Annotated in this window: 33 protein-coding genes and 2 pseudogenes (1 of these 35 running past the window's edge); 22 read left to right on the top strand and 13 right to left on the bottom strand. The window is 71.0% G+C overall.

Going from position 1 to position 57,671, the window contains the following annotated elements:
- The 5 genes from OOK07_RS42435 to OOK07_RS42415 all read right to left on the bottom strand — a co-directional run.
- A protein-coding gene (locus OOK07_RS42435; protein ID WP_266802542.1) for a non-ribosomal peptide synthase/polyketide synthase crosses the window boundary here: on the bottom strand, positions 1-20,140 show its 5' portion. The gene continues 1,961 nt to the left of window position 1, outside the view; the window shows 20,140 of its 22,101 coding nt (coding positions 1-20,140); it begins with the start codon at positions 20,138-20,140; the stop codon falls past the left edge of the window.
- A 2-nt stretch (positions 20,141-20,142) separates the two neighbouring features.
- Positions 20,143-20,427, bottom strand: coding sequence for an acyl carrier protein (locus tag OOK07_RS42430; protein ID WP_266802540.1), 285 nt, complete (start codon positions 20,425-20,427; stop codon positions 20,143-20,145).
- Between the two features lie 119 nt (positions 20,428-20,546).
- Positions 20,547-22,256 (bottom strand): acyl-CoA dehydrogenase family protein, encoded by a 1,710-nt coding sequence (locus OOK07_RS42425; protein ID WP_266802538.1) that lies wholly within the window; start codon positions 22,254-22,256, stop codon positions 20,547-20,549.
- The gene (locus OOK07_RS42420; protein WP_266802536.1) at positions 22,253-23,941 is read right to left on the bottom strand and encodes an acyl-CoA dehydrogenase family protein; all 1,689 of its coding nucleotides are present in this window, start codon (positions 23,939-23,941) and stop codon (positions 22,253-22,255) included. The genes OOK07_RS42425 and OOK07_RS42420 overlap by 4 nt, the downstream gene beginning before the upstream one ends.
- On the bottom strand, positions 23,938-25,692 hold the full coding sequence (locus tag OOK07_RS42415) for a fatty acyl-AMP ligase (RefSeq protein WP_266802534.1): 1,755 nt from the start codon (positions 25,690-25,692) through the stop codon (positions 23,938-23,940). Before OOK07_RS42415 ends, OOK07_RS42420 begins: the two co-directional genes overlap by 4 nt.
- A 74-nt stretch (positions 25,693-25,766) precedes the next feature.
- On the opposite strand from OOK07_RS42415, the gene OOK07_RS42410 reads away from it, so the two are divergent.
- The 6 genes from OOK07_RS42410 to OOK07_RS42385 all read left to right on the top strand — a co-directional run bounded on the left by OOK07_RS42410 (position 25,767) and on the right by OOK07_RS42385 (position 33,190).
- Positions 25,767-26,792, top strand: coding sequence for an ABC transporter ATP-binding protein (locus OOK07_RS42410; RefSeq protein ID WP_266802532.1), 1,026 nt, complete (start codon positions 25,767-25,769; stop codon positions 26,790-26,792).
- Positions 26,792-27,676: an ABC transporter permease gene (locus OOK07_RS42405; protein WP_266802530.1), complete on the top strand. Its 885-nt coding sequence runs from the start codon at positions 26,792-26,794 to the stop codon at positions 27,674-27,676. The genes OOK07_RS42410 and OOK07_RS42405 overlap by 1 nt, the downstream gene beginning before the upstream one ends.
- A gap of 66 nt (positions 27,677-27,742) precedes the next feature.
- Positions 27,743-28,903, top strand: coding sequence for an LLM class F420-dependent oxidoreductase (locus OOK07_RS42400; RefSeq protein ID WP_266802528.1), 1,161 nt, complete (start codon positions 27,743-27,745; stop codon positions 28,901-28,903).
- Positions 28,890-29,600 (top strand): thioesterase II family protein, encoded by a 711-nt coding sequence (locus OOK07_RS42395; protein WP_266802526.1) that lies wholly within the window; start codon positions 28,890-28,892, stop codon positions 29,598-29,600. The genes OOK07_RS42400 and OOK07_RS42395 overlap by 14 nt, the downstream gene beginning before the upstream one ends.
- Before the next feature lie 52 nt (positions 29,601-29,652).
- Positions 29,653-30,477 carry an SDR family oxidoreductase gene (locus OOK07_RS42390; RefSeq protein ID WP_266802524.1) on the top strand — a complete coding sequence of 275 codons (825 nt, stop codon included), beginning with the start codon at positions 29,653-29,655 and terminating at the stop codon, positions 30,475-30,477.
- A 70-nt stretch (positions 30,478-30,547) separates the two neighbouring features.
- On the top strand, positions 30,548-33,190 hold the full coding sequence (locus OOK07_RS42385; protein WP_266802522.1) for a non-ribosomal peptide synthetase: 2,643 nt from the start codon (positions 30,548-30,550) through the stop codon (positions 33,188-33,190).
- A gap of 567 nt (positions 33,191-33,757) precedes the next feature.
- Here OOK07_RS42385 and OOK07_RS42380 read toward each other — a convergent pair.
- Positions 33,758-35,104: an NsdA family TPR-like regulatory protein gene (locus tag OOK07_RS42380; protein ID WP_266802520.1), complete on the bottom strand. Its 1,347-nt coding sequence runs from the start codon at positions 35,102-35,104 to the stop codon at positions 33,758-33,760.
- Between the two features lie 318 nt (positions 35,105-35,422).
- Here OOK07_RS42380 and OOK07_RS42375 point away from each other — a divergent pair.
- From OOK07_RS42375 to OOK07_RS43940, 9 genes and pseudogenes are all read left to right on the top strand, one after another.
- Positions 35,423-35,884, top strand: a pseudogene (locus OOK07_RS42375) (1-deoxy-D-xylulose-5-phosphate synthase N-terminal domain-containing protein); the annotation flags it as partial.
- A gap of 3 nt (positions 35,885-35,887) precedes the next feature.
- On the top strand, positions 35,888-36,115 hold the full coding sequence (locus OOK07_RS43945) for a hypothetical protein (protein ID WP_524540344.1): 228 nt from the start codon (positions 35,888-35,890) through the stop codon (positions 36,113-36,115).
- The gene (locus tag OOK07_RS42370; RefSeq protein WP_266802518.1) at positions 36,112-37,257 is read left to right on the top strand and encodes a hypothetical protein; all 1,146 of its coding nucleotides are present in this window, start codon (positions 36,112-36,114) and stop codon (positions 37,255-37,257) included. The genes OOK07_RS43945 and OOK07_RS42370 overlap by 4 nt, the downstream gene beginning before the upstream one ends.
- A complete protein-coding gene (locus OOK07_RS42365; protein WP_266802516.1) occupies positions 37,254-38,150 on the top strand; it encodes a terpene synthase family protein in 897 nt (298 codons plus the stop codon). Before OOK07_RS42370 ends, OOK07_RS42365 begins: the two co-directional genes overlap by 4 nt.
- 177 nt (positions 38,151-38,327) lie before the next feature.
- The gene (locus OOK07_RS42360) at positions 38,328-38,687 is read left to right on the top strand and encodes a DUF8825 domain-containing protein (RefSeq protein WP_266802514.1); all 360 of its coding nucleotides are present in this window, start codon (positions 38,328-38,330) and stop codon (positions 38,685-38,687) included.
- Positions 38,688-38,778: 91 nt separating this feature from the next.
- Positions 38,779-38,922 carry a hypothetical protein gene (locus OOK07_RS42355; protein ID WP_266802512.1) on the top strand — a complete coding sequence of 48 codons (144 nt, stop codon included), beginning with the start codon at positions 38,779-38,781 and terminating at the stop codon, positions 38,920-38,922.
- A gap of 498 nt (positions 38,923-39,420) precedes the next feature.
- Complete coding sequence (locus tag OOK07_RS42350; RefSeq protein WP_266802510.1) at positions 39,421-39,792, top strand: 2-oxo acid dehydrogenase subunit E2; 372 nt, start codon at positions 39,421-39,423, stop codon at positions 39,790-39,792.
- A gap of 268 nt (positions 39,793-40,060) precedes the next feature.
- Positions 40,061-42,280 carry a family 65 glycosyl hydrolase gene (locus OOK07_RS42345; RefSeq protein ID WP_524540342.1) on the top strand — a complete coding sequence of 740 codons (2,220 nt, stop codon included), beginning with the start codon at positions 40,061-40,063 and terminating at the stop codon, positions 42,278-42,280.
- Positions 42,165-42,425 (top strand): glycosyl hydrolase family 65 domain-containing protein, encoded by a 261-nt coding sequence (locus OOK07_RS43940; RefSeq protein ID WP_524540343.1) that lies wholly within the window; start codon positions 42,165-42,167, stop codon positions 42,423-42,425. Before OOK07_RS42345 ends, OOK07_RS43940 begins: the two co-directional genes overlap by 116 nt.
- An 81-nt stretch (positions 42,426-42,506) precedes the next feature.
- On the opposite strand, the gene OOK07_RS42340 is transcribed toward OOK07_RS43940, so the two are convergent.
- The 6 genes from OOK07_RS42340 to OOK07_RS42315 all read right to left on the bottom strand — a co-directional run bounded on the left by OOK07_RS42340 (position 42,507) and on the right by OOK07_RS42315 (position 50,257).
- Positions 42,507-43,001, bottom strand: coding sequence for a universal stress protein (locus OOK07_RS42340; RefSeq protein WP_266802508.1), 495 nt, complete (start codon positions 42,999-43,001; stop codon positions 42,507-42,509).
- 128 nt (positions 43,002-43,129) lie between these two features.
- Entirely contained in the window at positions 43,130-44,371 is a 1,242-nt protein-coding gene (locus OOK07_RS42335) for an NAD(P)/FAD-dependent oxidoreductase (protein WP_266802506.1), read from the bottom strand.
- Between the two features lie 2 nt (positions 44,372-44,373).
- Entirely contained in the window at positions 44,374-45,495 is a 1,122-nt protein-coding gene (gene tal, locus OOK07_RS42330) for a transaldolase (protein WP_266802504.1), read from the bottom strand.
- A gap of 302 nt (positions 45,496-45,797) precedes the next feature.
- Complete coding sequence (locus tag OOK07_RS42325) at positions 45,798-46,199, bottom strand: Crp/Fnr family transcriptional regulator (protein WP_266802607.1); 402 nt, start codon at positions 46,197-46,199, stop codon at positions 45,798-45,800.
- 1,947 nt (positions 46,200-48,146) lie between these two features.
- Positions 48,147-48,377: a hypothetical protein gene (locus tag OOK07_RS42320; RefSeq protein WP_266802502.1), complete on the bottom strand. Its 231-nt coding sequence runs from the start codon at positions 48,375-48,377 to the stop codon at positions 48,147-48,149.
- 113 nt (positions 48,378-48,490) lie between these two features.
- Complete coding sequence (locus OOK07_RS42315) at positions 48,491-50,257, bottom strand: hypothetical protein (protein ID WP_266802500.1); 1,767 nt, start codon at positions 50,255-50,257, stop codon at positions 48,491-48,493.
- Between the two features lie 213 nt (positions 50,258-50,470).
- Here OOK07_RS42315 and OOK07_RS43935 point away from each other — a divergent pair, with 213 nt between their 5' ends.
- Entirely contained in the window at positions 50,471-50,620 is a 150-nt protein-coding gene (locus OOK07_RS43935; RefSeq protein ID WP_406313236.1) for a hypothetical protein, read from the top strand.
- A gap of 56 nt (positions 50,621-50,676) precedes the next feature.
- Here the strand turns inward: OOK07_RS43935 and OOK07_RS42305 are convergent.
- Positions 50,677-50,856: pseudogene (locus tag OOK07_RS42305) on the bottom strand (IS6 family transposase); the annotation flags it as partial.
- Positions 50,857-51,260: 404 nt separating this feature from the next.
- Here OOK07_RS42305 and OOK07_RS42300 point away from each other — a divergent pair.
- The 6 genes from OOK07_RS42300 (at position 51,261) to OOK07_RS42275 (ending at position 57,499) form a co-directional block, all read left to right on the top strand.
- The gene (locus OOK07_RS42300) at positions 51,261-52,094 is read left to right on the top strand and encodes a 2-keto-4-pentenoate hydratase (RefSeq protein WP_266802498.1); all 834 of its coding nucleotides are present in this window, start codon (positions 51,261-51,263) and stop codon (positions 52,092-52,094) included.
- Positions 52,091-53,086: an acetaldehyde dehydrogenase (acetylating) gene (locus OOK07_RS42295; RefSeq protein WP_266802496.1), complete on the top strand. Its 996-nt coding sequence runs from the start codon at positions 52,091-52,093 to the stop codon at positions 53,084-53,086. Before OOK07_RS42300 ends, OOK07_RS42295 begins: the two co-directional genes overlap by 4 nt.
- Positions 53,083-54,099: a 4-hydroxy-2-oxovalerate aldolase gene (dmpG, locus tag OOK07_RS42290; RefSeq protein WP_266802494.1), complete on the top strand. Its 1,017-nt coding sequence runs from the start codon at positions 53,083-53,085 to the stop codon at positions 54,097-54,099. The genes OOK07_RS42295 and dmpG overlap by 4 nt, the downstream gene beginning before the upstream one ends.
- Positions 54,100-54,765: 666 nt before the next feature.
- Entirely contained in the window at positions 54,766-55,617 is an 852-nt protein-coding gene (locus OOK07_RS42285; RefSeq protein ID WP_266802492.1) for an alpha/beta fold hydrolase, read from the top strand.
- Between the two features lie 2 nt (positions 55,618-55,619).
- Positions 55,620-56,147, top strand: a complete 528-nt coding sequence (locus OOK07_RS42280) for a gamma carbonic anhydrase family protein (protein ID WP_266802490.1) — start codon at positions 55,620-55,622, stop codon at positions 56,145-56,147.
- 143 nt (positions 56,148-56,290) lie between these two features.
- Positions 56,291-57,499, top strand: coding sequence for an NAD(P)/FAD-dependent oxidoreductase (locus OOK07_RS42275; protein ID WP_266802488.1), 1,209 nt, complete (start codon positions 56,291-56,293; stop codon positions 57,497-57,499).
- Positions 57,500-57,671: the final 172 nt, after the last annotated feature.

Below are 57,671 nucleotides of genomic sequence, written 5' to 3'. Positions count from 1 at the left end.
CCTTGGGCCGCCCGGTCGAGCCGGAGGTGAACATGACGTAGGCGGCGTTGTCCTGCCGCAGCGGGGCGACCCGGTCGGTGTCGGTCGGGTCGGTGTCCCGGGCAGCCGCGATCCTGGCGGTCGTCGCCGGGTCGTCCAGCACCATCAGGGGGGCTGAGGGTGGGAGGGCGGTGGCGTGGCGGGTCGTGGTGAGCACCGCCGCCGCGCCCACGTCCTGGAGCATTCCGGCGGTCCGCTGTGGCGGGTTGTCCGGGTCGACGGGCGTGTAGGCGGCTCCCGCCTTGGTCACCGCGTGCGCGGCGACCAGCAGGTCGAGCGAGCGTGGCAGGGCCAGGGCCACGACGGACTCCGGGCCGATCCCCTCGCCGATGAGCAGGTGTGCCAACTGATTGGCGCGGCGGTTGAGTTCGTTGTAGGTGACCGGGGTGTCGTCCGCGATGACCGCGACCGCTTCCGGGCGGGTGACGACCGTGTGCTCGAAGAGCGAGGCGAGCGTGGCCGGTGGTCCCTCGACCGCGGTGGCGTTCCAGTCGACGAGCAGCGCACGGCGCTCGTCGGGCAGCAGTACCTCCAGCTCTCCGATGGGCGTCTCGGGCCGGCGGACCGCACCGTCCAGCAGGAGCAGCAGCCGCTCGCCGAGGCGGGCGACGGTCTCCTCGTCGAACAACGCGGTGGCGTACTGGATCTCGCCGCGCACTCCGGCCGGGGCGCCCTGCGCGTCCGCCTGCTCGGTGAGGCTGAACGACAGGTCGAACTTGGCGGAGGGCAGACCTGCCGGGAGGGGCTCCACGGTCAGACCCGGGAGTTCGAGCCTGACCTCGGCGTTGTTGCGGAACGACAGCATCACCTGGAACAGCGGGTGCCGGGCCGGGGACCTGGTGGGGTTCAAGGCCTCCACGAGCCGCTCGAACGGCAGCTCCTGGTGGTCGTAGGCGCCCAGGTCGGTACGGCGTATTCGGCCGAGGAGTTCGGTGAAGCTCGGGTCGCCGGAGGTGTCGGTCCGCAGGACCAGGGTGTTGAGGAAGAACCCGACCAGTCCGTCCAGTGCCTCGTCGCCGCGGCCGGCGACGGGGATACCGATGGGCAGATCCGTACCCGCGCCGAGCCGGGTGAGCAGTGTGGCGAGACCCGCCTGCAGCGTCATGAACACGGTGGCGCCATGGGTCTTGGCGACCTCGGTGAGCCGCTGGTGCAGCTCCGGGCCGAGTTCCAGGGGCACCGCAGCCCCGCTGCTGTCGGCGGACGCCGTGCGAGGCCGGTCAGTGGGCAGATTCAGCTCCTCGGGGACGCCCTCAAGCGTCCTCCGCCAGTAGTCCAGCTGCCTGCCGCTGTGACTTTCGAGGTCGTCGGCGTCTCCGAGTACCCCGTTCTGCCACAGTGCGTAGTCGGCGTACTGGATCTCCAGGGGCTCCCACCGGGGCGGTTCACCCGCGAGGCGGGCGCGGTAGGCGCCGGCCAGGTCGGCGGTGAACGGGTGCATGGATTCGGCGTCGCCGGCGATGTGGTGGACGAGCAGCAGCAGTACGGCTTCGTCCGCCGCCTGCCGGAAGACCCAGGCCCGCACGGGAATCTCGGTGGCGAGATCAAACGCGTACGCGGCCGCGGCCGCGAGCCGGGTGTCGAGTTCGTCAGGGGCGGTGCTCTGCACCGTCAGTGCCACCGTGACGCTGTCGGACGGGAGGACGACCTGGTACGCGCCGTCCTCGTCCTCGGCGAACACCGTGCGCAGGATCTCGTGCCGGGTGACGACATCGGTCAGCGCTGCCGAGAGCGCAGCGGTGTCCAGCGGGCCGCCCAGCCGCAGGACGTGCGGGATGTTGTAAGCAGCCGACGGCCCTTCGAAGCGGTGCAGGAACCACAGGCGTTGCTGCGCGTACGACAGCGGGACGCGCTCGCCGCGCGGCAGGGCCACGATCTCGGCGCGCCGTGCGGGCGCCGATCCCAGCCAGGTCGAGAGCCTCGCCACGGTGGAGGCCTCGAACAGCACCGACAGTTCGATCTCGACCCCGAGCACGGTCCGGATCCGGTTGGCCAGCCGGGCCACCAGCAGGGAGTGCCCGCCCCGGTCGAAGAAGTCGTCGTCGATCGAGACGGCGGACAGGCCCAGTACCTCGGCGAACAGGGAGCACAGGATCTCCTCCCGCGCCGTCCTTGGCCCTCTGCCCGAGGAAGGAGCGGTGCCGGGCGCCGGCAGGGCCTTGCGGTCCAGCTTGCCACTGGGCGTCAGCGGCAGCGCCGCCAGCCGGACCAGCTGCGCCGGAACCAGGTAGTCGGGCAGCCGCCCGGCGAGCCGGGCCCGCAGCTCCTCGTCGTCGAGGTCCCCGGTGGCGACGACATAGCCCACCAGCCGCTGCCCGTGCAGGGCCGCGGCGGCCTCGGTGACCGCCGGATGGTCAGCCAGGGCCCCCTCGACCTCTCCCAGCTCGATCCGGAAGCCACGCATCTTCACCTGGTCGTCGGCGCGGCCGAGGAACTCCAGCTCCCCGTCCGGCGCCCGGCGCACGATGTCCCCGGTCCGGTACATCCGGGATCCGGGCGGTCCGTAGGGGTCGGCGACGAAACGCTCGGCGGTCAGCCCGGGCCGGGAGGCATAGCCACGCGCTGTCTGGACGCCCGCGAGGTACAACTCGCCCGCCACTCCCGGCGCCACCGGAGACAGCCACGCGTCCAGCACGAAGGCGCGGGTGCTGGCGCCGGGCCTGCCGATCCGCACGGGTTCGCCGGCAACGCAGGCCCAGGAGGTCGCGGTCACCGAGAACTCGGTCGGGCCGTAGGAGTTGACGAGCCGGGCGCCGCACTCGCGGTGGAAGCGGGCGGCCAGGGCGGCGGGCAGTGCCTCGCCGCCGCACAGCACCAGACGCAGCGACTCGGTGGGCCGGTACCCGTCCAGGAACGGGCCGAGCAGGGCCGGCACGAAGCAGATGACGGTGACGCGTTCTTCGTGGACCAGCCGGGCGACGTAGGCCGGGTCGCGGTGGCCGTCCGGGCGGGCCACGACGAGGGTCGCGCCGCGGGTGAGGGGCCAGAAGATCTCCCGCACCGACACGTCGAACCCGATCGGCGCCTTGTGCACCACCCGGTCGTCAGGGGTGAGGTGGTGGTCGGTCTGCATCCAGGCGAGGGTGTTGCCGATTCCGGCCCGGGTGACGACGGTGCCCTTGGGCCGGCCGGTGGAGCCCGACGTGTACATGAGGTAGGCCGCGTTGTCACCGTGGACGGCGACCGCGGGGTTGTCCGGCACTTCGTCGGTCCCGGCGCCGGGACCGATCCGCTCGAATCCCTCGACATCCCGGTCGGAGATCAGCAGCCCCGCGCCGGAGTCGGTGAGGGTGTAGGCGATCCGCTCGGCCGGGTGGCCGGGGTCGACGGGGACGTAGGCGGCGCCTGCCTTGACCACCGCCCACAGCGCCACGATGAGGTCCGTCGAGCGCGGCAGCAGCACCGCCACCCGCGTTTCGGGGCCCGCGCCCCGGCGGCGCAGTGCCCGCGCCAGCCGGTTCACCCGCGCGTTCAGCTCCCCGTAGGTGAGGCGCTCGCGTTCGAAGACGACGGCCTCGGCGTCCGGGGTCCGGGCTGCTTGCGCCTCGAACAGTTCCACCAGCGACGGCCCCGCGTCCGGCGCGGCGGTGTCGTTCCATTCCTCCAGGACCAGAGCGCGTTCGCCGGGCAGCAGCACGTCGAACGCGCCGACCGGAGTGTCCGGCTCGGCGACAGCCTGTTCCAGGACCCGCACGAACCGCTCGGCCAGGTGCGCGACGGTCGTCGCGTCGAACAGCGCAGTCGCGTACTGGATCTCGCCCGCCATGCCGCCGAACGCACCGTCCGTCCCGACCCGCTCCGTCAGGTTGAACGACAGGTCGAACTTGGCCGAAGCGAACGCGACCTCGGCCGCCTCCACGCCCAGCCCCGGCAGGGCCGGCGTGGCCCCGGCCTGGTTGTGGAATGACAGCATCACCTGGAACAGCGGATGCCGTGCCGGCGACCGGGACGGGTTCAGCGCCTCCACCAGCCGCTCGAACGGCAGGTCCTGGTGCGCGTACGCCTCCACGTCCGTGCGCCGGACCCGCTCCAGCAGTTCGGTGAAACGCGGGTCGCCCGAGGTGTCCACCCGCAGGACCAGGGTGTTGACGAAGAACCCGACCAGGTCTTCCAGTGCCTCGTCGGTGCGGCCGGCGACCGGCGTGCCGATCGGCAGGTCGGTGCCCGCTCCGAGCCTGGTGAGCAGCACTCCGAGTCCGGCCTGCACGACCATGAAGACCGTGGTACCACACCGCCGGGCCACCTCGGCCAGCCGCCGGTGCAGCTCGGGTGAGATCTCCAGCCCGACCGCCGAACCTCCCTGTGCCGGGGAGAGCGGACGGGGCCGGTCGAAGAGCAGCTCCAGCTCCTCCGGGGCCCCGGCCAGCGTCTCCTTCCAGAACGCCAGCTGCCGGCCGGCCGGCGTGTCGTCCGCCTGCGCGTCGCCCAGCGTCCGCCGCTGCCACAGCACGTAGTCGGCGTACTGCACGGGCAGTGGCGCCCAGCCGGGCCGCCGGCCGGCGAGCCGCGCCGCATAGGCCTCGGACAGATCACGTGCCAGCGGCGCCATCGACACCGCGTCGGTGGCGATGTGGTGCATCAGCAGCAGGAACACCGATTCCTCGGCCGACAGCCGGAACACCGAGGCTCGGAAGGGGGGCGTGGTGGAGAGGTCGAACGTGTGGTGCGCGGCCTCGGCCACCGCGGCGGTCAGGGTGTCGCGCGTCGTCCGCACGACGGTCAGCTCCGGCCGGGCCTGCTCGAGCGGCAGGACGACCTGACGCGGACCCTCCGCGTCATCGGCGAACACCGTCCTCAGGACCTCGTGCCGCGCGATCACATCACCGAGCGCGGCACGCAGCGCGGCCACGTCCAGGTCGCCGGTCAGGCGGACCGCCACGGGAACGTTGTAGGTGGCGGACGGCCCGTTGAGGGCGTGCAGGAACCACAGCCGTTCCTGGGCGAAGGACAGCGGCAGCCGGTCCGGTCGCGGCTGGGCGACGAGCGGCTCGTACGGGCTGTCCGGCGGCAGCGCCTCGGCGAGCGCGGCGACGGTCGGGGCGTCGAAGATCTGCCGCAACTCGACGCCGGCCCCCAGTGCCGTGCGGACGCGGTTCACCAGCACCGTGGCCAGCAGGGAGTGGCCGCCGAGCGCGAAGAAGTCGTCGTCGACCGACACCTCGGGCACGCCGAGCACCTCGGCGAACAGCCCGCACAGAACCTCCTCGCGCGGGGTGCGCGGTCCGCGTCCCCCCTCGTGCCCGGACTCCGGTGCGGGCAGGGCCCCGCGGTCCAGCTTTCCGTTGGCGGTCAGCGGGATCCCATCGAGCTCGACGAAAGCCGACGGGACGAGATACGCGGGCAGCGAGTCCGCCAGCGCCGTGCGGACCACCTCGACGCGCAGCGGCCGCGCGGCGGGGACGAGGTACGCGACGAGCCGCAGGTCGCCCGGCCGGTCCTCGCGGGCGATCACCGCCGCGGCGGTGACCTCGTCGAGGGCGGTCAACGCGGCCTCGATCTCGCCGGGTTCGACGCGGTAGCCGCGGATCTTGACCTGGTCGTCGACCCGTCCGGCGAACTCCAGCACGCCGGCGTGGCCCCAGCGGGCCCGGTCACCCACCCGGTACATCCGGCTGCCCGCCGGACCGAACGGGTCGGCCACGAACCGCTCGGCGCCCTGCCCCGCCCGGCCCGCGTAGCCCCGGGCCAGCTGGGGTCCCGCGAGGTACAGCTCGCCCCACACCCCGTCGGGGACGGGCCGCAGGTACCCGTCCAGCACATACACCCGGGCACCCGCGACGGGTCGTCCGATGGGCACGGGGCCGGAGGCGAGGTGGTCGCCCGGGGTGATTACGTGGACGACGCAGCCCACGGTCGCCTCGGTCGGCCCGTACTCGTTGACGACCACGGCGTCCGGGTGCCGGTCACGCCAGCGCTGCAGCAGCTCACCGTCGAGTGCCTCGCCGCCGATGACCAGGTTGCGGGCGTCGGAGGTCCGGTCCGGCAGGGTCTCCAGCAGCTTCAGATGACTGGGGGTGACCTTGAGCAGGTCCGGCCGGTCGGTGTGCTCGTCGAGGTCGCCGAACCGGACCCGGCCGCCGCTGATCAGCGGCGCGAACAGCGTGGTGACCGGCATGTCGAAGGCGAGCGAGGAGTGCACCAGAGCCTCGCCGGAGGCCGCCGGGTACAGCTCGGCGGCCCGGCTCAGATAGGCGGCCAGAGCAGCGTGTTCGACGACGACGCCCTTGGGGCGGCCCGTCGAGCCGGAGGTGTAGATCAGGTACGCGGCCTGCCGGGGGTGCACCGGCACACCCGGGTCCCCGTCGGCGTACGCGGCCAGAGCGGGCGCCCAGCCGGCGAGCAGGCTCTCGGTGACGACCAGGTGGGCGCCCGCGTCGGAGGCCAGGCTGTCGACGCGGGCGGCCGGGTTGGCCGGGTCGATCGGCAGATAGGCAGCCCCTGCCTTCAGGACGGCGAGCAGCACGACGAGGGTGTCGACGCGCCGCGGCAGGACGACGGCGACGGCCTTTTCCGGGCCGGCGCCGAGCGCCTCCAGGTGCCGGGCGAGCCGGTTGGCCCTGCGGTTCAGTTCGTCGTACGTCAGGGTCGTGCCGTCGGAGACGGCCGCGACGGCGTCGGGGGTCCGGGCGACCTGCGCCTCGAACAGGTCCGGCAGCGTACGGTCCGTGCCGCCCGCGGTGTCGCCCTGCCGCCGGACGAGCAGGTTGTCTCGTTCGGCGCCGGTCAGCAGGTCGAGGGCGTGGATCGGGCGTTGGGGGTCGGCGACGGCGGCGTCCAGCAGACGCGTGTACCACGCGGCCACGTGCTCGGCGGTCGCCCGGTCGAACAGGTCGGCGGCGTATTCGACGGTGCCGTCCCAGCCGCCCGCCGGGCTCGGTGCCAGCGTGAACGACAGGTCGAACTTGGCCCGGTCGCCGGGCGCGTCGGCCAGGGTGACCGCGAGGCCGGGCAGGGTGGGGGGCGTGCTCTCCTGATTGAACGTCAGCATGACCTGGAACACCGGGTGCCTGGAGCGGGACCGCTGCGGGTTCAGCTCCTCCACCAGCTGCTCGAACGGCACTTCGGCGTGCGCGTACGCCGCCACGTCGGCCGACCGCACCCGGTCGAGCAGTTCGGCGAAGGCCGGGTTGCCGGAGGCGTCGGCGCGCAGCACCAGCGTGTTGGCGAAGAGCCCGACGAGGTCGTTGAGGGCGCTGTCCGGGCGGCCCTCGACGGGGCTGCCGACGACGATGTCGTCTCCTGCGCCGAGACGGGCCAGAAGGGTGACGAGGGTGGTGTGCGCCACCATGAAGGCGCTGGCGTCCCGCTCCCGCCCCAGGCGCTCGGCCTTCTCCCGCAGGGCGGCGGGGACGGTGAAGGAGACGGTGCCGCCTCGGTACGACATCGCCGCGGGCCGGGGCCGGTCGGTGGGCAGCTCGGTCTGCTCGGGGAGCCCGGCCAGCTCGGCCGTCCAGAAATCGAGCTGGCCGCCCGGGAGTTCTTGCTGCCACAGCGCGTAGTCGGCGTACTGGACGGGCAGCGGCGACCAGTCGGGCGCCTGCCCGTCGAGGCGGGCCGAGTAGGCCGTGGACAGGCCGTCGGCGAGGAGGCGCATGGAGGCGCCGTCGCCCGCGATGTGGTGGATGAGCAGCAGCAGGGCGTGCTTCCGCTCGCCGTCGCTGAACAACACGGCGCGCACCGGGAGGTCGCGGTCCAGGGCGAAGGGGACCCGGGCGGCGCTCGCGACCGCGTCGGCGAAGCCGGACGGCTCGCAGGGCACGACCGCGAAGGGTGGTTCGCCGTCGGTGACGACCTGGTGCGGTCCCTCGGCATCCTCCGCGATCACGGTCCGCAGCACCTCGTGGCGCCGGGCCAGGTCCCCGAAGGCGGCGCGCAGGGCGTCGGTGTCGAGGGGGCCGGTCAGGTGGAGCACGACCGGGATGGTGTACGTCTGCGACGGGCCCTCAAGCCGGTCGAGGAACCACATACGGCGCTGTGCCGCCGACAGCGGCAGCCGCGCCGGCCGTTCGCGCCGGACCAGTGCGGGCCGTTCGCTCTGCGCGGTGCGTGTGGCCAGCAGGCCGGCGATCCCGGAGACGGTTGGCCGGTCGAAGACGTCCCGGATGGACAGCTCGGCGCCGAGGTCGGTCCGGACCCGGTTGACCAGCTGGGCAACGAGCAGGGAGTGCCCGCCGAGCCGGAAGAAGTTTTCCTCGGTGCCGACCTCGCTCACGCCGAGGACGGCGGCGAAGAGGTCCGCCACCTGCCGCTCGATGCCGTCGGCCGGGGCCCTGCCGGGCTGCCCTTCGGTGTGGTCCGGCGCGGGCAGGGCCCTGCGGTCGATCTTGCCGTTCGGCGTGAACGGCAGGCTCTCCAGCGACACGAAGGCGGCCGGGACCATGTAGTCGAGCAAGGCTCCCGCGGCAGCGGCCCGCAAAGCCGCGGGTTCGGCCCGAACACCGGGCTCCGGCACCACGTAGGCGACGAGCCGCTTGTCGCCGGGCTGGTCCTCGCGCACCACCACGGCCGCGCCGGTGATGCCCGGCTGGGCGGTCAGCACCGCCTCCACCTCGCCGAGTTCGATGCGGAAGCCACGTATCTTCACCTGGTCGTCGACGCGGCTGACGAACTCCAGCCGCCCGGCCGCCGTCCAGCGCGCCACGTCACCCGTGCGGTACATCCGCGACCCGGGCGGGCCGTAGGGGTCGGCGACGAAGCGTCCGGCGGTCAGGCCGGGGCGGCCGTGGTAACCGCGGGTGACCAGGTCTCCGGCGACGTACAGCTCGCCCGCGGTGCCGACCGGGGCCGGGCGGAGCAGGGCGTCGAGTACGTACATCCGGGTGTTCCAGGCCGGGGTGCCGATGGTGATCACCCCCGGCGGCACGGCGTCGCCGGGCCCGATGCGGAACAGGCTGCAGCCGACGGTCGTCTCGGTCGGGCCGTACTCGTTCAGCACGGTCACCCCGGGGTGCCGGGCGCGCCAGGTGTCCAGGACGTCGCCGAGCAGCGACTCGCCGCCCAGGACGAGCTCGCCGGTCGGCGAGTACTCCTCGGGCACCGCGCCGAGCAGGTGCAGATGGCTGGGGGTGGCCTTGACGAAGTCGGGCCGGGTGACGTGGGCGTCCGGGTCGGGGCCGCTCGAAGTCCAGCGGACCAGTTCCACGGTGCCGCCGGAGATCAGCGGGCCGAACATGCCGGTGGCGGTGAGGTCGAAGGAGACCGGCGAGTGCACCAGGACGCGCCGGCGCAGGCTCTCGTACTCGGCCGTCGCCCACGCCAGGTAGGCGACGAGCGAGCGGTGCTCGACGACGACGGCCTTGGGGCGCCCGGTCGAGCCCGAGGTGAAGATGACGAACGCGGCGTGCCCGGGCCGCCGGACCACTCCGGTGACCGGGCCGGCCGGCTGCGCCGTGATCGCCGGATCCCCGTGCACCACGACCGGAGCATCCGTCAGCGCCCCTACTGTGCCGGCGAGTTCCGGTGTGGTGACCACCGCGGCCGGAGCGATGTCGCCCAGCATGAAGGCGAGCCGGTCGGCGGGGTGCGCCGGGTCGAGCGGCAGATAGCCGGCGCCGGTCTTCAGGGCGCCCAGCAGGGTCACCGGGATGTCCTGCGACACCGGCAGCAGCACGGCGACGTAGCGCTCGGGACCGGCGCCGAGGCCGATGAGGTGCCGGGCCAGCCGGTTCGCGCGGGCGTCGAGTTCGGCGTACGACAGCGAGGTGTCGCCGAACACGACCGCGGGTCCCCGCGGCGTACGCGCGACCTGGGCCTCGACCAGGTCGGTGAGGGTCCCCGGAGGAACCTCGTGGCCGGTCGCGTTCCACTCGGTGAGAAGCAGCCGCCGCTCGTCGGCGTCCACGACGTCGAACTCCCCGATCCGGCGCTCCGGTTCCGCGGTGACGGCGGCGAGGAGACGGGTGAAGCGCCGCGCGATCCGTTCGGCCGAGTCCCGGTCGAACAGGTCGGTGGCGAACTCCAGGAGCCCGTTCACTCCCCCCTCGGGCCGCTCGGTGAGGAAGAACGACAGGTCGAACTTGGCGGCGGGCGAGGCGACCGGCCGCACCCGCGCGGTCAGGCCGGGGAGGTCGACGGCGAGGTCGAGCGCCGCCTGCTGGTCGGCGTTGTTGAAGTTCAGGCCGGTCTGGAACAGGGGGTGCCGGGAGGTGGAACGCACCGGGTTGACCGCCTCCACGATCCGCTCGAACGGCACGTCCTGGTGGGCGTAGGCGGCGAGGTCGGCGGCCCGTACCCGGCGCAGCACCTCCGTGAAGCGGGGGTCGCCGGTCAGGTCGGTGCGCAGCACCAGGTTGTTGGCGAAGTAGCCGACGAGCGGCGCCAGCGCCTCGTCCGTGCGGTTCGCGACCGGGGAGCCGATCACGATGTCCTCGCCCGCACCGAGCCGGTGCAGCAGGCCGGCCAGGGCGGCGTGCACGACCATGAAGACGGTCGTGTGGTGCTGCCGGGCGAGCCGGACCAGGGCCGCGTGGACCTCCGGCCCCACGGCGATGGGAACCGTCTCACCACGGTGGGTCGGCACGGCGGGGCGGGGCCGGTCGAACGGCAGCTCCATCTGGTCGGGCAGGTCCGTGAGCGTGGTCCGCCAGTGCTGGAGTTGCCGGGACAGCGGGCTGTCCGGGTCGTCGGCCTCGCCCAGCGCGCGCCGCTGCCACACCGCGAAGTCGGCGTACTGGACCGCAAGCGCGGGCCAGCCGGGCTCCTCGCCCCGCGCGCGGGCCGCGTAGGCGGTGGCGAGGTCGCGGGCGAGAGGGGCCATGGAGGCGCCGTCCCCGGCGATGTGGTGCAGGACGAGCAACAGCACGTGCTCGCCGGCGCCCACATCGAACAGGGTGGCGCGCAGCGGGGGCTGGGCGGTGAGATCGAACGGAACACGGACGGCCCGCGCGAGCCGGTCTTCCAGCGTCTCCTCGTCGGCCGGTACGACGGTCAGCGGCGGCACGGCGGGCAGCACGACCTGGTGGGGGCCGTGAGCGTCCTCGGCGAAGACCGTGCGCAGTGCCTCGTGCCGCCGCGCCAGGTCGTCCAGGGCGGCGGTGAGCGCCACGACGTCCAGGTCACCGGACAGCCGCAGCGCGACGGGCAGGTTGTACGTCGGGGACGGTCCCTCGAAGCGGTGCAGGAACCACAACCGTTCCTGGGCGTACGACAGCGGCAGGCGCCCCGTGCGGTCGAGCGCGATCACGCCCTGCCGGCGCGGCGAGGCACCGCCCAGCCGTGCCGACAGCTTCGCCACCGTCGTCGCCTCGAAGAGCACCGACAGCTCGATGTCGACGTCCAGCGCGGCCCGGACACGGCTCGCCAGCCGGGTCACCAGCAAGGAGTGGCCGCCGAGGGCGAAGAAGTCGTCGTCGACCGAGACCTCGGGGGTGCCGAGCACCTCGGCGAACAGCCCGCACAGGATCTCCTCCTGCGGGGTGCGCGGCCCGCGCCCCGAGGCATGCGTCGGTTCCGGTACCGGCAGCGCCTTGCGGTCGAGCTTGCCGTTCGGGGTGATCGGCATGGCTTCCAGCTCGACGATCTGGGCCGGGACCATGTATTCCGGCAACCGGGCGGCGAGCCGGTCGCGCAGTGCCTCGTCGTCGACCGGGAGGTCCGGGGCGGCGGGGACGATGTAGCCGACGAGCCGCTGCCCGTGCACCGCCGCGGCGGCCTGGGCGACGGCCGGGTGGTCGGCCAGGGCGTCCTCGATCTCGCCGAGTTCGACCCGGAAGCCGCGCAGTTTGACCTGGTTGTCGGCGCGGCCGAGGTACTCCAGCTCCCCGTCGGCCGTCCAGCGCGCCACGTCCCCGGTGCGGTACATGCGGGTGCCGGGCGGGCCGTACGGGCTCGCCACGAACCGCTCGGCCGTGAGCCCGGGCCGGTCCAGGTAGCCGCGCGCCAGCTGGACACCCTCGACGTACAGCTCCCCGGGCACCCCGGGGGCGACCGGGGCCAGCGCCGTATCGAGCACGTAGGCGCGGGTGTTGGCGACCGGGCCACCGATCAGCACGGTCTCGGTGTCCGGCGGCGCGGCCCACGCGGTGACGTCGACGGCGGCCTCGGTGGGCCCGTAGGCGTTGAGGAGCACGGCGCTGGAGCCGTCGTGGAAACGGCGGACCAGTTCGGCCGGCAGCGCCTCGTCACCGGAGACGACCAGGCGAACGCAGTCCGGCAGCCGGCTCTCGGCCAGGTAGGCGCCGAGCATGGACGCGCTGAGGTGCACGACCGCGACGGACTCCTCGCGCATCAGCCGCTCCAGGTACCGCGGGTCGCGGTGGCCGTCGGGCCGGGCGACGACGAGGGTGCCGCCGTACATCAGCGTCCAGAAGACCTCCCACACCGACACGTCGAAGCTGACCGGAGTGGACTGCAGCACCTTCTCCCCGGCGCCGAGCCGGTGGTCGCGCTGCATCCACCACAGCCGGTTCGCCATGCCCGCGTACGTGTTGACCGTGCCCTTGGGACGGCCGGTGGAGCCGGAGGTGTAGATGACGTAGGCGGCGTTGCCGCCGTGGGCCGTCACCCCCGGGTTGTGCCCTGGCCCCCCGGCATCGGGTGCGATCCGCTCGAATCCCTCCACGTCCCGGTCGCAGATCAGCAGCCGGGAGCCCGAGTCAGCCAGGATGTACGCGATCCGGTCGTCCGGGTAGCCGGTGTCGATCGGCACGTAAGCGGCGCCCGCCTTGACCACCGCCCACAGCGCGACGATCAGGTCCACCGAGCGCGGCAGCATCACCGCGACCCGCGACTCGGGACCCACACCCCGCCCGCGCAGTGCGTGCGCGAGCCGGTTCACCCGGGTGTTCAACTCGCCGTAGGTGACGCTCTCACCCTCGAAGAAGACGGCTTCGGCGTCCGGATCCTGCGCTTCGAGCAGCTCTGCGAGTGACCGCCCGTCGTCAAGGGCCACGGCGGTGTCGTTCCAGCCGTGCAGCACCAGGGCGCGGTCCCCGGCGCCGAGCACGTCCACGTCGGACAGCCGCTGCCCGGGGTCGGCGGTGACACACTCCAGTACGCGCACGAACCTGGACGCGAAGCTCTGCGCCGTCCGCCGGTCGTACAGGTCGGTGGCGTACTCCAGGCGACACAGCAGGCCTCCGCCCTCGTGGACGTGGCAGTCGAAGTGCACGTCGAACTTGGCGGTGCCGCTGGTCACCGGGCCGGGGTCGGCCGTGACGCCGGGCAGGTCGAAGCGGGCCTCGGTGAGGTCCAGCCACGCCAGCATGACCTGGAAGAAGGCGTGCCGGGAGCGGGAGCGCTCGGGGTTCAGCTCCTCCACCAGGCGTTCGAAGGGGACACCCTGGTGCGCGTAGGCGGCCAGGCCCGTCTCACGGACCCGGCCCAGCAGTTCCTCGAAGCTCGGGTCGCCGGAGGTGTCCATGCGGTAGACGAGGGTGTTGATGAACACGCCGACCACGTCGTCGAGCACCGAGTCGGGCCGGTCGGCGATCACACCGCCGAGCGGGATGTCCTCCCCCGCGCCGAGCCGGGTCAGCAGCAGCGACACCGCGGCCTGGAGGATCATGAACGGGGTCGTACGGGTACGGCCGGCCAGGTCCAGCATTCGCTGGTACAGCTCCGGGTCCACGCTGAACTCCACGTGGTCGCCGCGGTGTGTGGCCACCGCCGGGCGCGGCCGGTCGCCGGGGAAGGTGACCTCGGGCGGGAGGCCGTCGAGGCGCTCCTTCCAGTAGCCGATCTGGCGAGGCAGGTCCGCGGCGAGCGTCTTCCGCTGCCAGATCGCGAAGTCCGGGTACTGGACGGTCAGTTCGGGGAAGCCGGGCGCGTCGCCGAGCGTCCGGGCGCGGTAAGCGGCGGTGATGTCCTCCGCCATCGGGCGCAGGGAGGCGCCGTCCGCGGCGATGTGATGCACGACCAGCAGCAGGACGTGGGTGTCGGGCCCGGTCTCGTAGAGCGTTGTCCGCAGGGGAACGTCGCACGTCAGGTCGAAGGGGCGGCCCGCGTCGGCGGCGAGGTCGGGAGCCGCGTCCCGTACGAACTCCGTGCGGTAGGGCGTCTCGGGCGGCAGGACGACCTGGTGGGGGCCCTCGGCGTCCTCCGGGTAGACCGTGCGCAGCGCCTCGTGGCGGGCGACGAGGTCGGCCAGCGCGCCGCCCAGGGCGTCCACGTCGAGGCTGCCGGTCAGCCGGATGGCGAGCGGGATGTTGTACGTGCCGGAGGTCCCCTGGAGCCGCTGCAGGAACCACATGCGCTCCTGGGCGAACGACAACGGGACCCGTGCGGGCCGCTCCTCCGCCGTGACGCGCTTGGCCTGCGGGGCGAGGTGGGTCAGCCGTTCGGCGACACCGGCGACCGTCGGGCCGGCGAAGACGTCCCGTAGGGACAGGTCGACGCCGAACTCGTCGCGTACCCGGTGGACGAGGCGGATCATCAGGATGGAGGTGCCGCCCAGCGCGAAGAACTCGTCGTCCCTGCCGACCCGTTCGACGCCGAGGACGTCGGCGACGATGGCGCACAGCGTGCGCTCCTCGGGCGAGCGGGGCTCGCCGCCCCCGGCGGTGGGAGCGCTCTTCGCGGGAGCACCGGCCGCACGGACGCCGGTGACCAGCAACCGGTCCTCTTCGCCCACCGCGGTCAACTCACCGGCTCGCACGTCGAGTCCGGCCGCCGCGCCGGCCATCAGGTCCGCCAGGACGCCGGCGAGGCGTGCGACGGCCGTCGCCTCGAAGACACCGGCCAGGTACGAGAACCTCAGCCGCAGCCGCTCCCCGGGGAACACGGACAGACTGACCGGGTAGTGGGTGCGCTCGACGAGTTCGGCGTGGGCGAGGCGCAGTCCGCCCGCCTCGACGCCGTCGTCCATCGGGTAGTTCTCGAAGGCGACGATGGTGTCGAACAGCGCGTCGAAGCCGGACGCGCGCGTCAGCTCCGCCAGGGAGGCGTACTGGTGGGCGTCGAGCGAACGCTGCTCGTGCTGGATCCGGGCCAGCAGGGCGGCCAGTGGCTCGTCCGGGTCGATCCGCACACGGACGGGCAGGGTGTTGACGAACAGCCCGACCATCGACTCCGCGCCGGGCAGCTCGGGCGGGCGCCCGGAGACGGTGGCGCCGAACACGACGTCGTCGCGGTCGGTGAAGCCGCTCAGCAACAGCGCCCACAGCCCCTGTACGACGGTGTTGAGGGTGAGCCGGTGCGCACGGGCCGTCGCAGACAGGGCGTCGGTCAGCGCCTCGGACAGGACCACCTCGTGGACGTCGTGCCCGTCGGAGGTGCGGTCGGCGGGAGCGAGCAGGGTGGGCGCGGCCAGGCCGGTGAGGTGCCGGCGCCACGCCTCGGCGCAGGCCTCGTGGTCCTGTCCGCCCTGCCAGGCCAGGTAGTCGCGGTACGGTGCGGCCGGCGGGAGGCCGGCGCCGCCGTACAGGCTGAACAGCTCACGCACCAGCAGCGGCAGCGACCAGCCGTCCAGCAGCAGGTGATGGTGGGTCAGCACCAGGCGGTCGCCGAGCGCGGTGAAGCGCAGCAGCGGCGGCCGGACGACGCTGAAGCCGCGAGCGCGGTCACGGGCGAGGAACGCCTCCAGGTCGTCCTCGTCAGGGTCCTCCCAGGGAACCTTGACCTCGGCCGGGACGACCTGGACGGGGGCGTCCGCCGAGCGGCTGCGGAAAGCCGCGCGCAGGTTGGGGTGGCGCTGCAGCAGGGCGGTGGCGGCGGCCCTCATCCGCTCGGCGTCGAAGCCGCCGTCGATCTCCAGGACGAGCTGGCCCACGTAGGGGTCGTCGGGCTCGTACAGCGCGAGGAAGAGCAGGCCCTCCTGGAGCGGGGAGAGCGGAAGGACGTCGGTGGCGCCGCGGAACCGGTCCAGTTCCTCCTGGGTGATCCGCACGAGGGGCACGTCGGAGACGGTGAGCCCGCCTCGCGTGTGCGGGGCGAGTTCGGCGAGGGCTGCGGTCCATGCCTCGGCGATGGCGCGTACGTTTTCCTCCGTGAGGACGCCCGGGGGGTAGGTCCACTCCGCGGTGAGTTCGCCGTCACGGACGTAGGCGTCGATCTGCAGGGCGTGGGTGAGCGCGAGGCCGTCGTCGGCGAGCAGTTCCACGGCCGTCGTGTCGTCGGCGAGGCGCCAGCCGCCCAGGTCCTGCGCGTCCAGGCGGCCGAGGTAGTTGAAACAGATCTGGGGTGCGGGCAGACCGGTGAGGCGGTCGCGGAGCAGGTCATGGCCCCGGCCGCCGTGCGGGATGGAGCGGAGCTCCTCCTTGACGCGCTTGATCAGGGCGGGGCCGGTCTCGGTGCCGGGGCCCAGGCGGACCGGGTGGATGCGGGTGAACCAGCCGACGGTGGTGGACAGGTCCATGCCGTCGGGGAGGTGGTCGCGGCCGTGGCCCTCAAGGTCGACCAGGACCGGCCCCTCGCCCCGGTGGCGTTGCACGGCCGTGGAGAGCGCGGCGAGGAGGATGTCGTCCGGGCTCGCCCGGTAGGCGGCCGGCAGTGTGGTCAGCAGGGTGCCGGTGAGGTCCCCGGGGACGGTGACGGTGATCGAGCGGGCCGTGCCGTGGACGTCCTGGGCGGAGTCGAGGGGACGGGTGCCGAGGACGGGTTCCGGGGTGGACAACAGGTCGGTCCACAGCGGGAGTTCGTCGGCGGGCGGCTGGAGGTGGGCGGCCCAGCGGCGCACCGAGGTCCCGGCCGGGGACAGGCCGGCGCCTGCGAGGGCCCCGGCGAGGTCGGTCAGCAGGATGCGCCAGGACACCCCGTCGACGACCAAGTGGTGGAGGACGAGGAGCAGCCGGCCGGACTCGAACCACACGGCCCGGACCATCACACCGTCGTCGGGTGACAGGGCGCGGCGGGCGGCCTCCTTGTGCGCGGCCACGTCCTCGTCCTGCGCACGGGTCAGGCAGTCCTCGGCCCGTAGGGCACCCACCGGGCGAATGTGCCGGCCTCGCATGCGCAGGGCGTCGTGCCGGTCGAGGACGAGTTGCAGGGCCGCGCCCAGGCGGTCGTACGACAGTCCGGGCTCGGCGGTGAGGAGGACGGACTGGGCGAAACCGGCGGTGGGGCCGCCCCGCGCGGCCAGGCGCCGGGCCATCGGTGTCTCGGGGAGCTCGCCGACCGGGTCGTCCGCGACGGGCGCGTCCGCCGGTGCCGTCCTCGCCACGGTGGCGAGGCGGGCGACGGTCGGGTGGTCGAAGACGTCCTGGGGGGTGAGGTGCAGGCCCTGGCGTCGGGCACGGCTGACGAGCTGGATGGCGTGGATGCTGTCCGCCCCGCGAACGAACAGGTCGTCGTCCACGCCCAGGCCGGGGTGGCCCAGCAGGTCGGCGGCGAGGCCGCGCAGGGTGTGCTCGGCGGTGGTGCCGGGTGCGCGTCCGCTGACCGGCAGAACCGGGGCCGGCAGGGCCCGGCGGTCGACCTTGCCGTTGGCGGTGACCGGGATCGACGGCAGGACGTGCACACTGACGGGCACCATGTGGGCGGGGAGCAGGGTCGCCGAGTGGGCCCGGGGGTCGGTCTGCGGGGTGCCCGTCACATAGCCGACGAGCTGCCGGGCCCCCGCTGCGGAGTCGTGGACGAGGACCACGGCCTGTTCGACGCCGGGCACCGAGGCCAGGGCGGCCTCCACCTCGGCGGGCTCGACCCGCTGGCCGTTGATCTTGATCTGGTCGTCGGCGCGTCCGACGAACTCCAGGTCTCCCTCGGCCCGTGGGCGCACCAGGTCGCCGGTGCGGTACATGCGGGTGCCGGCCGGGCCGTGGGGGTCGGCCACGAACCGCTCGGCCGTCGGGCCGGGCCGGTCGAAGTAGCCGCGGGCGAGCTGGACGCCCGCGAGATACAACTCGCCGGTGACGCCGTCCGGCACCGGTTGCAGGGCCGGGTCCAGCACGTAGGCACGGGAGTTGCGGGTGGGTGTGCCGATCGTGACGGGCTCGCCGGGGGAACAGGCGTGGGAGGTCGCGGTGACCGAGAACTCGGTGGGGCCGTAGGAGTTGTGGAGCTGGGCGCCGCACTCGCGGTGGAAGCGCTCGGCGAGCCCGGCGGGCAGGGCTTCGCCGCCGCAGCTGACCATGCGGAGGGAGTGGACGGGAACGTACTCGTCGAGGAACGGGCCGAGCATCGCCGGGACGAAGTGGATGACCGTGACCCGCTCGTCGCGGACCAGGCGGGCCAGGTAGGCCGGGTCGCGGTGACCGTCGGGGCGGGCGACGACGAGGGTCGCGCCCCGGGTGAGGGTCCAGAACACCTCCCACACCGACACGTCGAACCCGACCGGCGTCTTGTGTACGACCCGGTCCGCCGGGGTGAGCCGGTACTCCTCCTGCATCCACGCGAGCATGTTGGAGATGCCGGCGTGGGTGACGACGGTGCCCTTGGGGCGACCCGTGGTACCGGAGGTGTGGATGACGTACGCGGCGTGGTCCCCCCGCGGGGCGACGCCGGGGTGGGTCTCGGGCTCGCCCTCGCCGAGGGTGAGTACGTTCTCCTCGTCGATCACGAACGACGTACGGGAGTCGGCGAGGACGAACGCGATGCGGTCGGCCGGGTAGCCGGTGTCCACGGGCACGTACGCGGCGCCGGTCTTCAGCACCGCCCACAGCGCGACGATCAGATCGAGCGAACGGGGCAGCTTCACCGCAACCCGCGACTCGGGACCCACGCCCCGCCCGCGCAGGGCGTGCGCGAGACGGTTCACGCGGGAGCCGAGTTCTCCGTACGTCAGCCGCTCGCCCTCGAAGACGACGGCCTCGGCGGTCGGGTCCTGCGCCTCGAACAGCTCTACCAGCGAGCGGGCGTCAGCCGTACGCCCGGTGCCGTTGAGGGTGCGGAAACGCTCCCGTTCCGTCTCGTCGAGCAGGTCGAGGGCGCCGATGGGCAGCTCGGGGTGCTCGGTGGCGGTGGTGAGGAGGCGGGCGTAGCGGTCGCGGTGGGCGGCGGCCGTGTCGGGAGTGAAGCGGCCACGGTGGGCGTTGACGGTGAGTTCGATGCCGTCGCCGGCCTCGGGGTCGCCGTACGCGTGCAGGGCGAGGTCGCGGACCGGGCCGGAGGCCAGCTGGTGCGCCTCGGCCCGGACGGGCCCGAAGGGCAGGCGGGCGGCGGCGAAGGAGAGGACGTTCACGGACGGGCCGCTCAGGCTGCCCGGGTGAGCCGTGGCGGAGAGGTCGCGGCGGAGTTCGTCGTGCGGGTAGCGCTGGTGCCGGGTCGCCTCGGTCAGACGGGCGGCGACCCGGTCGAGCAGTTCGGTGAAGGTCGTCGCACCGTCGACCGGGATGCGCAGCGGGACGTCGTTGACGAGCATCGCGGGTGTCGCCAGGGCCTGCGGGCTGAGCCGGGCGGCCATGAACACGCGGACGAGGACGTCGTGGGCGCCGGTGACGCGGTGGGTGTGGGCGGCCATGGCGGCGATCACCGGGAGGGACCAGCGGGACCCGGTGAGCCCGCGCACGCGCAGGGCGGTCTCCTCGGGCAGCCGCAGACGGGCGCCGGGCAGGCTGGGCGCGAGTCCAGTGGCTCCCGAGCCCAGCTCGGTGGAGTCCGGCAGGTCGGCGAACTCCCGCTGCCAGTAGGCGCCGTCGCGCTCGTGGCGGGCGGAGCCGAGGTAGGCGTTCTCCTCGGCCAGGACCTCGCTCAAGTTGCCGAAGCCGCTCGTGGGCGGCTCCTCGCCCGCGGCGAGGGCCGTGTAGAGCTCCAGCACGCGGCGGCAGTGCAGGACCTGCCCGTAGCCGTCGAGGAGAATGTGGTGGTAGCGGAAGTGGAACCAGTGGCGGTCGGGCCCGAGGCGCAGCAGGGTGTGCCGGAAGAGCCGGTCGCCGGTCACCGGGACGGGGCGGGCCTGCTCGCCGTCGATCCAGGCGCGGGCAGCCGCGGCCGGATCGACCTCGCCGCTCAGGTCGAGGTATTCCAACTCCCCGGTGATGGACGGGTCGACGGTCTGCCGGACCGTTTCGGCGTCCGTTTCTCCGTCCGTTTCTCCGTCCGCGTGGAAGCGGACCCTCACCGCCTCGGTCTCGGCCACGGCCCGCTCGACCGCGCGGGTGAGCAGGGCGCGGTCCACGGGACCGGGGACGTCGTAGTAGATGCCGCAGGTGTACACGGGGCTGTCGGGGGCGAGGCGCTGGGCTACCCACACCCCTTGCTGGGCCGCCGTGAGAGGGAGCGCAGTGTTCATCGTCAGGCCTGCTTCTCGCTCGTGTCCGCTGCCGCGAGCTGCCCGCCGACCAGTTCGGCCAGGGCCTCGCCCAGCGCGTCCACCGTCGGGTGGTCCCAGGTCAGGGCGTCATCCACGGTCACGTCGAACTCGTCCTCGATGTCGGCGGTGATGGCCAGCGCCGTCAGGGAGTCCAGACCGTAGTCGGCCAGTGGCACGGACGTGTCGATGTCCTCCGGTGAACGACGCAGGTAGGTCGCCACGCGCTCGGTCAGCCAGGTGTGCACGTCTCGGTTGCCAGCGGTCATGATGGGGGTTCACTTTCTTGAGCGGAGGAAGAAGCGGAGGCCGGGGCGGGCGGGTACCGCGCGCCCGGTGGGGCGAGCGGGCACCGGAGGGCACACGGCACTGCGGTGGCAGGCGGATCTCAGACGGCGAGGGGTCTTCCGGTCAGGCCGAAGGAACGGCCGGCGTCCCGCCGGTCCAGGAGTTCGCTGAGGAGGGTGTCCTCGACCCGTGCGGGCAGCGGGCCGGGCCGGTGCGGACCGGGGGCGCAGCGGTGCAGGGCCGCGCGCAGCCAGGCCGGGTCGGCCAGGAAGCTGTCGGGCTCGGCATGCCGCCAGACCTGGGCGCAGACGCCGCGCGAGAGCAGGCGTACGTACCGGGTGACGAGGTCGTAGTGCTCGGGGCGGGCGTCGACGCCGAGCTCCACAGGCGACAACCGGCCGCACACGCCCGCAAGTCCGGCCAGTTCGGCAACGTCGGCGGCGATGGCGGCCCGCAGGTCCGCGTGCTCGGGCGCCCAGTCCGCGTCGAGCAGGGTGGGCAGGGAACCGGCGATCGGGTCGCGGCCCGCGGCGTGCAGGGCCAGCCGCTGGTACGGCAGGGGTGGCAGTGGCTCCGCGAGGGCGTACAGGCCGGCGGGGGCCTCCGCGCCGGGCCGGTCCCAGGTGCGGCGGGCGAGCGACGGCAGCTGCGGCAGCAGGCTCATCTGGCAGGCGGCGCGCGCGATGTGCCCGAAGCCGACGGGTGCGAGGTCGCGCAGCAGCTTCTGGAACAGAGCGGTCGGTCCCTCGCGCAGGTAGAAGTGGGCGCCGAGGAGTTCCGCTAGCCGGTCCATGGCGTCCAGCAGCAGCCGGGACACCTCGAACTTGACCGCGGAGGCGTACACGCTCGCCGCGCCGGGCACCTCATGCAGCGCACGGGCACCGACCGCGCCGAGCACCTCGGCACGCAGCAGGTCGGCGAAGACTCCGGTCAGCACCGAGCGGACGTGTGGGAGGGCCGTGGCGGCGTTGCCGTAGAGCCGGCGCCGCATCAGGTGGTCCACGGCGATGCGCAGTCCGGTGTCGAGGATGCCGGTGGCCATCGCGGGCAGGACCGTGCGGGTGATCTGGAGTGCCTTCAGGGCGGTCTCCAGGCCGGAGCCGACCCTGCCGACGACGGCGGAGGCGGGCACGGGCAGGTCGTCGAAGCGCAGGCCGCCGAGCTGGACACCGCGCATGCCCACGGTGCCGAAACGCGGCAGGTCGGTCAGGCGCGCGGGGTCGGCGCTCGCACGGTCGACGAGGACCAGGGAGTGGCTGCGCGGGCCGGGGCGGGCATCGGTGCGGGCGAGGACGACCATGGCTTCGGCGCGGGCGATGTTGGTGACGACCTCCTTGCGGCCGCTCAGGCGCAACCCGTCCGGTGTGGCAGTCGCTTCGAACTCCGTGCCGGCCATGTCGTTGCCGTGGGCGAGTTCGTGGAAGGCGATGGCGATGCGGTGCCCTTCGAGGAGCAGGCGGGCGGCGTGCTCCTTCTGGGGTCCGGCTCCGGCGGTCCACACGGTGACGCCGGCGATGAGCGAGCTGGCGCCGTATCCGAGGCCGAGCGCGGGGTCGCGGCGATAGAGGGAACGCATTACCTCGGCGAGGTGGTCGGCCCGTTCGAGACGGCCGCCGAGCCCGGGCGGGACGAACTCGGCGTTGAGTCCGTAGGCGTGCAGCAGCGACTCCCCGGCGGCGAGCGTCTCGGCGCGTTCGTCGGCGTCGAGGACGGCGGCGGCGCCGGTGGGGTTGGCCGGGTCGGAGAGGCTGCCGAGGAGGCGCTCCAGTTCGTCGGCGCGCTGAGGGGCGAGGCCCGGGGCGGTGCTCACGCGGCACCTCCCCAGAGGGTGAAGTCCTCTGCGGGCGCGTCGAGTACGACGTCGGCCAGGGCGTCTAAGACAGCGGTGCCCTCTTCACCGTCCTCGCCGAGCAGGGCAGTCAGGCAGGCCCGCAGCCACAGGCCGTCCGCGCCGAGCCGGCCGGTGCGCAGGGAGGGGTTCTCCAGCCACAGCAGCAGGCAGGCGGCAGCGGCGTAGGCGCGTTCGTAGGCCTCGGCGATACCGAACGCGGAGCTGGGAAGTCCGCCCGCGACGGGGACGAAGCCAGCCGACTCCGTCCGCATCCGGTCGACTTCGGTGAGCAGCCGCTCGGTGAGCGGGACCGCCTGCGGTGGCCCTTGCTCGCGTAAGCGCGCGGTCAGGTCGGGCAGGGCCTGGACGGCGCTGCATCCCGTGACCGACAGTACCGTCAGACGGTCCCGGTCGAACGGGGGCGGTGCGGCGGTGAGGTCGGCGGCTGCTCGCAAGCCCTCCGTGTCGGCTCGACGGCGGCTCAACTGGCGGGCCAGGCGGGGCATCTGGTTGAGGAGGGCGGCGCGGTTGACGACCGTGCTGCCGTCGAAGATCGCGCAGATGCGGTGGTCGCGCTCCAGCTTGGCGAAGCCGCCGCCGGGGGGTGAGGTGAGGAAGCCGCGCACGCCGAGGAGTTCACCGAGCGAGGTGAGGGTCTCCTGCGTGCGTGTCGGGATGTAGGCCTTGGTGAGCGCCGAGATCACGCTCAGTTCGCCGGGCAGGGCGTGCACCGAGCGGACGGAGAGCACGCTCACCGCCTCGGCGGTCAGTGCGGCGGCCGCCGCCCGGCCGAGGATGCGCCGCACGTGCGGGACGCCGGCGAGGCGGCGGCCGTACAGTTCGCGTCCGGTCGCGAAGTCGCGGGCCAGCCGCAGGGCGTGGTCGGCGGCGCCGAGGGAGAGCGCGGTGCACGCGACACGGGTGAGCTGGAGGGTCTTGAGGACCACGGCGATCCCGTCGCCCCGCTCCCCGATGAGGGCGTCGGCCGGTACTGGGACGTCGTCGAGGGCGAAGCCGCTGATGTCGGCGCCACGGATGCCGTGCGTCCGGACCTTCGGCAGGTTCCGCCAGCTGTTCCCGGGCAGCCGGTTCTTGTCCACGAGGAAGAGGCTGAAGCCACGTCCGCCGCCCGCGGGGTCGGTGCGGGCGAGGACACAGGCAAGAGTGGAGCGGGTGGCGTTGTTGATGAGCCATTTCTCGCCGGTGAGCCGCCAGCCGCTCCCGCGGCCGTCGCCCGTGCCGTCGGCCGCGTCCCCCTCCGTGCCGGCCACCGCGGCGAACTCGCTCGCGAGCAGGTCGGCCCCGTGGTCGCGCTCGGTGAGCCCCCAGCAGACCGGCTCACCCGCACCCACGCGCTCGGCGAGCCGGGCGGCCTGCTCCGGGGTGCCGGCCACCCACACCGGAGCCGCCCCGAGGAACGTCTTGCCGTGCGCGACGGCCACGGTCAGGTCGCGGCGGGCGACCGCGCGCAGCAGCCGTACCGTCTCGCTGAAGTCGCCGTCCTGGAGCAGGACGTAGTGGGCGGGCAGGCCGGCGTCGTCGAGGAACCGGACGGCGCCGTCGGGGAACTCCTCACGGTCGTCGAGTTCGGCGAGCGCGCCGGGTGAGAACACGTCGTCCTCGTGGGCGGCGAGCAGGTTCTCCAGATCCGCCGTGGTGGTCATCGTGTGGTCCCCCTCCGATGCCCGGCCAGGACCGCGGTGAGCAGTGGGTCCTCGGCGACGTGCAGGGTTTCCAGTCCGGCGGCGAGGTAGAGGGCGCGCATCGCCGAGCGCTGCACCTTGCCGCTGGTGGTGCGTCGTACGCCGCCGGGCCTGACGAGGGCGACGCCCGCGACCGGCACGCCGAAGTCCCGGGCCACGGTCTGCTTCATGCCGACGGCGATCTCGCCCAGGCGCTCGGCACCCCAGTGGGCGCGGATCTCGTGCACGACGACGATCGCGGGGGCGGCGTCCACCCCGTCGTCGTGTCCGACCATGAAGACGGCGCCGTGCAGCCCCTCCAACTCCTCGTGCTGCGCCCGCAGTTCGTATTCGATGTCCGCGGGGTGCAGGTTGCGGCCGTGCAGCACGAGGACATCCTTGCGGCGGCCGGTGATGTACAGGTCGCCGTCGAGCAGGCCGCCTAGGTCGCCGGTGCGCAGGAACGGGCCGCATCCGTCGCTGGTGTGCGCGTGGAACGTGGTCTCGGTGGTGTCGTCGTTCTCCCAGTAGCCCGCGGTGACACAGGGGCCGTCGAGCCAGATCTCGCCGATGCGGCCCTCGGGCAGGGCGTCGCCGGTGTCGGGGTCGACGATCAGCGTGTCGGATCCGGCCGGGGCACCGCATCCGACGAGTACGCGGGACGGCTGCGTGCCGTCGGCCGGCCGCAGGCGCCCGTCCTCCAGTGCGGCGGTGACGACCGGGGTGCACCGTGGTGGCCTCCGGGACGTCCCGGAGACCATCAGCGTCGCCTCCGCCAGGCCGTACACGGGTATGAGCGCCTCCGGCCGCAGTCCCGCTGCGGCGAACCGCTCGGTGAAGGCGGCGACCACGTCGGCGCGGACCGGCTCGGAGCCGTTGGCCGCCTTGAGCCGGGACAGGTCGAGCGTGGCGAGTTGTTCGTCGGTGACCCGGCGGACACACATCTCGTACCCGAAGTCGGGCGCGGCGGTGAAGTTGACGTCGCAGGCGTCCAGCATGCGCAGCCAGTGGTACGGGCGGCGCAGGAAGGACATGGGGTCCATCTGGACGTACCCGTTCCCGAGCAGGAGGCCGGGCAGCATCAGGCCGATCAGCCCCATGTCGTGGTACAGGGGGATCCAGCCGCCGTACGCGGTGGCGCTGTCGTTCCCGAACATGCGGGCCATGCGGTCCACGTTGGCGACCAGGTTGCCGTGGGTGACCATGACGCCCTTGGGGTCGCCGGTCGATCCCGACGTGTACTGGAGCAGGGCCAGGGTCTCGGACGACACCTCCGGAGCGGTCCAGGCGCCCGGGTCCCCGTCACCGGCGTCGGTCGGGTGGCAGACCGCACCGGTGACGCCCTCCTCGGCGACCCACTTCTCGACGTCCGGGAGGTCGCTCTGCTGTGTCAGGACGGCGCGTACTCCCGCGTCGCGGGCGATGGCGGCGAGCCTGCGGCGCTCGTGCCGGTAGCGGCCAGGCAGCGGGGCGGGCACGGCGATGACGCCCGCGTGGACACAGGCGGAAAAGGCTGTGGTGAACTCGATTCCCGGGGAGTAGAGGAGAAGTGCTCTGTCTCCCGGAGCAAGCCGCTCCTGGAGCCAGGAGGCAATGCGCCTCGAATGCAGGTCCAGTTCCGCCCGGTCGCGCACTGTCCGTTTGATGTCGCTGAATTCCGAAACAAAAGTCACGGCCGGCTGCTGCGGATCGCGCGCCGCCCGTTCCCTCAGTGGCGTGAGTAATTCTTGCACGACAGGAACTTTAGATGACCAAGAGAGACGATCAACTTAAATAAAGTCCAAGCAGACGTCAAGCAAAGTCATCGATGAGTCTTTGTTTGTTGACTCTTTCGTGGTCGACTCACATCGCCGGAGCCGCATATAACTGGTCTGTGCCTACCCCGACCGCATCCTCCATACTGGTCCAAGACCTACAGAAAAAATACCGAAAGAATCACGCGTTACGTGGCATTGAGCTGGAAATCCATCCAGGTGAAGTCATGGGGCTCTTGGGGCCGAATGGAGCCGGAAAAACCACCCTGGTGAAAATCCTGACGACACTCCTCGAACCGGACTCCGGGCGAGCTTTCGTCAATGGCTGGAGCGTGACTGAAGAACCGGAGAAGGTACGCTCCGCGATTGGAACGGCCGGTCAGTACTCGACGGTCGACGGTGTGCTGACGGGTTTCGAAAACCTCTACCTCCTCGGGAAGCTGCGGGGCGTGGGGCGTCGTACGGCCCGCCGCATCGCAGATGACCTGCTGTCCCGGTTCCGGCTGACCGACGTGGCCGGGCGCCAGGCCGGCACCTACTCGGGCGGGATGCGCCGGCGACTGGATCTGGCCGCCGCTCTCGTCGGTTCCCCGCCCCTGGTCGTGCTGGACGAGCCGACGACCGGGCTCGACCCCGAAAGCCGGCTCGACACGTGGGAGGCGGTCGGTGAACTGGTCGCCGCCGGCACCACGATCCTGCTGACGACCCAGTACCTGGAGGAGGCGGACCGCCTCGCCGACCGGATCACCGTGATCGACCGGGGGCAGGTCGTGGCGGAGGGCACCAGCGACGAGCTGAAGGCGGCCGCCGGCAACCGGCTCGTCGTGTGTGTCGCCGAGGACCACCAGCTCGACGCGGCGGCACGCGCCGCGCAGCGGGCGACCGGCGCGACCCCGGCGGTGGACCGGCGTGCCCGGCGCGTGGAGGTGGCCGCCGCCGACGGCCGGGCCGCACTGGGCCGAGCCCTGACCGCACTCGAGGGCGAGCAGGTCGATGTGCTGGAGATCGGACTCAGCCGCTGCACACTCGACGACGTATTCCTCGGCCTGACCAGCCGCGCCCGCCGGGAGGCGGCGTGATGACGGCGACCACCGATGTGCGCAGCGCCCGCACCCCGCGCCGGGACGCGCCGGCGACCGGCCCCCGCCGTACCCGCGCCCGGCGCAGTCCCGTCCTGCGCGTGCTCGCCGAGAGCGCCGACCTGGCCCTGCGCAACCTGCTGCATCTGCTGCGCAATCCCGGCCTGCTGATCGCCTGTCTGGTCGAGCCGGTCGTGTACGCCATGCTCATCGGCTACGTCTTCGGCAACAGCCTGGGCGGCCCGGCCTACCGCTCGTACATGGTGAGCGGGCTGCTCGCGCAGACGGTGGCCTTCACCACCACGTTCACCACGGTCGGGCTCGCCCGGGACCTGGAACAGGGCATGATCGACCGCTTCCGCGCGCTGCCGATCTCCCGCGTGGCACTGCTGCTCGGCCGGACCACGTCCGACCTCGCCACCTGCGTGGCGAGCGTCACCGTCACCACCACCTGCGGTCTGCTGATGGGCTGGCGCCCGCACACCGGGCCGTTCGAGGTCGCCGCCGGGGTCCTGCTGGCGCTGCTGTTCTCCTTCGCGATGTCCTGGATCGGCGTGTCCGTCGCCCTCGTCGCGCCGAACATCCAGGTGGCGGGCAGCCTCGGCCTGATCTGGCTGTTCCCGGTGACGTTCATCTCCTCCGCGTTCGTCTCCGGTTCCTCCCTGCCCGGCCCGCTGTCCACCGTGGCCGCCTGGAACCCCATCACCTCGCTCGCGGGCGCGCTGCGCATGTTCTTCGGCAACACGCCACCGCCCGGCTTCCGCATGCAGCACGACTGGCCCGCCCAGCATCCCGCGCTGTACACGACGGCCTGCTCGGTGCTGCTCATCGCCGTCTTCGTCACGCTGTCGACCTGGCGCTACCGCACCCGCACAAGCCGCTGACCGCGACGCGATCGCGCCACGACCGGGCCGGGCCGGCCCTCGCGCCCGCCCGTACAGGAGCCCCCCATGACCGTCCCCACCCTGCGCCTCGGCCTCAACCTCGGCTACTGGGTCGGCGGCAACGACGCTTCCAGCCTCCCGCTCGCCTCTCTGGCCGAGGACCTCGGCTACTCGGCGGTGTGGGTCTCCGAGGCCTACGGATCCGACGCCGTCACCCTGCTGTCCTGGATCGCCGCCCGCACCACCCGCATCGACGTCGGCAGCGCCGTCCTGCAGATCCCCGCCCGCTCGCCCGCCATGACGGCGATGACCGCCGCCACCCTGGACACCCTGTCCGGCGGACGGCTCAGGCTCGGCCTCGGCGTGTCCGGACCCCAGGTCTCGGAGGGCTGGCACGGCGTCAGGTTCGGCTCACCGCTGGGCCGTACCCGTGAATACGTCGAGCTGGTGCGGCGGGCGCTGCGCCGGGAGCCGTTGGAGTTCGACGGCCGCCACTTCACGCTTCCGCTGCCGGACGGCCCGGGCAAGGCACTCGCCCTCACCATCCGGCCGCAGCGCGAGCGGATCCCGGTCTACCTCGCCGCGCTCGGCCCGAGGAACCTGGAGCTGGCCGGGGAGATCGCCGACGGCTGGCTTCCGGTGTTCTTCTCACCCGCCCACGCCGCCCAGCAGTTGCAGCCCCTCAAGGCCGGCCTCGCCAAGTCGGGCCGCACCCTCGACGGGTTCGACATCGCCCCGGGCGTGCCCCTGGTGACCGGCACCGACTGGCGGGCCTGCGCACGCCGGGTGCGGGGCTACGCCGCGCTGTACCTCGGCGGCATGGGCGGGCGTGCGGACAACCACTACACCCAGCTGGCCGAGCGCATGGGCTTCGGAGCCGAGGCCCGCGCCGTCCAGGAGCGTTTCCTGGCCGGTGACTACCCGGGTGCCATGGCCGCCGTGCCGCTCGAATTCCTCGACGCCACCTCGCTGCTCGGCCCGCGGGAGCGCATCGCCGAGCGGATGACGGCGTTCGCCGAGGCCGGCGCCACCACGCTCAACGTCATGCCGGTCGGCCCCGGTCTGCCCGGCCCGCAGCGCGCCGCCGCGGCGCTGCGCACCGCCGTCGAGGCGGCGGAACGCGCCGGCCTGCTCGCTTCCGATCGGCACCCCGCGAGTCCTCGCCCACGAGGCGCGCACGAAGCCCCCCACTCACAAGGAGACACCCGCACCCATGACCACGCGTGACACGACCAAGCTGATCTGCCTGCCGTACGCCGGGGCGGGCGCATCGTTCTACCGGCCCTGGACGGCCCTGGCCGGGGACGGGGTGGAGATCGTGCCCCTGCAACTGCCGGGCCGCGAGCGGCTGATCGACGAGGAGCCGTACCGTGACGCGCACCAGGCCGTCGCCGGTCTCCTGACCGAGCTGAGGGAGCGGCTCGGTGACGGCGGTGGCAGGGCGGTCCTCTTCGGGCACAGCCTCGGCGCGGTGCTCGCCTACGAACTCGCCCACCGGCTGGTCGCGGAGCCCGGCGTCGAGCTGGCCCACCTGTTCGTCAGCGGGTCGCCGGAACCGGCCCGGGGACGCGAGCGGCGGGCCACCGGCCTGTCCGACGAGGAGTTCCTCGCCCAGGTCGGGGAGTTCGCCGGCTACCACCATCCGGCGCTGGACGACCCGGAGATGCGCGAGATGGTCCTGCCCGCCCTGCGCGCGGACGTCGAGATGCACGAGAACTACTCGCCCTCCACCGACCTCCCGCTGAACGCCCCTCTCACGGTCGTCCGGGGCGAGGACGACGACCTGGTCGGCTACGACGACGCCGAGTCCTGGAGCAAGGTCGCGGGCCGGGACTTCGAGCATGTCGAGGTCCCCGGCGGCCACATGTACCTCACCGACGCCGCGCCCGCGCTGGTCCGGCTGATCGTCTCGACGGTCCTGTAGTTCCGCCCCGCCCTCGGTCCTCCTCAACGCACTGACCTTCAAGGAGTTCCCGATGCGTCTGCACGGCAAGTCGGTCCTCGTCACCGGCGCCGCCCGCGGACTCGGCAGGGCCACCGCGCTCGCCTGTGCCGCCGAGGGCGCCGATCTCACCCTGCTGGACATCTGCGCCGACCTGCCCGGCGTGCCCTACCCGCTGGGCACCCCTGGGCAGTTGACTCACACGGCCGCGCTGTGCCGGGAGGCGGGCGCGGCCGTCCTCACGGCCGAAGCCGACATCCGTGACCTGCGCGCCGTACGGGAGGCGGTGACCCGAGCCGAGGACCGGTTCGGCCGGATCGACGTCGCCGTGAACAACGCGGGCATCGCCGCACCCTCGGGCAAGCCGGTGCACGAGATCGCCGAGGAGGAGTGGTCCCTGATGATCGACGTGGACCTCTCCGGCGCCTGGCGGGTGATCCGCGAGGTCGGCAAGGCGATGAGCGCCCGGCGTGCCGGAAGCATCGTCAACGTCGCCTCCACCGCGGGGCTGGTGGGCTACCGGAACTTCGCCGGATACGTCGCCGCCAAGCACGCCGTCGTCGGGCTGACCAAGGCGGCGGCGCTCGACTACGCGCCGACCAAGGTGCGTGTGAACGCGGTCTGTCCCGGATCGGTGCGCGACGACGCGCGGGCCGAGGGCCGGATGCTCGCCGAGATCGCCAGGGCGCTCGAAGTCCCGGTGCACGAGCACGAGAGGACCTTCGTCGAGGCGCAGCCGATGAACGCCCTGATCGAGCCCGAGGACGTCGGCGCCGCGGTGGTCTTCCTCGCCTCGGACGAGTCGCGTCAGATCACCGGCTCGGTCCTGACCGTGGACGGCGGGTTCAGCATTCGCTGAGCTCCCGCCCCGTCCGCCCTTCCCGACCGACTCCGCGGAACAACTCCCCGGACCAGCAAGGAGTACGACCGTGTCAGGCCCCCTCCACCTCGCGGCCCGCTGCCACGCGGTGCGCGTCCGCTCGGACCGCTCGCCGTATCCGACCGCCCCTCCGGGGCTGTGGATCGAGGACGTCCCCGCTCCGGCGGCGGACCCGCTCGCCGAGCGCCGCCGCGCCACCGAACTCGCTCGCCCGGCCGAGGGGCTGCGCAGGGTGCTGCTGCGTTACGCCGACGGCCTCTGCGACCTGGTCCTGGTGGCCGCACGGGACCGGTGGGATCGCGCGGCTCTCGGGCGGCTGGCGGCCGGCGAGCCCGTCGAGCCGGGAGCCGGGGAGTCCCACACACCGGAAGTGGGCCGCACCTCGCCCGCGGCACCCGCTCCCGCCTGGGGTCTGGGCGACGACGGCCCCACCGTCCCCTACCTCCTCGCCCTCGACGACGGAGGCGCCGAGGCGAGCTGGCTCGCTGCCCTCGCCGTGACCCTGCGCCGCCACGACCCCGAGACCATCCCGCTCATCGGCACCGACCACGGCACCTTCACCGTGCCGGAGGCTCCGACGCTGGGCGAGCTGAAGCCCGCCCCCGCGGAGGGCCCCGCACTCGCCGGCCTGCTGTTCGACAGAGCGGGACTCCCCGGCGCGTACGTGCCCTGCCTCGCACCGCCGTTTCCGCTCACCCTGTCGGTGTTCAACGACGCCGACGGCTGGTGGCTGCGCTGCGACCACGTCGGCGGCCATGTCTCCACGGAGATCGTCGCACAGTTCGCCCGGTACCTGGCGCGGGTGCACGGGATGATCCTGACCTCACCCCGGACCGCGGTCGACGACGTCGGTCTGCTCGACGAGGACGAGCGCGACCGTGTGGCGGCACTCGGGCGCCCGTCCCGCCCGCTGACCACCACGCCGGTGACCGTGCCCGAGGCGTTCGCCCGGATCGCGGCGGCCACACCGGAGCGCATCGCCGTGACCGAGGGCGCGGCCGGACTCACCTACGGCGAGTTGGACGAGCGGTCGGCTCTGCTGGCGCACGGCCTGCGGGAGCGCAACGTCGCGGCCGGCGACCGGGTGGGCGTCTGCCTGGAGCGCACCGCGGAACTGATCGTCACCCTGCTCGCCGTACTCAAGGCCGGCGCGACCTACGTACCCATCGACCCGGCCTACCCGGCGGACCGTATCGCCCACACAGCACGGGACGCGGGGTTGCGCACGGTGATCACCCGGCTCGCCGAGTTCCCGGAGGTGGCGGGCTGTGCGCCGGTGACACCGGACGAACTGCTCGACGAGGCCGCGCAACACCCCGACGCCGTGCTCCCGCCGACGGCCGGTACGCCCGACACCGCCGCTTACGTGATCTACACGTCCGGCTCCACCGGCCGCCCCAAGGGGGTCGTCGTCCCGCACCGCAACGTCCTCGCCCTGATCGACGCCACCCGCGGCGAGTACGGTCTCGGCACCGAGGACGTATGGACCTGGTTCCACTCCAGCGCCTTCGACTTCTCGGTGTGGGAGATCTGGGGCTGCCTGCTCACCGGCGGCCGGCTGGTCGTCGTGCCCTACTTCGTCTCGCGCGAGCCCGACCGCTTCCGCGATCTGCTCGCCACCGAGAAGGTCACGGTCCTCAGCCAGACCCCGTCGGCCTTCGCCCAGCTCCTGGACGTCGACCACGCCGACCTGACGGTCCGCCTGATCGTCTTCGGCGGCGAACCGCTCGACGCCCGCATGATGCTCGGCTGGTTCGACCGGCACCCCGAGTCGACGTGCCGGGTGGTGAACATGTTCGGCATCACGGAGACGACGGTCCACGTCACCGAGCAGACCCTCACCCGCAAACTGGCCCTGGCCGCCACCCGCTCCGTCGGCCACGCCCTGCCCGGCTGGCACCTGTATGTGATGGACGGGCGGGGCCGGCTGCTGCCGCCGGGCGTGGCGGGCGAGATATGCGTCGGCGGTGCGGGGGTCGCGCTCGGCTACCTGGGGCAGGAGGAGCTGACGGCCGAGCGGTTCGTGCCGGACCCGTTCGCCGACGGCACGCTGTACCGCAGTGGCGACCTGGGGCGGTTGCGCCCCGACGGCCGGCTCGAACACCTCGGCCGGATCGACAGCCAGGTCAAGATCCGCGGTTTCCGCATCGAACTCGACGAGATCCGATCCGTCCTGCTGGAGGACCCCGGGGTCCGTACGGCCGCCGTCGTGGTCCACCGTCACGACCCGGTCGACGCGGCCACCGCCCGTATCGACGCCTACGTGGTGCTGTCCCCGGGCGGCGACCCCGGCGCGGTCCGCGACCGGGCCGCGGGCATCCTCCCCGCGTACATGCTCCCCGCCACGGTCACCGCCCTGGACGTGCTTCCGCTGACCCCGAACGGCAAGCTGGACACGGCGAAGCTGCCCGCGCCGGAGGTGCGGCGCGTACCGGCGGGGTCCGCGAAGCCGCGGGAGCCCGCCACCGACGACGACCTCGCCGAGAATCTGCGCGAGATCTGGAGCGAGGTCCTGTGCACGCCCGTGGAGTTGGACGACGACTTCTTCGAACTGGGCGGCAACTCTCTGTTCGCGGTCCGTATCGGCGCGGCGCTGCGCGCCCGCGGCCTGCCGCCCCTGCGTCTGCGCCAGCTCTACCGCCACCCGACGGTCAGGGCCACAGCGGCGAACCTGAAGGCGTCCACCGAGTAACGCAGGACGCGGTCCTGGGTCAGGGGGCGGGCACGGTGTCAGGACCGGAACGGGTCGGTGCGGGCCGCGTGCGCCGAGCAGCGTCGCCGGATGGCCGGCAAGGAAGCCGCCGACGCCCTCTCGTCTTGCCGGCCGCTCCGGGGCCGCGCGCCGGCTCACGGTCCGGGGTCTGCGGGACGTCGAGGTCGGAGCGGTGGCGGCGGTGTGACTCGGACCGTGCGCGGGGGCCGCGTGGCGCACAGCGTGTCGTCTTCACCGGGCGGGCTGTGCGCGTCCGCGGACGGCCGTGCGGAAGGCGATGGGCGTTCGGCCGGTGCGGTGGTAGGGGCTAGGTCGGCCCTCGGTCAGGTGAACGGGTGATGAGGACTCCTGAAATTGGGCGTGCCGCCTTCCGCATGAATCAGCTGTCCGGCCCGGTGCGTCTGCCTCGGCGGACCTCCGGAGGCAGGCAGGTTTCCGGTCATGCAAGATCCGTTCGATCACGTCTTCGGCATCCCGGGTCCGGTGCCCGCTGAACCTGCTGATCAGGCAGTCGGCAAGTGCGTTGTCGCCGTGCCGTCCGGCGTCTCAGCGGAGGGGGGCGGCGTGGGTCAGGAGTTGGGCGGTGCCGTGGTGGCGGCGGTGAGGGTGGAGGAGACGGCGCATGTCCTGAAGGCGGCGCGTCACCCGCGTGGAGTGCAGGGTGGGGGCCTCTCCCAGGAACGTCTGCCAGTGGGTGAGAGCGGCATCGAGGTGCCCTTGGGCGAGGAGGGTTTCGGCGAGCCGGGCCCGGGTGAGGGTGCGGGCCTGGCGTTCGGCGGGGGTGCGTAGGCGCAGGGAGGCGGTCAGCGCGCCGGTGGCGCCGACCGGGTCACCGAGGGCGGCCAGGGCCTGGGCGCGTTGATAGTGCAGGGCGCCGACCGGATAGTGGGTGAAGGGCCCCGGCGCGGCGCTGTGCGCCTGGTCGTAGAGGCGTTCGGAGGCCGCGAGGGCGGTCAGGGCGGCGTGCTTGTCGTGGTGGGCCTGCATGACCGCCAGGTGGGCCTGGGCGTAGGCGGCGATGATCGGGGCGGCGTCGCGGGTGGTGTCTGCGGCGCGCTGCGCGAGGTTGAGGACGGCGGGGGTGCGGTGGCCCAGGTCGTAGGCGTGCGCGGACATGGTGCGCAGCGCGATGGCGAAGGTGGCGGTATCGCCGCCCTCGGCCGCCAACTGAGCGGCGGTGCGGTGGTAGTGCTGAGCCAGTGCGTCCGCACCGCTGCCGGCGCACATGGTGCCGAGCAGCACGGTCAGCTGAGCGGCCCCGGACAGCAGGCGGCAATGCAGGTCCTCGGTGGCGGGGGCCTGCAGGTACCCGGTCACGTCATGGCCGAGGTAGGCGGCCAGCGCTGTGCGTACGTGGCCCGGCCCGTGAGCCTCGGAGGCCTCGGCGAAGACGCGGGCCATGGTCTGCATCTGCTCCACTTCCGCCCGCCCCACACGGCCCCTCGCAAGGGATGAGCCCGGGGACTGCGCGGTGAGCGCGTTCTCGCGCGGCTGCCCGGAGGCGGGCACGGCCAGGGCGGCCAGGCTGAACACCCCGGCGCCCAGTAGCTGACGCCGAGCGGGGTCGAGGTCGGCGCTCGTGAGTGCGGACAGCCGGCGCAACGGGTCAGCCACCCAGGACAGATCGAGCACTTCGGACGGGGCGCGGGACAGGCCCGCCTCCACCGGGCCGACGGGCCGCTGAAGCCGTCGCGACAGCGCCTCCAGTAGTAAGGCTGGCACGGGCGGCCGGGGCGTGGTCCCCGACAGCCAGCGCGAGACCATCGACCGGTCACAGGCCAGCTGATGCCCGTGTTCGGCGGCCATCTGCCGCAGGGCCGCGGCAAGTTGGGCGCCATTCCAGTCGGCCTCCGCCAGCAGGGTCCGCAGGCGGGTGTTGGGCGTTTGGGGCATCTCTTCCTTCCCTGGCTCCGGTCTGCCGGACCGCCCCCGCCCGTATTTCACAAGCACGCAATGTTGCATCGGTTGCAGCGCATTCACCGCCTTGGCCCTCTGTGCGGCCCGGGGCTGGGGCGGTGCACTTGTTGTACCCGGCTCCCGCCCGCCTCCAACTGCGGGCACGGCACGCTCGGTTGGTTCTGGCCACACCTGCCCCGGACCCCGGCGAAGGAAGGTCCCGATGACTGCCGCCACGCCCATCTCGGCCAACCTGCCCGACCCGCAGGCGGCACGGGCCATACCGGCCGGTGAACTCCCCACTACGGCCACACGCACGACCTGGTGGAGAACTCGCACGCCTCCACGGCCCTGTCGTACGCGGACGGCCTGGCCAAGGCCCGCGCCCTCAACGGCGAGACGGAACGGGCGGTGGTGGCGGCCATCGGCGACGGCGCGATGACCGGTGGCATGGCCTGGGAAGCCCTGAACAACACCGGCGGCGCTCCCGAGAGGCCGGTGATCGTGGTCCTGAACGACAACGGCCGTTCCTACGCCCCCACCACCGGGGCGCTGGCTGCTCACGTGGCGGCGTTGAAGCAGGGCGGGGGCCCGGAGGCATGCCAGAACCTGTTCACCGAGCTCGGCTTCACCTACTTCGGACCGATCGACGGCCACAACACCGCCGGGATCGAGGCGGTGCTGCGGAGGGCGCGGGCGATGCGGCGTCCGGTGCTGGTGCATGTGATGACGGTCAAGGGCAAGGGTTACGGTCCGGCCGAATCGGATGAGGCGGACTGCCTGCCCGATCACGCAGAAGAGATCGACATCGCCTGGCTGCGCGGCGTGAGCACAGGCGGTGTCACCGCCGGTGCCTCCGTCCCGCGAATCCTGGTTGAAGGGGTACTCAGCCGGCTGGCCGCACACGGCTACACGGACGTCGACGCCCTCGAAACCGCCCATGAGCCACAACGCTTCGCCTTACCCCGGCAACTGACCGCCCCTGACGGCCAGACGGGCACCACGTGAACGGCCGGGACAAGGCCGAAGGGGCAATCGGGCGGGGGCTGAGCTACCTCTCCCACCAGGTCGAAGGCAGGGGCATGCCGGCTGCCCAGCTTGCCACCGACCGTCTCTTCCATCATTGCTGCTCAGGCACCGAGGCCCGCGCGCGCGTGCTGCGACAGTTCGGCATCGACCTCGGGTTCAATCCGGCAGACGAGGCGTTCTCGGCCATGCTCGCCTTGTCGGTGCTGCCGGCAGCTTGCCTGAGTCCCACGGCTGGTGCTGCGCTGGTCCGGCAGGTCGACAGCAGCCGCTGGCAGCACAGGTTCCGGTTCTTCCCGGCCGTCGGCCAATTCGCCGCCGATACCGACTGTACGGCTCACGCCGCCAGCGGCCTGTCCGCGCATGGCGCCATGCCCCGGCACAGGCTGCATGCCGTCGTGCGGGAACTGGGCGACGCAGCCGCCCCGCCCGCAACGGGATCCACCGAAAGGGGCCGTCGCCCCGGCCTGCATCCCGGGGTTGTGATGGTCTACTGGGACGATGGGGCCGAGCCGGGCGCCACACCCAGGGGACGCAAGCACGACCCCGTCGTCTGCGCCAATGCCCTGCACACCATGAGCCTGGCCGCACCATCAGCGCTCACCGAGAATTGCCACCGGACCATGGCAGCCACCCTGGATTACGTCAGAGAGCATCTCGACTCCGGACGCTACCGGCACGGAACGCGCTACTACCCCTCACCCGACGCCTTCCTCCACGCGGCATCGCGCCTGTGCCTGCACACCACCGCACACACCGCCCCACTCACCGACGCCTTGCGGACCGCCCTCGTCCAGCGCGAGGCATACCTCACCACCCAGGAGGCAGCGGATGATCCACTCCAGTTGGCCCTGCGAACCATCGCGGCCAACAACCTTGCCCACACACACGCACAAGACGAACGGCGCGCCGCCCTCGTACGCCACCAACGACCGGATGGCTCCTGGCCCGCCCGCCCCTACTACCGCCTCGGTCGTGTGCCCCTGTACTTCGGCTCGCCACAGCTGACCACTCTCTTCGCCCTCGCAGCCCTGCACCCCCACAACCCACCACGCCATGCCGCCGCCCTTCCACACACCGGCCAGACCAGTAAGGCACTGACACAATCTGAGGAGCCGCGATGAGTACCGATCTGCTCGCCCCGTTCCGCATGATCAATCAGCGGCACCGTGACCTCACTCGGGAACTGCTCGCCTGGTCCCTCCGGCTGTGCTCTTGCGGGCAAGGCGCCGCCTGGCATGCCCAGATGGCCTACGTTGCGGCCACCTTCGAGACTTGTGGCGCACCATCCGATGCGACCCTGGACGAGAGCCTGCTCGGCGGGAAGTACATCGTCTTCTTCCTGTGCGTGGATGACGGTCCGACGGACCAACTGGCCAATCTGGAGCAGCAGCTGCGCAGTGGTCGCCCGGCGGCGAGTGGTGAGTGCGGCGTCCTGTGTCATGCGCTGCTGGACGAGATGAACAAGCGGGCCCTGGACACCCAGCAGTTCACGACTGAGCTTGCGGACTTGTGCTCCGCCGTGGCCACGGAAGCCCAGCACGATGTCCACACCATGACCGAGGAGCAGTTCCATGCCCTGCGGCGGCAGACCATCGGCAACCTGCCGTACGTCACCTGCTGGCGGACTGTCCGCGGCTTGCCCGTTCCCACCCCCGGGTCCGAAGCACAGGAGTTCAACGAGCTCGCGGTGGAGGCGATCTACCTGGTCAACGATCTGGCGTCCATCACCAAGGATGAGGAGGAAGTACGGAAAGGAGCCGCTAACGCCTACGTGACATCCAACTGGGTCCTCTTCCACGCCCGGTCTCCAGGCGAACTGCATACCGCAATTGACACGGCCATCACGCGATACAGCCGCATCGTCGACACATTCGTCCACACACCCCAAACGCCATTCGCATCCCTCTTGTCCGGCCTCGTGGACGGCAACCTGGACGCACACCTCAGTCTGACCAGCATGCGCTACCCCGGATCAGCGCAAATCCTACGCGTACTCCCACATATCGGAGCATGAAGGCACCTCAGGAGTCCCGCCGAAGCGCGCCGGGAAGGCAAGAGGCAACGAGAAGTATTCCGCCTCTCGCCGTCGGCCGAACGCTTGGTCTTCCAAGAATTGCCTGGCGCCTGCGCCGGGTGCCGTGGACCGGCACGCCGGGCTCCCGATGGTCGGGGATCGAACGAATATCCCGGCGTGGCGAAGTTCGACCATCCCGACGATCTGCTCCAGCTGCAGCAGGACCTCAACACGGCCCGCGCTGAACTCTCCGCACTGCTCAAGAAGTTGCCCTACCCGGTGGAGGCGATGGAAGGGTGGCAGCGCCCCGAGGGCCACTGGCTCGCCGCGTCCCCGGCACGCCCCGACTCGCCGGGCTGGACGGATCAGGAACAGCAGGACGTCGCCGAACGCCGGGAGCAGGAGCGCGAGTTGTCCGCCGCGATCGTCACGCCCGCCTTCTGGAGCGAGGTTGCCGCACCGGAACGTAGCGACGCCCGCAGCCAGCTCAAGCACGCCCTCACGGCGGCCCCGGACGGCGGGAAGCAGGCGGCGTAGGCCGTGGCGCCTTGGCGCGCATCGGCAACGGGCTGTGACCGGTGGGCTGTTGGGGCAAGATCGGTGATGCCGATGACGGAAAGGGGGCCGGGTGCGGCTGACGATTGACACCGAGGCGGACACCTACGACGAGGCGATCGCCGAGGTGCAGGCCGCGTACGGGCTGCGCCCCGTCGTCCCGGCCGGATGGCCGGACGCACCGTCAGGCGAACCCACCCGGGCCCGGCAGCACTGACGACTTGGGTGAGGGCTGGACGGACCGGATGCTGTTCGAGACCGTCGCGGCGCTGGTGCCCGGGGCCCGGGCCGTGCTGCGCCGTATCGCCGACCTGGGCGGCACCGCCTCCTACAGCGAGATACAGCGCTACTTCGCCGACCACCCGGACACACCGATCCCGCCGAAGACGATCGGCGGCTGGCGCGGTGACCGAGCTGCTGAAGATGGCCGGCAGGTGTTCTTCGCCGAGTCCGCCTCGCCGGCCGACACGTTGGCCACCCTGCGGGCGGCGCGCGCGTGGGCTGTCGAACGCGTGCAACCTCGCGGCGGCCCGCGACTACCAGGCGGGCGAAGGACCGCTTCCCGAGCGGGCCGCCCAACTCCTGCTCGTCGGCCGGTTCCTCACCGACTACTACCGCCTCGTCGCCGAATGGTCGGACTGGGCCGCGGACCTCGTCGAACACTGGCCCGAGCATCCACATCGGCATCGCCGTCGCCCTCGAAGACGGCCTGACCGTGCCCGTGGTACACGACGCCGACCCCAAGCCCCTGACCCAGATCGCCCGCGAGGCCCATGCCCTGGCCGACAACGCCCGCGCCGGCCGCCTGGCCTTGCAGGACCTCAGCGGCGGCACCTTCACCATCAGCAACCTGGGCCCCTACGGCGTCGACCACTTCACCGCCGTCATCAACCCGCCCCAGGCCGCGATCCTCGCCGTCGGCGGCGCGCAAACCCAGCCCGGCATCCGCGACGGTGAACTCGCTGTCGGCACCACCATGGCGCTGACCTTGTCCATCGACCACCGCGTCCTGGACGGCGCTACCGCCGCCGCCTTCCTCGCCGACCTCAAAACAATCCTCGAACACCCCCTGGGCATCGTGCTGTAGCCGATGACGACGCTGCCCGGTCACGCGTCCGCAGGCCGCCCGGTCCGCCGGGCCTGCTCCGCCCGTCGACCGTGCACCTGCGGCGTCGCCGCGCGGACAGGTAACGCCGACACAGCGAGGAGCACGACGAGCCCAGCCCACCACGGCCTCCAGTCTTCTGCACCGCCCGCCCTGACCAGCCGGCCTCTCCAGAAGCCGTAACAGACCAGCCGCAGTCAGGGCCACGGCCCGATCGTCCGCGACCGTCACCGAGTGCCGGAGGCCCGACGTGATCACCCATCCTGCGTACACCGTTGAACCGTGGTGCCTGCGCGAGAGCGAGCTCGACCTGGACGTGCTGGAGCGGAGCAAGTCGGTGTTCGCCCTGGCCAACGGTCATATCGGCTGGCGCGGCAACCTGGACGAGGGCGAGCCGCACGGGCTGCCGGGGACCTACCTCAACGGCTTGTTCGAGTTCCGTCCGCTCCCGTACGCGGAGGCCGGCTACGGATACCCGGAGTCCGGGCAGACGATCACCAACGTGACCAACGGCAAGGTGATTCGGCTGCTGGTGGACGACGAACCGTTCGACCTGCGCTACGGCCGACTGCACCGCCACGAGCGGGTGCTGGACTTCCGCGCCGGAGTATTGCACCGCACGGTCGAGTGGACGACTCCGTCGGGGCGCACGGTGCGCGTCCGCTCGACCCGGTTGGTCTCGCTCACCCAGCGAGCGATCGCCGCGATCGCCTACGAGGTGGAGGCGGTGGACGAGGAGGTGCGGATCGTGCTCCAGTCCGAGTTGGTCGCCAATGAACAGCTTCCCAAGCGGGAGGGTGACCCTCGGATCTCGGCCTCCTTGGGAGCGGTCCTGCAGCCCGAGGAGGACATTGCGCAGGACAGCAGGCTGCGGCTGGTGCACCGCACAGCCCGCAGCGGGCTGCGCGTGGCGGCGGCGGCCGACCATCTGATCGCGGGGCCCCAGGGCACCTCCGCTTCCGCGGAGAGCGGCCAAAATCTCAGCCGGCTGACGGTGACCTCGCTGTTGCGGCCGGGCCAGCGACTGCGAGTCGAGAAGACGGTCGCCTACGGATGGTCGGGGACCAGGTCGCTGCCCGCCGTCCAAGATCAGGTCGACGCCGCGCTGGCCGGGGCGGCCAGCACGGGCTGGGAGGGCCTGCTCGCCGAACAGCGCGGCTACCTGGACGCCTTCTGGGCTCGGGCGGATGTCGAGCTGGAGGGCGACACTGAGATCCAGCAGGCCGTCCGGTTCGCCCTGTTCCACGTGCTGCAGGCAGCGGCTCGCGCCGAGGAACGGGCCATCCCCGCCAAGGGCCTGACCGGCCCCGGCTACAACGGCCACTGCTTCTGGGACACCGACACGTATGTGCTGCCGATGCTCACCTACATCGCGCCCCACACGGTGGGGCCGGCGCTGCGCTGGCGGCACACCACGCTGCCCGCCGCGCTGGGACGGGCCCGCCAGCTCGGCCTGGCCGGGGCCGCGTTTCCCTGGCGGACCATCAACGGCGACGAGTGCTCCACGTACTGGCCGGCCGGCACCGCGGCGTTCCACATCAACGCGGACATCGCTGATGCGGTGGTGCGCTACACCGCTGCCACGGGTGATCTCGTCTTCGAACGGGAAGCAGGGCTGGAACTGCTGGTGCACACCGCCCGGCTGTGGCAGTCGCTCGGCCACCACGACCCGCACGGAGTGTTCCATCTGGATGGCGTCACCGGGCCGGACGAGTACAGCGCGATCGCGGACGACAACGCCTACACCAACGTGATGGCCCAGCAGAATCTGCGCGCCGCCGACGACGCCGCCGAACGCCACCCCGACCTGGCCGCCTCGCTCGGGGTGGATGACGAGGAGATCGCAGCATGGCGCGATGCCGCCCGACGGATCGTGCTGCCCTTCAACCAAGAACTCGGCGTGCACGAACAGTCCGCGGGCTTCACCTCCCACCAGGTCTGGGACTTCGCCGGAACCCCGGCGGACCGTTACCCGCTGCTGCTGCATTTCCCGTATTTCGACCTGTACCGCAAACAGGTGATCAAGCAGGCCGACCTGGTCCTGGCCATGCACTTGCGGGGCCACGCGTTCACCAGCGAGGAGAAGACCCGCAACTTCGCCTACTACGAACCGCTCACTGTCCGGGACTCCTCGCTGTCCGTCGGCAGCCAGGCCGTGATGGCCGCCGAGGTCGGCCAGCTACGCCTGGCATACGACTACCTTGGCGAAGCCGCGATGATGGACCTCGCCAACCTGGAGCGCAACACGCGCGACGGCCTGCACATCGCCTCGCTGGCCGGGACCTGGACCCGCGCTCGTAGCGGGCTTTGGAGGGATGAGACACCACGGGGACGCCCTCTCCTTCGCCCCGCGACTGCCCGAGCAGATCAGCCGGCTGGCTTTCGCTGTGCAGTTCCGCCGGCGCTGCGTGCGCGTGGACATCTCCCACCAACAGGCCACATACACCTTGCTGGCGGGCACGGAGCGTGAGATCCACCACCATGGCAGCCCGTTGAAGGTGACCAGGGATGTCCCCTGCAGCGGGCCGCTACCCGCTGTCCCCGATCTGCCGGAGCCAGAGCAGCCCCCCGGCCGCGGTCCGGCTCGCCGCAGATGGGCGGGGCACGACGAGTGAGTCCACACCCGAACAGCATTCGTCCCCACCGACACAGACGTCGCAGACAGGCGACATTCCGCAGGCGTGCCTTGGATGACGTCAGGAGGAGGCGCTGCGGGAGTCGGCCGGAACGACCACGACGGGCAGGTGGGCGTGGTGCACGACCTCGGTGCTGGTCGATCCGAGGGTGAGGCGCCCCCAGGCACCCGAACCGCGGGTGCCGACCACCAGCAGAGACGCGTCCTTGCTCGCGTCCAGCAGAACCTGCGCGGGGCGGCCCGCCTCGGCGATGATCTCCACCTCCACGTGGGGCCCGCCGAGCTGCTGCCGTAGTTCGTGGACCGTGTCAGTCACCGCCTGCCGGGCGACATCATGGAGCTGCTCGTACAGCCCGCCGTCGCCCTCCGGCACGGCCATCCATCCGTAGCCCGTGTAACGAGCAGGGGTGTAGTCGTAGGCACAGACCGCCCGCAGACCGGTGCTGCGCAGCTGTGCCTCGCGCAGGGCGAAGAGCACGGCGTGCCGGGCGTGCAGGGAGCCGTCCGTGCCGACCACGATCGGACCGGCGGGAGCGGGCACGGCACTGTCGTTCATCGGGAATCCTCCAACGGCTTGTCACAGCAGGCGCGAGCACTGTCAGGCCCGGGAGAGGGGCAGCCGAACCTGCTCTCGGGGGTGTTCTGAACTTGCGGCTTGGGTCCGGAGCCACTGCTCGTCGAGGGCTACTCAGCGTTGTGCAGGAGCGATTCGATGGGCACCTGTGGGTCGGCGAGTTTGCTGGTGTCAACCTGTTGGCCGGAGCGGACGAGCGCCTGGATCGGTTCGGTGACGTCCCAGATGTTGACGTTCATGCCTGCCAGCACCCGGCCGCGTGCGAGCCAGAACGCGACGAACTCCCGTGCGCCGAGATCGCCGCGGAAGACGACCTGGTCGTATCCGCCGGGCTCGGCGTATCCGGCGTACTCCATGCCCAGGTCGTACTGGTCGGAGAAGAAGTACGGCACCCGGTCGTAGGCTGCCTCCCGGCCGAGCATCGCCTTGGCGGCGGTCTGGGGCTGGTGCAGCGCGTTGGCCCAGTGCTCCACGCGGATGCGCCGGTCCAGCAGGGGATGAAAGGCGTTGGCGACATCGCCCGCGGCGTAGATACCGGGCACGGAGGTGCGCAGCCGCTCGTCGGTGAGAATGCCGTTGTCGACCTGAAGGCCCGCGGCCTGGGCGAGGCCGGTGTTGGGCATAATGCCGATGCCGACGATGACCGCGTCCGCATCGATGCGGGTCCCGTCGGACAGCCGCACACCGTCGACGGTACCCTCGCTGCCAGTGAGCTCGGTGACCTGCACGCCAAAACGCAGGTCCACTCCGTGGTCACTGTGCAGGTCCGCGAAGACCTGGGCGACCTCGCGGCCAAGGACATGCAGCAACGGCAGCTCAGCCCTCTCCAGCACGGTGACCTCCACACCGGCGGCGCGGGCCGCGGCAGCGGTCTCCAGGCCGATCCAGCCCGCCCCGACGACCGCCACCCGTGAGGCGGAGGAGAAGGCGTCCTTGATCCGGTCGCTGTCCTGGACCGTGCGCAGATACAGCACCCCGTCCAGGTCCGCGCCCTGCACCGGCAGGCGGCGCGGCGAGGAGCCCGTGGCCAGCAACAGCTCGGCGTACCCGAGGCGGCTGCCGTCTGCGAGCGTCACCTCGTGCGGGGCCGGGTCGAGCGCGGTGACCGCCGTCCCCAAGCGCAGGTCGACGTCCTGCGTGGCGTACCACTGGGGCGGGTGCACGTAGATCTGCTCCCGGGCGTCCTTGCCCATCAGGTAGCCCTTCGACAGCGGCGGCCGCTCATACGGCCGTTCGCTCTCCTCGCCGATCAGGATCAGCGTGCCGTCGAATCCCTCCTCGCGCAGTGCCTGCGCGGCCTTGGCCCCGGCCAGACTGGCTCCGACGATCACATACGCGCTGTTGTCAGTCATGATCAGCCCCTGGTCCGCGCTGGGCGCACGATGCTGAGAGTTTCGGCGAGCTGCCGGGAGAGCTGCTCCCAGCTGGCGTCGAACTTCGACAAGCCCTCGTCCTCAAGGGTCTGCACGAGGTCGACGTAGTCCACGCCCACTGTCCGCAACTCAAGGAGTACCCGCTCGGCGTCGTCGTAGTGGCCGCGTACCGAGTCGGCCGGCACCTCGCCGTGATCGGCGACCGCGCGCAAGGTGGCCTCGGGCATGGTGTTCACCACGCCGGGCGCGACCAGTTCGGTCACATAGCGGGTGTCGGGGTAGCTGGGGTCCTTGACGGAGGTCGAAGCCCACAGCGGACGCTGCGGATGGGCTCCCGCCCCCCGAAGGGCTTGCCAGCGGGGTGAGGAGAGAACCCGCTCGTAGTGCTGGTAGGCCAGCCGTGCGTTGGCGATCGCCAAATGGCCGCGCAGCGCGGCTGCCTGCGCAGTGTGGGTCTTGTGCAGGCGTGCGTCTGCCTCGGCGTCGACGCGGGAGACGAAGAACGAAGCCACCGAGCCGATCCCGGACAGCTCCCGGCCCGTATCGCGGGCGCCTTCCATCCCGTCGAGGAAGGCATCCATGACCTCGTCGTAGCGGGCGAGGGAGAAGATCAGCGTGACGTTGATGCTGATTCCCTCCGCCAGGCACGCGGTGATCGCCGGCAGGCCCTGCCGGGCGGCCGGGATCTTCACGAACAGGTTGGGCCGGTCTACCAGCCACCACAGCGCCCGCGCCTCGGCGATCGTCGCGGCGGTGTCGTGCGCGAGCCGGGGGTCGACCTCGATGGAGACCCGTCCGTCGACGCCGTCCGTCGCGTCGTAGACCGGGCGCAGCACGTCGCACGCCCACCGGACGTCGGTGGTGGTCAGCGCCCGCAGCGCTTCGCCGACCCCGACTCCTCGGGCGGCCAGGTCACGGATCTGTGCGTCGTACGCGTCGCCGCTCGTGATGGCCTTGGCGAAGATCGTCGGGTTGGTGGTCACCCCCACCACCCGGTCCCGCGCGACCAGGTCTGCCAGACTTCCGGACACCAGCCGCTCCCGGCTGAGATCGTCCAGCCAGATCGACACTCCGGCATCGCTCAGTGTGTTCAAAGGGTTCATGACGCTGCCGCTCCTCCCGCGTGCCAAGCGGAGGGGCTTCCTGCTGCTCGTCCGCGGCCCGCACCAGAGCCTGCCTGTCGCTCCATCGTCTCTGGAGGGCCAGTGGCCCGCATCTGCGCACCGGGTCATGCCGACAGGCAGGCTGCTGGGCTACCCACGCGTACCTGGTCGCCGTCCATACGGGCAGGCATACGGCTGCTTCCCGTTTGCGGGCCCGGCTGGAACCGGGAGGTACTGGGGACGAAAGATGATGTTGGACGCCATGGCATGCGCGAGACTGTCGCATTCCTCGTCTCGCCACGTCAGGGCACCTCGCCGGCGCCGTAGGGCGCGTACAGGTCGAGCAGCCGCATCCGGGCAGACCTGAGCCGGCTTCCGATCACCTCGGCGACATAGGTCCACAGCTCATGCCGCAGCTCCAGATTCTTCCCGTACAGCTCACGGACCACAGTCGCGTCGAACTCGTAGGCACGCACCGGGCTGGTGGCCTGGGCTCCCAGGTACCAGTGATGAGGAGGGACCAGCCAGGACCAGCCCAGCAGTTCCCCGACGCCGAGTCTCTCGATGACCGCCGCGGGGCGGCCGGGCACGCGAATGTCGAGGGCGACGGTGCCCGTGCGGATGATCCAGAAGCGGTCGGCCTTGCCGCCCTCGTCGAAGATGCGCTCGTCGACGTCGAACGACACCTCACGAGCGAGCGACATGAGCTGATCGCGATGCTCCTTGGTCAGGGCGCCGAAGACGCCGGTCCTTGCAACCACAATGCCTTCCCCTTTCTCCGTGATCGCGAAGTGGAGGCGGGCTCGAGTGAATTCACGGACGCGTCTCACAACGCGGGGGCTGCTTTGGACTGCGGAAGCACCGGTCACGTCTGGAGGCACGACACTACGCATCTGCAGTGGTGCGTCTGCTGCGAATCGGTCTTGTACGGGACCGCTCGTCAGCCCCTGGACAGCGCACCCCGAATCCGTCGGGCCAGTCCCGCCGGACCTCCCTTGTCGTCGAAGCGTTGGTGCTCTGCCGCTGGACGCGCAGGTGGAGCGTGCCGATCCAGCCATCCGAATGCACGCCGCAGAGGCTAAGACCACTTCATCCATGCCGAGGCACCCCGTTGTTCTGATCCCAGCCCATGACTCCACGATCGTCGCAAATTGGCAGGGTGCAACCCCGAGCCGGAATCTCCTCTGCTTGCCACCGTGCTGGCTGGACTGCTCGCCCCGATACCCGCGATTCAGCTGTGATGCACCAGCCCTCCGCCCTCCGAAGGAGCGCATCTTCAACGCTCGCCGCCTGGCGGCGATCACCTGCTCGGGCGAGGTCACGGCGACCGGCATCCTGAGCCTCTTGGCCCCACCCGTCACCTCACCGACTCCGTGACCGCGACCGCCTTCACCACCTTCATCCTCTTCCAACTGTTCAACGCCGTGGCCACGCGCAACGAGGACGGCCTCCTGGTCGGCCGTCGGCAACTGCGCAACCGCACCCTGTGGATCTGCCTGGACGGCCGCCCTCGCCCTTCAGGTCATCGCTGTGCAGCTGCCCGTCGCCAGGGAATCTTCGACACCGTTTCCCTCGACCCACTCAGTGGGCGGTCTGCCTCGCCACAGCGTTCACCATGGCATTGGCCGAGTACGGCCGGCGTCCGGGCGGGCACGGCTGGGCTGTGCGGAGCGTGTGAGCCACTGGGGCTGACCCTCCGCCCCACCCAGGCGCCCTGGGGGTGGCACCGTGGCCCCATGAACGGCTACTGGACGCGGTGGTGATGACCTTGAACGGGTGTTCTTACCGTCGCAGATCAGATGGTGGTTACTGCCCGTCTTTCCGGATGCCTCCCACATCCGCGCGAAAAAAAGGGGGCGAGGCGACCGGCCCGTCACCGGTCGACCGCCGTCTTGACCGCCTTATGGTCGGTGCGGCGGCGCTTGATCTGGACGGCCTGGCGGGCTCCGGGGAAGAGGAGGCCATTCACGGTGGAGGGCCGTGATCCATCGGATCTCCGAGTGGCCGTGGCCGATCCCCGGGTGAAGTGGGATGTCCTTGCGGGGAAAGGATTGAGCTGCCGGCGCAGCTTCGGCCCTCCGTTCTGGCCGCGCCGCGCAGGTTTTTGCCGTCCACGGCGAGGCAACGTAGCCCGGTCGCCTTTGGACGGTGGTCGGCCAGCGTCCGGCCGCCCGGTCCAGCACGTTGCCGTCGATACGGGCCAGCAGCCGGGGGTCCGTCATTTCAGCAGGCAGAAACCGCTCCGTGAACAGTGGGTCGAGGCGTATACCGAGGCGTTGAAGGACGTGCGGCGGGGCCCTGGCGATCCGCTCGCCGGCTGCCGACGGAGAGGTCGCCCCCGCCCAGAACTGTGCACGCGGTCAGCACGAGCAAGGCAACCAGAGCGTGCCGTACGCCGCGCGGGTCTCGCCGGGAGGCCGGGGCCTCTTCGGAGACGTCCTCGGGATGCTCTGGAGCTGGTCAAGGGCGCGCGGGATCAGCGATGACGTGTCGGCAGGCACGGTCTCCCACTCGTATCACGGGCGTAGAGACTCGAGGATCATCGCCCACGGCGTAATGGGAGCGGCCATGAAATTCGTCAAGTTCGTGGCGCCCGGCACTCGCCACCCGCGAGTGACAAACTGCCGGCTGATGGTGGAAGCTGCCTGATTCTACTCCTGGCTTCCGCTGCCGTCATCATCCTCGGATGCACCAGCCGCAAGGCTTTCTTGAGCGAACGGCAGGTATTCATTGAATCCGTCAAGGATACGGTAGACATCCTCCATCGGGATGTCATTCTCGAACGCCGGCCAGTCATGACTGGCGACATAATATCCAGTCCAGTCCCCTTCCGCCTGCTCTTCCTCTTCTCCCTCTATTTTGCCGAGCAGGCGTCGCTTCATTCGTCGAAGGGAACTCGGATCACCTTCCTGAGCACCCTCACTATCTGCGTGAGCGTTTTCCATTTCCTTGACTCCGCGTGACATTACCGTGCCCCCCTGCACTAAAGTACGGACTACAGATTTTGTGCTTGATTTACCCTTTCGGCAAGATATTTAAACGTGGCGCTGTCAACGAGATACCTGTAGCCGATGTATGCCGTGTTAACGAGCGAGACGGCAACCAGTACCATCCAGGGAACCCTGTAGACACCGAGGAAAGAACTGTCCTGCAGGGCCGTTACGTGGAAGGGAAGCCGCACTCCTGCCCTGTTCATCATAAACAGTCCACTCGCCGCTATGGACGTAATCGTGGTGAGTGTCAGGGACAATCGTGCCGCCAATGTGCCCTCGAAGAGACGATTCGTGGGCGACTCGAAGCCCAGCCAGCTCGCTGCGACGCCGGGAAAAGCGAGCAGGAAAGCCGGAGCATCAGTTCCGGGATCCGGCACACGGGACATTGAAAAAGCGACTGCCCATACCAGTGTCAAACAGGTCGCCGAGGCTACCACGGCCCGGAAGTTCGATCCAGGCGGTGTCTCATAGAAGTAGAGCTTGAGCTTGGCACGAGTGGCAGGGACGTCGGGTACCGAGAAGAATCTTCCGTAGAAGTGCGCGAATGACTGTCCGAAGCGGCCGCGGAAACGATAATACGGCGGCGTGGGAGCGCCTTTTGTTCGCTTCTTGAGGTATTCCTTGGAGGCGTCAAGCTCCTGCCGTCGAAGGTACAGCCCCTGGGGCGCCTGGACGCGGACGTGGTAGCTCTGACACGTCCATGCGTTGTCCAGAGAGACGGTGACGCTGACGGGACGTGTACCAAGGAGTACGCGCAGCTTTCCTTTGACGTCTATCCACGCGCTTTGGATTCCCTTGGTCCACTTGCCGGACTGACGGAACCGCATGTGCCTTTCGGGAGTCAGCTCCAACTCAGGGATCAGTGAGCGCTCGTAGCGGAGAGAGAAGCGTCCGCCCGGCGGAAGGGAGATGGGCGCCACGACGGCATAGTGACCTGAGAGCTCCTTCGCCAGGCGAATGGCCATCCTCAAGGACGCCTTGTCGGTGACGGCAGGCTCCAGCTCGCTGAGCATGCGAATGGCCGATCCGGCCTCCTGCGACAGCCATGGCTGGCTCTCATCCCGATCCGCTCCGGGATTGTTCCGCTGGATTATCGCCGCAAGCGCCTGATACTCCGCAGTGACGGCTTCAGCGGGGAGCCTTTTAGCTTTGTACGCGCTCAGGAGGAGAGTGCGCAGCGTGCAGGCGGTAAGCAGCAGTGACTCGCGGTACGACAGCGCCGCAACGTGTCTGCCCGCCTCGTCGTAGATATCGAAGTTGTCGAGCAGTGTCCCTTTCGGGGGGATGATCACAGGGAACGCGATCCGCTCGGCGTCAGGTCCACTGGCCCCGGCATCTGCATCTGTGCGCCGACCGGCGAATCGTGCGGGAACCTGGACATCCACGGTCACCCTCTGGTCGAGCGTTCGATGAGTCGGAGTATACGTTTCGACCACTCTTTGCCGCAGGTCGCTCGGCTCGATCACGGCAAGCGCGAAAACCTGCGTCATCGTGGCTGTGTAACGTTTGTTTCCGGCGAGGCGCTGAAGCTCGCTTGCGTGAGCCGGCGGAACACCGACTCGTCGGCCTTCATCCGAACCTGGGCGCTCCAGGGACTGAAGGTGGCGACGACGCCCCTCGATATAAAGGATCAAGAAAGCTACAAGCAGCAGACACACCCGCATGACGGCGAAGTACCAGTGGGCTTCCCATGAACCGAGGTGGAACGACGCGACGCCGATCAAGAAGATGCTCAGCAGTAACTGGTGTCTCTTTGGCTTCGTGGCCATTTCGCCCCCCGTTGCACAGGGAATTCAGTGTGGGGGTCTCTCCCGCCTTGCGCTTCAGGGAAGATGCTAATTTTACGTAATCTTTGGCCCGCTCGTAGGCTGGCCTCGAACTCCGCGTCACTTGCAGGCGGCCTTTGATCACGACCTCATACAGACCTTAGAAGCGTCTCGGCTTCAGCGAGATGCCGCGGGCCGCCAGGTGCGGACCTCCAGGTGGGCGATCTGTGCGTCGGCGTGGATCCGCTCGGTCTCCACGAGCCATTGGTGGATGGCGGCGGTGACGTCGCCGGCGGCGGCGTCGACCCGGCGGGCGAAGTCGGCGGCGTCGAAACCTCCCGTCTGACACCCGACAGAAAGACCTAACGAAGTCCTACTAGGAGGTAAAGGGCAATCCACCTAGATCAAACGCCCACTTAGGCCTGCCCGAACTTGGCGCACCAGCGACGCACCGTCTCGTAGGAGACGACGATCCCGCGCTCGAGCATCAGCTCCTCGACCTCGCGGAATGACAGCGGGAAGCGGAAGTACAGCCACACACAGTGGGAGATGACCTCGACCGGGTACCGGTGACCCTTGTACGACAGCGACGCGCTCCCCACGGACAACCCTTCCCAGGCTGATCAACCAGAAGATCATCCCACCGGTCAGCCAACGTGACAGTGCCTGGACGACAACATCTACGCCACCGCCACGTCGCTGAGCGGCACCTGGTCGTCGTTCCGTGACTTCGCCACTCCCGGCACACGCACCTCCGGCAGGCAGACCGCGAACGTCATCACCGTCCAGTGTGCCTCCGGTACCAAGCACATCTACGCGGGCGACCGCTGGAACACCGCCGATCTGGGCGCGTCGAAGCTGATGTGGCTTCCCCTGACCATCAGGGGTACTGACCGAGAACTGAACTGTTCCGGTTAATGGAACATGTTCTGCCGTGCTCGGGGTGTGTCGTCTATCCAAGGAGTGCCGCATTCGATTGCTGCACCCGCGCTTCCGGAGGTCGCCCATGCCGTCCCATTCGTCCCGCACGCCCTCCCCGGAGACGAAAAAAACGGCCCACGCCCTCTGGGAGGCTGAGCAGTCCGGTACGCCATGTCCGCCGGTACGCGACCAGTTGCCTGCCGGAGATGTGAGCAGCGCCTACGCCGTGCAGCGCCTCAACGTCGAGCGCAAGCTCGCTCAGGGCGGTCGCCTCGTCGGTCGCAAGATCGGTCTGACCTCACCTGCGGTGCAGGCCCAACTCGGCGTAGATCAGCCGGACTTCGGCGCGCTGCTGGCGGACATGGCGGTACCCGACGGCGGGACGGTGCCCTACGGACGGCTGCTCCAGCCCAAGATCGAGGCAGAGGTCGCGCTCGTGCTGGCGGCCGGCCTGCCGCACCCCGACACGACGGTCGCCGACGTGCTGCGAGCAGTGGACTTCGCCCTCCCCGCCCTGGAGATCGTCGACAGCCGGATCGCGGACTGGGACATCAGTCTGATCGACACGGTCGCCGACAACGCCTCCTCCGGCCTGTTCGTCCTCGGCGCAACACCAGTGCCGCTGACCTCTGTCGATCTGCGCGCCGTGCGCATGACGCTCAGCCGCGACGGCGAGGAGGTCTCGCACGGCACCGGCGCCGACTGCCTCGACGGCCCCCTGAACGCGGCCGTGTGGCTCGCGTCGACGCTGGCCGGGATGGGCGATCCGCTGCGCGCCGGCGACGTCGTGCTGACCGGCGCCCTCGGCCCCATGACTGTCGCCACCCCCGGCAGCCGCTTCGAAGCGGTCATCTCCAGACTCGGCTCCGTACGCGTCGGCTTCGCACCCGCATCCGACCAGAAGGCAGGGCAGCAGTGACCACCACAACACCTTCTCCCCGTACCAAGGTGGCCGTCATCGGCTCGGGGAACATCGGCACCGACCTCATGATCAAGGTTCTGCGGCTCTCGGAGAGCCTGGAGATCGCTGCCATGGTGGGCATCGATCCGGATTCCGACGGTCTCGCCCGGGCGAAGCGCCTCAAGGTCGCCACCACGCACGAGGGCATCGACGGCCTGGTCGGCATGGACGAGTTCCAGGACGTGAGGATCGTCTTCGACGCCACCTCCGCCGGCGCTCACCACCACCACGACGAGGTGCTGCGCGCGCACGGCAAGACGGTGGTCGACCTCACCCCCGCCGCACTGGGACCGTACGTCGTCCCGCCGGTCAACGGCGCCGCGCATCTGGACGCGACGAACGTGAACATGGTCACCTGCGGCGGCCAGGCCACCATCCCGATCGTCGCCGCCGTGAACGCCGTCACGCCCGTGCACTACGGCGAGATCGTCGCCTCCATCTCGTCCCGCTCCGCCGGTCCGGGTACCCGGGCCAACATCGACGAGTTCACCGAGACCACGTCGTCGGCCATCGAGAAGGTGGGTGGCGCGGCGCGCGGCAAGGCGATCATCATCCTCAATCCGGCCGAACCGCCGCTGATCATGCGTGACACCGTGCACTGCCTGGTCTCCGACTGCGCCACCGAGGCCGTCACCGCGTCGATCGAAGAGATGGTCGGGCGGGTGCAGGCGTACGTGCCCGGTTACCGCCTGAAGCAGAAGGTGCAGTTCGAGCGGGTGGCCGCTGACGACCCGCTGCACACCCTCGCCCCCGGCGGTGGCGACGCACTGAAGGTGTCCGTCTTCCTGGAGGTGGAGGGCGCCGCCCACTACCTGCCGGCCTACGCCGGCAACCTCGACATCATGACCTCGGCCGCGCTGCGCACCGCGGAGCGCATGGCCGGCCTCCCCCACTCTCGGCTTCGCTCGAGCGGGGGGACCCCCATCGCCCCGGAGGTGGCGTCCCGATGACCCGTCTGTACGTCCAGGACGTCACCCTGCGGGATGGCATGCACGCCGTCCGCCACCGCTACACCGTCGACCAGGCCCGCACCATCGCCGCCGCCCTCGACACGGCCGGAGTGTCCGCCATCGAGATCGCCCATGGCGACGGATTGTCCGGCTCCAGCATCAACTACGGCGTCGGCGCGCACACCGACTGGGAGTGGATCGAAGCGGTCGTGGACGCCGTACACCAGGCGACCCCCACCACTCTGCTGCTCCCCGGCATCGGCACCATCCACGAACTGAAGCAGGCCCACTCCCTCGGCATCCGCTCGGTGCGCATAGCCACGCACTGCACCGAGGCCGACATCTCCGCCCAGCACATCGCCGCCGCGCGCGAGTTGGGCATGGACGTCGCCGGGTTCCTTATGATGTCCCACATGGCCGAACCGGCCGAACTCGCCCGCCAGGCCGAACTGATGGAGTCCTATGGCGCGCACTGCGTCTACGTAACCGACTCGGGGGGCCGCCTCACCATGGACGGCGTCCGCGACCGCTTCCGCGCCTATCGGGACGTCCTGGACCCGGCCACCGAACTGGGCATCCACGCCCACCACAACCTCGGCCTGGGCGTGGCCAACTCGATCGTCGCCGTCGAGAACGGCGTCACCCGCGTCGACGCCTCCCTCGCCGGGCAGGGCGCCGGGGCAGGCAACTGCCCCCTGGAAGCCTTCATCGCGGTCGCCGACCTGATGGGCTGGGAGCACGGCTGCGACCTGTTCCCCCTGATGGACGCCGCCGACGACATCGTACGACCGCTGCAGGACCGCGAGGTGCGGGTGGACCGCGAGACGCTCACCCTCGGCTACGCGGGCGTGTACTCGAGCTTCCTGCGGCACGCCGAGAAGGCCTCCGAGCGTTACGGCATCGACACCCGCGCCATTCTCGTCGAGGTCGGACGCCGCAAGATGGTCGGCGGCCAGGAGGACATGATCACCGACATCGCCCTCGACCTCGTGTCCCAGGCGTCGTCGGCCTGACGACGGGGAGGGGCGGGGCGGTGGGTGCCTTCGCGGGACACGCTGAGTGATCTCGTGTCTTGTGCCTGCTCCTCATCGCTGTTGGCGCGGAAACCCGGCAGGGGCCTGATCCACCGGGATCAGGCCCCTGCCCTGGTACTGGCTCCGGTGCCGGCCGTCGGCCCCTGATGCCTGCTTCAGTAGGCGACCGTGAATCGGTCGCGGATGTGTGAGGGACTCTCCAGCTCGTCGACGATCGCGATGGCGTAGTCGTCGAACGAGATCCCGGGCAGCGTCCCGTCCGGGGTCTGGAGCAGTTCCCGACCACCACGACGGAAACGGCCGGTGCGCTCACCCGGGCCGATTCCGGGCGGCGGAGCGAGGTAGATCCAGTCCAGGTCGTCGACCTGCTCCAGCAGCTTCCAGAAGCGCCGGTTTCGGCTGCTGGAACCCCGGAGGCGGCACGATGACGCCCGGAGCCCGTGGCGTGGCCGGGGCGGCGCCCGTGCGCTCGCTCGGTCGAGACGTGCTCGACATGTCCAGGGGGATCGGATTCAGCTTTGTTTCTGCCGCGTGGACGCCAACGCGCGAGTGACGGGGTTCCGGGGGGTGGAACAACCTCCTGCCGTCACAACGGTGGCGTGTGAATCATGGCGGTCTGCAGCACATGTCAAGTGAGGAGTGAGCATGGCCGACGCACCGATCACCACGACCAAGGTCACGGTCGGAGAGTACGAATTCCAGCTGAACGCTTCCGGTGACAAGTCCAAGCCGGCCCTCCTGTTCCTGCACGGTTCCGGACCGGGCGCGACCGGCCTCTCGAACTGGGAGGCAGTGCTGAAGGATCTCGGGAACGACTACTACTGCCTCGCGCCGGACGTCATCGGCTTCGGCGACTCCAGCCACCCCGAGCCGCCGCCGCAGGGCATGGCGGCCTTCACCCAGCTCCGAGTCGACACCCTGATCGGGCTGCTGGACGAGCTGGGACTGGAGAAGGCGGTCCTCGTCGGCAACTCCATGGGCGGCATATGGTCGCTCGGTGCGACGCTGCAGGCGCCGGAGCGGGTCGAGAAGATCGTTCTCATGGGTTCCGGCGGTTCGCCGATTCCGCCCGGTCCCGCGATCCCGTCGCTGGCCCTGTTCTACGACAATCCGACGACCGAGGCCATGCAGCACATGCTGGAACAGTTCGTCTACGACCCGCAGCTGTTCGGCGGGGACCTGCGGAAGATCGCGGAGCAGCGGATCCCGCGCGCCGTGCGGCCGGATGTGGAGCGCTCCCACCGGGCCACGTTCGTAGACGTCCTCGACCGGCCGTGGGCGCTGACGCCCGAGGACGCGGCCAAGATCGAGCAGGATGTTCTCGTCATCCACGGGCGTGAGGACCGGTTCGTTGTCTTCGACGGCGGCAAGTGGTTCTTCGACCACCTCCCGAACGTGCGGCTGTACGGCATCGGGAAGTGCGGCCACTGGACGCAGATCGAGCAGCACGACCGTTTCGTGGCCGCCGTGCGCGGCTTCGTCAGCGGGAGCCTGTGACAGTGCCGCTGTACGAGCTCGACGGGATCGCACCCGCCGTCCACCCGGACGCGTTCGTCGCGCCCACCGTCGTACTGATCGGCGACGTTGTCATCGAGGCGGGCGCGTCGGTCTGGTACAACGCGGTCCTGCGGGGCGACTACTCCCGCATCACAGTGCGCCGAGGAGCCAATGTGCAGGACGGCAGTGTGCTGCATGGACCACCCGATCTGCCCACGGAGATCGGTCCCGGCGCGACCGTGGGGCATCTGTGCGTCGTGCACGGCGCGGTCATCGGGGAAGAGGCACTGATCGGGAACGGCAGCACCGTGCTCGACGGTGCGCGGGTCGGGGCGCGGTCGCTCGTCGCCGCGCATTCGCTGGTACCGGCCGGTTCGGACTTCCCGGCGGAGGCCCTGGTGGCGGGTATTCCGGCGGTGGTCAAGCGGTCCATCGTCGGAACGACCGCCGAGCAGTGGATACTGAACAACCCAGGTGTGTACGAGGTGTTGGCGCGAAGACACGCCGCGGGAATCAAACCAGTTCGGTGAGCATGGGCGGGAGCTGCCCCGGGATCGGCCCGATCAAGGCCGGTTCCGGGGCAACTGCCGTTATCGGTGGCGTTCATGGCAATGAGTTCCAGCGACCGGCACTCGACATTGTGGCCGCTGCCGGTAATTCCGACAGTGCATGCATGACTGTTCTGATCATCGGCGCCTCGGTGGCGGGCGTGCGTACGGCGCAGGCTCTCCGGCAGGGGGGCTTCCAGGAGCGCATCACCCTCGTCGGCGAGGAGCGGCACCAGCCGTACGACAAGCCGGCCCTGTCCAAGGAGGTGCTGGCCCCCGACCGTGCGGGCGAGCCTCCCGTCCTGCTGACGAAACAGGAGGCCGACGAACGCGGCATCGAGCTGATGCTCGGCGTGAAGGCGGTCGGTCTCGACCTCACCGAGCGGCGCGTGGCGACCGACGGGGGCGAGCGGTTGCCGTTCGACCGGCTGGTCCTCGCCACGGGGGTCACCCCGCGCACACTGCCGGGTACCGGCGACCTCTCGGGCGTCCACACCCTTCGGACGGCCGACGACGCGTGGGCGCTGCGAGCCGAACTCGACCGTTCGCCCAGGGTGGTGGTCATCGGGGCTGGCTTCATCGGCGCCGAGTTCGCTGCAGCGGCCCGGGCGCGCGGGCTGGACGTCTGTGTCGTGGAAGCGCAGCCGATCCCCATGGCCCATCTGTTCGGTGAGCGGGTAGGCCGGATGCTGGCGGGCATTCACGCCATGAACGGCGTCGCGGTCGAGGCCGGCGTCGGATTCAGCAGCTTCACCGACGACGGACGGGGCCGGGTAACCGGTGTCGTTCTGGCCGACGGCCGCACCCTCCCTGCCGACCTGGTCGTCGTCGGCATCGGCGCACGTCCCGCCACGGACTGGCTGGAGTCCTCCGGGCTCGGTCTCGCCAACGGGGTGGCCTGCGACAGCCGGCTGCGTGTCACGGGCGTGGGCGTGGGCGCGGTCTACGCCGCAGGTGACATCGCTCACCGGTATCACCCGATGTTCGGCAAGTCGCTGCGCATCGAGCACTGGACCAATGCCGGGGAGCACGGGGAGATCGTCGCGGCCGACATCCTCGGGCAGCGGACGCCACGGGCCCAGGTGCCCTACGTCTGGTCCGACCAGTACGGTCGGCGCATCCAGATCGTCGGCAGGCCCGCCGAGGGCCGGCTGAGCGCGCTGCGGGGCGGCATCGAAGACAGCGGGATGACCGCCGTCTACGCCGATGAGGCGGGGCGGGCCGTCGGCGCCCTGGTCGTCGACGATCCGCGCACCTTCATGGCCTGCCGCAAGGCGGTCGCCTCCGGGGCGCAGGTCAGTGACCTCGGCCTGGGCCTGCTGGAAGCCGCGTGAGTAGTGCGGGCCCACGAGGCCGCCGGGCTGTTCCAGCCGACGGAACCACCGCTGTCCGGTGGCCGCGGGCCGCGCGAAGGTGCAGGACACCGCTGACGGGAGGGTGAAAGATGCTTCACGATGTCACCGTGGTCGAGGCCGGGAGCCGCGTCTCGACCATGTACTGCGGCAG

It is taken from the genome of Streptomyces sp. NBC_00078, from assembly GCF_026343335.1.
Taxonomy (GTDB): Bacteria; Actinomycetota; Actinomycetes; order Streptomycetales; family Streptomycetaceae; genus Streptomyces.
Note: the sequence above shows the minus strand (reverse complement) of the source record. Positions and strands in the feature narration are given on the sequence as shown.

Excerpts from the sequence above, each read along its gene's own strand:
- dmpG (WP_266802494.1), top strand. The coding sequence starts at position 53,083 with ATGACCCGTCTGTACGTCCAGGACGTCACCCTGCGGGATGGCATGCAC.
- OOK07_RS42275 (WP_266802488.1), top strand. The coding sequence starts at position 56,291 with ATGACTGTTCTGATCATCGGCGCCTCGGTGGCGGGCGTGCGTACGGCG.
- OOK07_RS42335 (WP_266802506.1), bottom strand. The coding sequence starts at position 44,371 with ATGACTGACAACAGCGCGTATGTGATCGTCGGAGCCAGTCTGGCCGGG.
- OOK07_RS42325 (WP_266802607.1), bottom strand. The coding sequence starts at position 46,199 with ATGTCGCTCGCTCGTGAGGTGTCGTTCGACGTCGACGAGCGCATCTTC.
- OOK07_RS42395 (WP_266802526.1), top strand. The coding sequence starts at position 28,890 with ATGACCACGCGTGACACGACCAAGCTGATCTGCCTGCCGTACGCCGGG.
- OOK07_RS42390 (WP_266802524.1), top strand. The coding sequence starts at position 29,653 with ATGCGTCTGCACGGCAAGTCGGTCCTCGTCACCGGCGCCGCCCGCGGA.
- OOK07_RS42300 (WP_266802498.1), top strand. The coding sequence starts at position 51,261 with ATGCCGTCCCATTCGTCCCGCACGCCCTCCCCGGAGACGAAAAAAACG.
- OOK07_RS42430 (WP_266802540.1), bottom strand. The coding sequence starts at position 20,427 with ATGACCGCTGGCAACCGAGACGTGCACACCTGGCTGACCGAGCGCGTG.
- OOK07_RS42315 (WP_266802500.1), bottom strand. The coding sequence starts at position 50,257 with ATGGCCACGAAGCCAAAGAGACACCAGTTACTGCTGAGCATCTTCTTG.
- OOK07_RS42340 (WP_266802508.1), bottom strand. The coding sequence starts at position 43,001 with ATGAACGACAGTGCCGTGCCCGCTCCCGCCGGTCCGATCGTGGTCGGC.
- tal (WP_266802504.1), bottom strand. The coding sequence starts at position 45,495 with ATGAACCCTTTGAACACACTGAGCGATGCCGGAGTGTCGATCTGGCTG.
- OOK07_RS42285 (WP_266802492.1), top strand. The coding sequence starts at position 54,766 with ATGGCCGACGCACCGATCACCACGACCAAGGTCACGGTCGGAGAGTAC.
- OOK07_RS42410 (WP_266802532.1), top strand. The coding sequence starts at position 25,767 with ATGAGTCTTTGTTTGTTGACTCTTTCGTGGTCGACTCACATCGCCGGA.
- OOK07_RS42420 (WP_266802536.1), bottom strand. The coding sequence starts at position 23,941 with ATGACCACCACGGCGGATCTGGAGAACCTGCTCGCCGCCCACGAGGAC.
- OOK07_RS42365 (WP_266802516.1), top strand. The coding sequence starts at position 37,254 with ATGAGTACCGATCTGCTCGCCCCGTTCCGCATGATCAATCAGCGGCAC.
- OOK07_RS42405 (WP_266802530.1), top strand. The coding sequence starts at position 26,792 with ATGACGGCGACCACCGATGTGCGCAGCGCCCGCACCCCGCGCCGGGAC.
- OOK07_RS42400 (WP_266802528.1), top strand. The coding sequence starts at position 27,743 with ATGACCGTCCCCACCCTGCGCCTCGGCCTCAACCTCGGCTACTGGGTC.
- OOK07_RS42380 (WP_266802520.1), bottom strand. The coding sequence starts at position 35,104 with ATGCCCCAAACGCCCAACACCCGCCTGCGGACCCTGCTGGCGGAGGCC.
- OOK07_RS42320 (WP_266802502.1), bottom strand. The coding sequence starts at position 48,377 with ATGAAGCGACGCCTGCTCGGCAAAATAGAGGGAGAAGAGGAAGAGCAG.